Raw genomic sequence first — 51,275 nt, 5'->3', positions numbered from 1 at the left:
AGTACCTCGCGATCGGCGAATCGGACCGCATGACCTTGAAGTTCGTGAAGCCGAAAGTCTCGCGCTGAGCGATCAGGGGGCTGATGTTGGAGCTGCGGCCAACGTGCGGTCGAGGAAGGCGATCAGTCGGGTCAGGAACAGGGTGCGGTTCTCCGGCTTGTAGAAGCCATGGCCTTCGGCTTCGACCGCCAGCCATTCGTGCGGATGATCGGCTTTCTTCAGTGCCTTGCGCAGCTCCTTCGCCTGGTTGAACGGCACCCGTTCGTCTTCCTCGCCGTGGACGATGAACACCGGTGCCTTCAATCGATCGATGTATGACGACGGCGAGGCGGCGCGCAGGCTGTCGACGGAGTCGCCGATGGATTCGTCGATGTAGTTGCGCCCACTGCGGCGCTCGGAAATATCGCTGTCGGCCTTGAGCTTCGGCAGATCGAATACCCCAGCAAAGCTGACCACGCTGCGGAACAGATCGGGCTCGCGAATGCCGCTCATCAGCGCCGCGTAGCCGCCATAACTGGCGCCGGAGATGCCGATCCGGCCAGGATCGGCATAGCCCTGCTCGATGGCCCAGCGGGTGCCATCAATGATGTCGTCGATCATGGTGGTCGCCCAGCGGCGTTTCCCGGCGTCGGCAAACGCGCGGCCATAGCCACCGGAGCCGCGAAAGTTGACCTGCAGAACGGCATAGCCCCGCGAAGCGAGGGCCGCCGCTTCGTTATCGAAATTCCAGTCATCCCGGATCTGGAAAGGGCCGCCATGCGGATTGACGACCATCGGCAGCCGCTTCGCCTCCAAGCCGCGAGGCAGGGTCAGATAACCGCGGATTCGCTGGCCGTCACGGGCCTTGAAGTCGATCGGCCTGCGCTCCGGCATCACCGCCGGGTCCAGCCAGGAACTGCGGCCGACCAGCTGCACCGCCTTGATGGCCTGCGTATCAAACAAATAGAAGTTGCCCGGATTGCGGTCGCTGTCGACCAGTACGATCGCCTTGCTGCCATCGCGGGTCGTCGAACTGATACGAAGGTGCTGGCCGGGAAACGCTTTCAGCAGTACCGCCAGCTTTTCGCGTGATGGATGGTCGGTGTCGAGCAGACGAACATCCTGGCGTCCGTCCTGGAAGCGAACGGCAATCGGCTCGTTGCCGTCGAAAGACCTGACGACGTCCAGCAAGTCCGAGCTGTCGTCGCAGGCCAGCACCTTGCGTGCGCCGTCGGCGAGCTGCTGTTCGACGAGGCAATCGTACCGGCCCCCTTCGTCGGACCTCAGGAACACGCGCCGATTGTCGTTCGACAGGAACATCGGCCGGGTGGTGCTGCCTGCCGCCACCGGCAACTCCGACCAGGCTGGCTGCTCGGGTGTGCGCGAGTAGGAGTGGGGCCGGTTCTGCTCGTCCGAACCGTTGGCATAGCGCACGAAGCCGTCATCGTCAGCGACAAAGCGCACCGTCCCGCTGATCGGTGCCACCAACGCCTGATCGAGCATGCCGTTGCGCACACTCATGCGAAACACCGTCATCTTTTCCTTTTCGGCGATGTCACCAAAATCTTCAACGCTGATCAGGATGTGCTCGGGATCCTTAGGCAGGCTGCGAATCGGATAGCCGAAAGCCCTGACTGCCCGCGCAATTCCGGGGCGTGCGCCGGTGGACGTGGAGTTGAAGGGGAGGATGCCGCGAAAGCCGAACAGATATTGCTGCTGGGAGCCATCGACATTGAAGGCAATCATCTCGCCGGTGGCAAAGGGCGCTTCCAGCTCGCCGAAGTTCTCGGCCAGGCTCACCACCAGACGCTCATCGCTGGCCCACAGGTAGCCATTCGCCAAGCGATCTTCTCCCAGCGTCTGTTTGAGAATCAGCTTGCCCTGCCGCAGATCGAAGATCGCGACGCCGCGGCCGTTGCCCAGCGGAATGGTCAGGGCGACGTAATGCCCGTCTGGCGAGATCGAGGCATCGTCGAAGGAATCGTGGCGGGCGAAGTCGGCCAGCGGCACTTCGGCAAACGCCATGGTCAACGGCGCAAACAGCAGCAACACGACAATCAGCAGACGAGACACCGTGGTTCTCCCAGGTACGGCGGGGACAGCCCGATGCTGTCCTTGTGCGACCACCGCCTGCCGGCAGGCAGAAGCTGTGCCAAATCGCTGCGCCTTGCTACCCGTCAGTCCGTTGTTAACGAGTGCGGGGCCTGCGGGCCCTCAGTCCTCGGGCTCGTAAGCCAGATTCGGTGCCAGCCACTTCTCCGCTTCCTGCAAGGTCCAGCCCTTGCGCGTGGCGTAGTCGTGGACCTGATCTTTCTGGATGCGGCCGACGATGAAGTACTGCGATTCCGGATTGGCGAAGTACCAGCCGCTGACCGCTGCCGCCGGCCACATCGCGTAGCTTTCGGTCAAGGAAATGCCGGTGTTCGCTTCGGCGTCGAGCAGCTGCCACAGCGTGCCTTTCTCGGTGTGCTCGGGACAGGCCGGGTAACCGGGCGCTGGACGGATACCGCGATATTTCTCGTCGATCAGTGACGCGTTGTCGAGCTGCTCATCGGCGGCATAGCCCCAGAATTCTCGACGCACGCGCTGGTGCAGACGCTCGGCGAAGGCTTCGGCGAGGCGATCAGCCAGGGACTCGAGCAGGATCGCGTTGTAGTCGTCGTTGTCCTTCTTGAACGCTGCCACCCGTTCATGACAACCGATGCCGGTGGTCACCGCGAAGCCGCCGACCCAGTCGTGCACGCCAGTGGATTTCGGTGCGATGTAGTCGCCGAGACAGCGGTTCGGCACGCCGGCGCGGTGCTCGCTCTGCTGGCGCAGATTGCGCAATGTGTGGATCACCGTGCTGCGTGATTCGTCGGCGTAGACCTCGATGTCGTCGCCGATGCTCGCCGCCGGAAACAGACCGATGACGCCGTTCGCGGTCAGCCATTTTTCGGCAATGATGGTGTCGAGCATTAGGTTGGCGTCGGCGAACAGCTTGCGCGCTGTTTCACCGCTTGCCGGGTTGTTGAGGATGTCCGGATAGCGGCCCTTCAGTTCCCAGGAGATGAAGAACGGCTGCCAGTCGATGTACTCGCGCAGCTCGGCGATCGGGTAATCGCGCAGCAGCTTGATGTGTTGCGCGGTCGTCGCCGTACCGGCTTCGCGGGCGCTGATGTGATGTTCCTGCTGGGCGAGCAGGCGCGGCTTGATCGGCCGGAAGGTCGTCCAATCGAGCGGGCTGGCGTTGGCTCGCGCATTGGCGAGCGACAGATACTTCTGATCACGATCCTTGTTCGCGTGGCGCTCGCGGATCGCCGCATATTCCTTGTTGGTTTCCAGCATCAGCGCCGCGCGCTGCGTCTCATCGAGCAAGGCGGACGCCACCGGCACCGAGCGCGAAGCATCCTTCACCCAGACGATCGGCCCCTTGTAGGCCGGCTGGATCTTCACCGCCGTGTGCGCGCGCGAGGTGGTCGCACCGCCGATCAGCAGCGGCAAGGTGAAGCCCTGGCGCTGCATCTCCTTGCCGAGGTGGACCATCTCGTCGAGGCTCGGCGTGATCAGGCCGCTGAGGCCGATGATGTCGACCTTGTGCTCGCGCGCGGCATCGAGAATCTTCTGCGCCGGCACCATCACGCCGAGGTCGATGACCTCGTAGTTGTTGCACTGGAGCACGACGCCGACGATGTTCTTGCCGATGTCGTGGACATCGCCCTTGACCGTCGCCATCAGGATCTTGCCCTTGGCCTGTGCCACGTCGCCGGGCTTCTTCTCGGCCTCGATGTAGGGGATCAGCCAGGCCACGGCCTTCTTCATCACGCGCGCCGATTTCACCACCTGCGGCAGGAACATCTTGCCGGCGCCGAACAGGTCGCCGACCACGTTCATGCCGGACATCAGCGGGCCTTCGATGACCTCGATCGGCCGGCCGCCACGCGCGAAAATCTCCTTGCGCAGTTCTTCGGTATCGGCTTCGACGAAAGCATCGATGCCTTTCACCAGCGCATGGGTGATGCGCTCGCCGGCCGGTAGCGAACGCCAGACTTCATCGGCGACCTCGACCTTGCTGCCATCGCCCTTGAAGCGCGGCGCGATCTCGACCAAGGCTTCGGTGCCATCGGTGCCTGACTTGCGATTGAGGATCACGTCCTCGATACGTTCACGCAGTTCGGGATCGATCTCCGAATAGATCACCAGCGAGCCGGCATTGACGATGCCCATGTCCATGCCCGCCTGGATGGCGTGGTACAGGAACACTGCGTGGATCGCTTCGCGGACCGGGTTGTTGCCGCGGAACGAGAACGACACGTTGGAGACGCCGCCAGAGATATGCGCACCCGGCAGATTGGCGCGAATCCAGCGCGCGGCTTCGATGAAGTCCACACCGTAGTTGTTGTGTGCTTCGATACCGGTCGCCACAGCAAACACGTTGGGGTCGAAGATGATGTCTTCCGGCGGGAAACCGACTTCATCGACGAGGATGCGATAGGCCTTCTCGCAGATCGTCTTGCGCCGCTCCAGCGTGTCGGCCTGGCCTTGTTCGTCGAAAGCCATGACCACGACCGCAGCACCGTAGCGGCGGCACAACTTGGCCTGCTCGATGAATTTTTCCGTGCCTTCCTTCATCGAAATGGAGTTGACGATCGGCTTGCCCTGCACGCATTGCAGGCCGGCTTCGATCACTTCCCACTTCGAGGAATCGATCATCACCGGCACCCGCGAGATGTCTGGCTCGGAGGCGATCAAGTTGAGAAAACGCACCATCGCGGCCTTGCCGTCGATCATGCCTTCGTCCATGTTGACGTCGATGACCTGCGCGCCAGCTTCCACCTGCTGGCGCGCCACGGCCACGGCCGCCGTGTAGTCGCCGGCCTTGATCAGATCGCGGAACTTGGCCGAGCCAGTGATGTTGGTGCGCTCGCCGATGTTGACGAAGCCCAGGCTGTCGTCGATGGTCAGCGGTTCCAGACCCGCCAGGCGGCAGGCGATCGCCGGCTGGCTCGGCACTCTTGGCGGCTTGCCGGCAACGAACTTGGCGATACTGCCGATATGGCCCGGCGAAGTGCCGCAGCAGCCACCGACGATGTTGACCAGCCCGCTGTCAGCGAACTCGGCAATGATCGCGGCGGTTTCGTCCGGCGTTTCGTCGTACTCGCCGAAGGCATTCGGCAAGCCGGCGTTCGGATAGCAGCTGACATAGCAGTCGGCGATCCGTGACAGCTCGGCGATGTACGGCCGCATGTCCTTGCCGCCGAGCGCGCAGTTGAGGCCGATCGCGAACGGCCGCGCGTGGCTCAGGGAATTCCAGAATGCTTCGGTGACCTGTCCGGAAAGCGTGCGGCCGGAAGCATCGGTGATGGTGCCGCTGATGATCACCGGCAGCTTGTAGCCGCGCTCCTCGAACACCTGCTCGACCGCGAACACCGCAGCCTTGGCGTTCAAGGTGTCGAAGATCGTTTCGATCATGATGATGTGCGCGCCGCCGTCGATCAGGCCGCGCGTGCACTCGGCGTAAGCGGTGACCAGCTTCGCGTAGCTGACGTTGCGGGCGCCGGGATCGTTGACGTCCGGCGAGATCGACGCTGTGCGATTGGTCGGCCCGAGGGTGCCGGCGACGTAGCGCGGCTTGTCCGGCGTCGAGGCGAGATCGGTCTCGATGCGGGCGATGCGCGCCGCCTCGAAATTCAACTCGTAAGCCAGTTCCTCCATGTGGTAATCCGCGAGCGAGATCGTCTGCGAATTGAAGGTGTTGGTTTCGAGGATGTCCGCACCGGCCTGCAGGTACTTGCGGTGAATCTCGCGGACGATCTCCGGCTGGGTCAGCACCAGCAGATCGTTGTTGCCCTTCAGATCGTGCGGCCACTCCTTGAAGCGCTCGCCGCGATAGTCGGCCTCGCTCAGGCGATAGCCCTGGATCATCGTGCCCATCGCACCGTCGATGATCAGGATCCGTTCGCGGGCAATCGCATCCAGCTGGGCTGCGAGGGCGGCGGGGTCGAAGGACAGCGGGGCGTCGAGCATTGCAGGCATCCGTGTGAACGGCGCGATTGTATCCTTCCATGCGGATAGGCAGATACGTCGGGCCTCGGCAACGAGCCGGCACGCTCATTCCGATCCCGATGCCGGCCGTTGACAAGCGCAGTCAAATTGGCCAACATTTATTAACCGAACGGTTTATTAATAACCGCAACAAACGAGGAGGAGCAAGACAATGTCGACGATGACCGCATCCCCAGCAGACTGGAAGGACAAGAAACGCTATCTATGGCTGCTCGGCGTGTTAGTCATGGGCCTGCCGATCTACGGCTACGGACTCGTGCAATGGACCGGGCTGTCGCTGTTCTGGTGGCTGACGCCGATCGTCGTCTACGCGGTGATCCCGTTCCTCGATCGTCTGATCGGCGAGGACAACGAGAATCCACCCGATGCCGCCATGACCCCGCTGAATGCCGATCGCTATTACCGCTGGGCGGTCGCCGCGGCGATCCCGGTGCAGTACGCGACCTTCATCTGGGGCACCTGGATGGCGATCACCGGCGACCTGCGCTGGTTCGAGATGCTCGGCCTGTTCATCTCGCTCGGCATGGCCTCGGGCCTGTCGATCAACGTCGCCCATGAACTGGGCCACCAGACATCGAAGATCGAACGCTGGCTGGCCAAGATCGCGCTGGCGCCGGTCGCTTACGGGCACTTCTATGTCGAGCACAACCGCGGCCACCACGTGCGGGTGGCGACGCCGGAAGATCCGGCCACGTCGCGCTTCGGCGAAACCTTCTACGAATTCCTGCCGCGCAGCGTGCTCGGCTCGGTCGCCTCGGCCTGGGAACTCGAAAAGACCCGGCTGGCGAAACAGGGCAGCAGCGTCTGGTCGCTCGGCAACGACAACCTGCAGGCCTGGGGTCTGACCGTGCTGCTGTACGGCACGATGGTCGCCTGGCTCGGCTGGCTGGCGCTGCCGTTCATGCTGTTCCAGGGGCTGTTCGGCGGCGCGCTGCTCGAGGTCGTCAACTACCTGGAGCACTACGGCCTGAAGCGCGAAAAGAAGGCCGACGGCAGCTACGAGCGCTGCCAGCCGCATCATTCGTGGAACTCGAATCACCTGGCGACCAATGTGCTGCTCTACCATCTGCAGCGGCATTCCGATCACCACGCCTACCCGACGCGCTCGTTTCAGACACTGCGCAATTTCGACACCCTGCCGCGCCTGCCGAACGGCTACGCCGGCATGATTCTCCTCGCCTACGTGCCGCCACTTTGGTTCCGGGTGATGAACCCGAAAGTGGTCGCCCACTTCAACGGCGACATGACGCGGGCGAACATCAAACCCTCGATCCGCGACCGGGTATTGGCGCAGTACCGCAGCGCGACCGCATAATTGGGGCCAGTGCGCGCTTGGCGCGTGCTGATTACAGAGCGGTGCAGCAGCAGAGCCGGCCCCATTCCGGCCTGCGCTGCACCGCTTTCATTTATCCAATCTGATGGGGTTCGCGATGAAGAAGTGGCGTTGTCTGGTCTGTGATTTCGTCTACGACGAGGCCAAGGGCGTGCCGGACGAAGGCATCAAGCCGGGGACGCGCTGGGAAGACGTACCGGAAGACTGGACCTGCCCGGACTGCGGCGCCGGCAAGGCCGACTTCCAGATGGTCGAGGTGGACTGAAGCTGTCCTGCCGCGTCGTTCGGACTCGATCAACGATGATCGTCCGACCGGCGCGGCAACCGCTGTCATCGCGGATGCGCCCGTCGCGCCGCGAACTTTCATCTCCAGTCGGCAGTCCACCGTTCGGCGCAATGCCGCTCAGGGTTCCGGATGCCGATGATTCGCTCGCTGCGCTTTTCCCTGTCTTTCGCGCTGCTGCTGGCGCTGGCGGGCTGCAGCACCGGGCTCAGACTCGCCTACCAGAACCTCGATCGCCTGGCGCTGTGGACGCTCGACGATTACGTGTCGCTGGACAAGGCACAGAAAGCAGCCTTTCGCCGCGAATTCAGCGCGCTCCAGGCCTGGCATCGCAGCACCGAGCTGCCTTTGTACGCGGCTGATCTGCGCAGCCTCGCCAGCGCGTTCGAGCAGGACCCGGCGCCACGCGAGGCACTCGAACGCGCGATGAGCCAGGTCGAAGCGCATGGCGAGCGCCTCTGGCAACAGGCACAGCCGGCGACGGTGAGCTTGCTCGCCTCGCTGCGCAACGAGCAGATCGACGAGTTCAGCCAGCGCACGCGTAAACAGATCGATAAGGAGGAAGCCAAGCGCGCAGAGGAAACGCCGGCCGAACGTCGCAAGCACTGGCTGAAAGAGCAGCGCGAAAATCTTGAACGCTGGACCGGCCGCCTGAACGATCACCAGAAACAGCTGCTCGAAGCCGGCTGGGAACGCCGCGTACCCAGTTTGCTGAGCCCGGAGCAGCGCAAGGCGCAGCGGCTGGCCACCTTCGAAGAATTCGTCACTGTGCTCGCCACGCGCCACGAACCGGGTTTGATCGACCGCCTGACCGCCAACGGCGACGAGCGCGAACAGGAACGCAGCGCCCGCGATTCGGCCCGCGATCGCAGCCTGCTGATCGAACTGCTGCAGGCCTGCGATGCAAGCCAGCGTCAGCATGTGCGCGAGCGCCTGCTCGAACTCGCCGACGATTTCGACGCGCTGGCCCGACCGGCCCAATCGGCCCAATCAGCCAGGACCGCAAAGCCCGCCGCCGCGTCCATCCCGTAGTCCGCCGCGTAAGGCGGACATGCCCCTTCATTCCTTGCTGACCGGCCTGCTGGTCGCGGCCTTCATGCCGGCCGCCTTCGCCGCGTCCGATCCCTATGTGCCGACCGACGATGCCGAGGTGCTCGAGCACGTCGCCACCGCGCGGGCCGAGGCCGACAACGTGCGGGCGCTGAATGCCCAGCGGCGAGCGCTCGCGGCGCGGCCGGACGATCTTCCGGCGGCCGTTGCCTACGCCCGTCGCGCAATCGAACTCGGCCGCGCGACGGCCGATCCGCGCTATCACGGCCAGGCCGAATCGGCGCTGAAACCCTGGCTGAGCTTGGCCGAGCCGCCGCCGGTGGTGCGCCTGCTGCGCGCCACCTTGCGCCAGCAGCGCCATGACTTCAGCGGCGCGCTCAGCGATCTCGATCAGCTGATCATCCGCGACAACGGCAATGCCCAGGCGCGTCTGACGCGAGCAACGATCCTGATGGTGCAAGGCCGCCCCGCTGATGCATTGGCGGACTGCAATGCATTGATCGCTGCGCATGGCGATCTGATCGCTGCGGCCACCTGCATCGCCAGCGTGCGCAGCCTCGATGGCCATGCGAGTGCGGCGATCGAAGTGCTCAGCGCAGCCATCTCTGAATCAGCGACTGCCTCAGCCGGCGAGCGGCTGTGGGCGCTGACTGCGCTCGCCGAAATCGAGGCGCGGCAAGGCCGTGATGCCGAGGCCGGCAAGCACTTCGTAGCGGCCATCGCCTTGCTGCGCGCCGCCGGCGACCACGATCCCTACCTGCTGACCGCCTATGCCGACTACCTGCTCGCGGCAGGCCGCGCCGCCGAAGCGCGCGAGCTGACCAAGGACAGCCGGCAGATCGACAACCTGCTGCTGCGGCTGGCGCTTGCCCAGGCCGCGCTCGGCGATCCCGGCCTCGCCGACAGCCTGGCGCAGCTCGATGCCCGCTTCACCGAAGCCGGGCTGCGCGGCGGATCGGTGCATCTGCGCGAGGAAGCGCTGTACGCGCTCCGGCTGCAGCACGATGCCGCCCGCGCCGTCACGCTCGCCACCCAGAACTGGCAAGGCCAGCGTGAACCGGCCGACGCCCGGCTGCTGCTCGAAGCGAGTCTCGCGGCTGCACAGCCGGCCGCCGCGCAACCGGCGCTGGCCTGGCTGCAGCAGACCGGCATCGAAGACCCGGCGCTGCACAAGCTTGCGGACCTGCTGCGTGCGGGAGCCAGCCGATGAGCCGCGCAATCCGCAGCCTGGTCGGACTGATGCTGCTGCTCGGCAGCATCGGCAGCGCCGAAGCGCACAAGGCCAGCGACAGCTTCCTGCGGCTGAGTGTCGACGGCAGCACGGTCAGCGGCCGCTGGGACATCGCGCTGCGCGATCTCGATTTCGCGATCGGGCTCGATCGCGATGCCGATGGCGCCATCACCTGGGGCGAAGTACGCAAGGCTGAAGCGGCAATCGATGCCTATGCGCTGAGCCGGTTGAAGCTGAGCAGCGACAACCGACCCTGCACCCTTGAAGCAACACCCGGCCTGCAGATCGCCGAACACAGCGACGGCCGTTATGCCGTGCTGAGCCTGAAGGCCTCGTGCCCGCAGACGCCGGCGAAACTCGGCATCGCCTATTCGCTGCTGTTCGACATCGATGCCCAGCATCGCGGCCTGCTCAATCTGTCACTGGCTGGTCAGACTCAAACCGCCGTGTTCGGGCCGGATCGCGGCACGCAAAGTTTCGAGTCCGGCCGACCGGCCGATGTCTTCCGCAGCTATCTGATCGAAGGCCTGTGGCATGTCTGGACTGGCGCCGATCACATGCTGTTTCTGGCCGGCCTGTTCCTGCCGGCGGTGTTGCGCCGACGTGCCGGCGGCTGGCAGCCGGCCGAGCGTCTGAGCACGGCGCTGCGCGATACCGCCGCGCTGGTCACCGCGTTCACCCTGGCTCATGCGACGACGCTGGCGCTGGCCGCCAGCGGCGCGTTCAGCCCGCCGTCGCGCGTGGTCGAATCGCTGGTCGCCGCCTCGGTGCTGTTTGCCGGGCTGAACAATCTGCTGCCGATGGTTCATCGCCAGCTGTGGCTGCTGGCGGGCTTTTTCGGCCTGATCCATGGCGCGGCGATCGCCGGCGCGCTGCTCGAACTCGGCCTGCCGACCTCTGGCCGGGTCTGGGCGCTGCTGGCTTTCAATCTCGGCGTCGAGTTCGCACAGCTGGGCCTGATCGCCATCGTCGTGCCGCTCTGCTTCGCCGGCCGGAACTCGGCGCTGTTCCGCAACGCGGTGCTGGTGCCGGGCTCGATCCTGGTCGCCCTCGCGGGCCTGGCCTGGCTGCTGCAGCGGGCGCTGGGCCTGCCGATTCCGATGCCGTTCTGAAGCCATCCGGCGACACAAAAAAAGAACCCCGCCAGGGGCGGGGTTCAAGGCTTACAGCGGGGGTTCGAGCGGGGATGGCTTGATCAGATCAGCAGGCCGTCGTACAGGGTCGGCGTTTCGTCCGACGGGTCGATATCCAGCACGTTGATGTCGAACGGCAGCGCGGTTTCGCTGGTCTGGGCGAAAGCGTCATTGACGACCGCCGCGAGCGCCGGGCCGGTCGGGCCATCGGGTGCAGGCGCTGGCGCCGGCGCTGTACCGCCGCCATCACAGGCGGCCAGCACGGCACTGGCCAACAACAGAACTAGCAGGGACTTCTTCATCGTTCGTCTCCTCTGCCGGCTCAGCCTGCGGACGGTGGGTTGATGACGCCGTTGCTGCCGTTCGGCGAGCCGCCGAGTGGCGCCTTCAGGTACGGGAAGGTGACGTCGAACTGCGAAGCGTCCTGCAGCGTGCCGTCGGTGTAGACCTGATAGGCGCCTTCGGGCGTGCGGTTCGGATTGGCGGCGCCGAGCAGGAAGCCTTCGACCACCGACAGTTCGATGTCGACGATGTCGTCACCCGGACGGCGGCCGTTCGGGAAGCCGGCCGGATCGCAGCCCGGATTGGTCAGCAGCAGTTCGCCAGCCGGCGTGAAGCACAGCGCGGCGCCGACGTTCTGCTGAGCCGCCACCGGAGTCGCGGCGATCGCCGTATTCAGGCGAAGCATTTCAGAGGCGACCACACCGGTCGGCTGGTTGACGTTGGCAACACCGGTCAGGAACGCGGCGACGATGTCGTTGCGCGGCACCGGCGGCACGTTGGCAGCCGCGCCGAACAGCACGTTGAGCAGCACCGGCAAGGTCGGGTTGGTGACATAGGTGGCGAACTGGCCATCGTTCTTCGGCTCTGAGGCGTTGAACTTGTCCTTGTCGTCGATGCCGATCACCACTTCATTGACCAGCGGCGAACCAAGGCGCGAAACCTGGGTCCAGGCGCCGCCAGACACTTCCGGTCCGAAGCTGCGCGGGCTGGCACCGGTCGCGGTGACCGGACCCTGCGGTGCCGGGTTCAGCACCCGGGCCTGACGCAGGCTGGACGTGGTCCAGGCACCGATGATCGGCTGCGTGGTGGACGCCGTCAGGCAGTTGGTCGGCACTTCCAGCGCCAGCGTGGTGACGTTCTTGTCGACCGTGGCGCTGCCCTTGATGTTGCGGGCACCGAGCGGATTCAGGTTGACCAGGTCGAACACTTCGCCAAGGTTGACCGCAAAGCCTTCCTTGCGCTGGCCGACGAACATCCGGCCCGGCGTCGCACAGCTCGGAATATTGACCGTGTAGATGTACTGGTTGGCGTAGGCCGCGTAGTCCGGAATCGACTTGCTGCCGATGTTGTCGACCGGCTTGGTGAACGTGGTGCCGCCGCCGACGGCATTGGTCACCGGCATCACGTTGGCACCGCGGCGCGGGCCGCGAACCAGGCTGACCGTGTAGGTCTCGCTGCGGTTCAGGGTCGGCACATTGCCGGTCGGCGGCAGGTTGATCAGCGGGATCGACAGATTGCTGGCGGCGCCGGTCGGCACGGCGAGCCTGTTGAAGGTGTTGGTGAAGCGGAACTGGAAAGTCAGGTCCTCGACCGCATCGGCGTTGTTGTCGATGTGGATCTCGTACAGGGCCTGCGGGTTCAGCGCGAAGTAGTTCGGGCCACCGTAGGCGTCCTGCAACGGGTTGTAGTTGGCGATCAAGGTGACGAAGCCGCTGCGGCCGGCTTCGTAGCTGTTGAACATGTAGAAATCGGTGCCGTCGACGCTGGGGTTCTGCGCAATGAACGGTGCCTCACGGTGGCTGGACGCCTGGGCCGTCAGGCTGGCGGCAGCCGCTAGCGCGAGCGGAATTACATTCCTCATGAACATGTTGATCTCCGATGTCGTTATGGGTGTGGCGGGCGACGATCCGCTCGTGTGCCGACCGTTCTCTTGGCCTTACTCGCCGTCATCGGCATCAGATGCAGCGGCCTGTGTGATTGCTCACCCCATCGGCTAGACTTCGCACGGCCGAAGCCCGAAACCCTGGGAACTTCGGCTTTTTCGTGCATATCACGTCTGCAATCGAGGATTGTCCATGCCGGTGAAAATTGCCGTGCTGAAGGAAACCCGCGCCAACGAGCGCCGAGTGGCGCTGGTTCCTGCCGTCGCCGACAAGCTGACCAAGCTCGGTGCCGAACTGCATATGCAGTCTTCCGCCGGCGACGCCGTGAAGCTGCCGGATGCCGCGTTCAAGAACGTCGCATTCGCCGTCAACCCGCAGGGCCTGGTGTCGGATGCCGACATCGTCCTCGCCGTTCAGCCGCCCAGCGTCGAAACCGTTGGCGCGATGAAGGAAGGCGCGATCCTGCTGTCGTTCGTCTACGCCCACAAGGAAGTCGAACTGGTCAAGGCGCTGCGCGACAAGAAGATCACCTGCTTCGCGATGGAGCTGGTGCCGCGCATCACCCGTGCGCAGTCAATGGACGCGCTGTCGTCCCAGGCTGCGCTCGCCGGCTATTACGGCGCGCTGATGGGCGCCACCAGCATCGCCCGCATGATGCCGATGACCACCTTCGCCACCGGCTCGATCAAGCCGGGCACGGTGCTGGTGATGGGCGTCGGCGTTGCCGGCCTGTCGGCGATCGCCACCTCGCGCCGCATCGGCGCCAAGGTCGAAGGCTATGACGTGCGTCCGGAAGTGAAGGAGCAGGTCGAATCGCTCGGTGCCAAGTTCATCGACACCGGCGTCGACGCCCGTGGTGCCGGCGGCTACGCCCGCGAGCTGACTGACGAGGAGAAGGCGAAGATCGCCGCCGTCGTCACCAAGCACATCCAGGCGGCCGACATCATCATCACCACGGCCGCGATCCCGGGCCGTCCGAGCCCGAAGCTGATCTCCAAGGCGCAGGTCGATGGCATGAAGGCCGGCAGCGTGATCATCGATCTCGCGGCGGAAGGCGGCGGCAACACCGAGTACACGGTGCCCGGCGAAACCACCACGGTCGGCCAGGTGACCATCGTCGCGCCGCTGAACGTGCCGAGCCTGCTCGGCGAACACGCCAGCGAGCTGTACGCGAAGAACCAGTACAACCTGATCGAGCTGTTCCTCAAGGAACAGGCGATCAACCTGGACTGGAACGACGAGATCATCGCCAAAAGCTGCCTGACGCACGGTGGCGAGATCAAGAACGAAGCGGCAAAAAAAGCCGTGGAGGCCTAGGCTGCCATCGGGCTCGCATTGAGCGAATCCGCATGCCGGTAAACAGAAATCCATGCACTCGGCCAAGCCCCTGCATACCTATGAGAGCCAATTCTCGGTAACTGCGCCGGAATTGGTGCTGCCGTACGTTTTCTCGCTCGTTCATCCAGAAACCGTCATCGATGTCGGCTGTGGCATCGCGACCTGGTCAGCGGTCGCGAAGTCCCTCGGCTGCACGGTCAAGGGCGTTGATGGACCTCATGTTCCTGTTGAAAAACGGCTGATTTCCAGTGACGAGTTCGTCGAGATAGACTTGTTGGACTTCAAGGCGTCGGGGCGCTTTGATCTGGTGATCTGCCTGGAGGTTGTTGAACACATCCCGGAAGCGGGTGCAGACCGGTTCATAACGGCATTGTGTTCATCGGCAGACGTCATTCTTTTTTCCGCGGCAATTCCATTTCAGGGTGGCCAGAATCATGTCAATGAGCAATGGCCCATCTACTGGCAAAGCAAGTTTGCGGATCACGGGTTCAGGATGCTTGATGTCCTGAGACAACATTTCTGGCAGGAGTCCAGGATCAACTGGTGGTATCGCCAGAACATGTTTCTTGTTTGCAAGAACGATCACCCGCTGGCGAGCGGCAGCAGGGAATTTGACGGCAGCTCCTTCATTCATCCGGAACTGTTCCTGCTCAAGGCGGCATCTGCATCCGGACGAAGACGCGGATTGAAAAGACTGTTGTCATTTTTCAAGCCTGCTTCACGTTCGATTCACTGAGCACATCAACAGCGTCGCGAACTGGACTCTCAAGTTCGTCGCGAATGCCCGACGCAAAGATAAAGAATTGACGCCGACACAATCTCAAGTTTACGGGGCCTGACCATGCTGACCGGATTCATCGCGCTGTACATCTTCATGCTTGCCGCCTTCACCGGCTACGAGATCATCGGCCGCGTGCCGTCGATCCTGCACACGCCGCTGATGTCGGGCTCGAACTTCGTGCACGGCATCGTCGTCGTCGGCGCGCTGTTCGCGCTGCTCAACGCCACCTCGGTGACCGAGCAGGTGATCGGCTTCGTCGGCGTGCTGCTCGGTGCCGGCAACGCCGCCGGTGGCTACGTGGTGACCGAACGCATGCTGCAGATGTTCAAGTCCTCGGACAAGAAGAAGGCTTAAGACCGACATGACCGCTCAACTCATCATCGACGCCAGCTTCCTCGCTGCCGCCTTTTTGTTCATTTATGGTCTGAAGCGCATGTCCTCGCCGGTCACGGCGGCCTCGGGCATTCGCGTCGCCGGCCTCGGCATGCTGGTCGCCGTGCTCGCCAGCTTCCTATACGTGTTCAACGTCAACGAAGCGGCCAAGCCGCACCTGATGGTCAACGCCGCGCTCGGTGCCGTGGCGCTCGCCATCGGCCTCGGCTGGGCCTGGACCAGCGGCAAGAAGGTGGAAATGACCGCGATGCCGCAGATGGTCGCGCTCTACAACGGCATGGGCGGTGGCGCCGCGGCCGCGATCGGCGCGGTGGAACTGTTCCGCACGTCGGCCGAGCACACGCTGATTCCGCTGGTGGTCACCATCATCGGTTCGCTGATCGGCGCGATCTCGCTATCCGGTTCGGTGATCGCCTGGGCGAAGCTCGACGGCCGCATCAACGGCGTCTGGCGCTTCACCGGCCTGCAGATGATGAACGGCACGTTCTTCATCGCCACCCTCGCCCTCGGCCTGTACATCGCCTTCGGCGCCCACGGCCATGCGCCGGTGTGGATGACCGCCTCGTTCTTCGTCCTGGCGCTGATCTTCGGCGTGCTGATGACGATGCCGATCGGTGGTGCGGACATGCCCGTGGTGATCTCGCTGTACAACGCCTTCACCGGCCTCGCGGTCGGCTTCGAAGGCTTCGTGCTGCAGAACCCGGCGCTGATGATCGCCGGCATGGTGGTCGGCTCGGCCGGCACCCTGCTGACCCTGTTGATGGCCAAGGCGATGAACCGCTCGGTCAGCAACGTGATCTTCTCCAACTTCGGCGCCACCGGCACCGAGGAGCAGGGCGAGATCAAGGGTTCGATGAAGCCGGTCGATGCCGGCGACGCCGGCATCAACATGCGCTACTCGTCGAAGATCATCATCGCCCCGGGCTACGGCCTGGCGGTGGCGCAGGCCCAGCACAAGCTCTACGAGTTCGTGAAGCTCTGCCAGGACGCCGGCGTCGACGTGAAGTTCGCGATCCATCCGGTGGCCGGCCGCATGCCCGGCCACATGAACGTGCTGCTCGCCGAAGCCGGCGTGCCCTACGACATCATCTACGACATGGAAGACATCAACGGCGAGTTCAAGGAAGCCGATGTCGCGATCGTCATCGGCGCCAACGACACCGTGAACCCGGCCGCCCGCACCAACAAGAGCAGCCCGATCTACGGCATGCCGATCCTCAACGTCGACCACGCCAAGCAGGTCTACGTGGTCAAGCGCGGCCAGGGCAAGGGCTACTCGGGTGTCGAGAACGAACTGTTCTTCGCCGACAACACCAACATGGTCTACGGCGACGCCCAGAAGGTGCTGGTGCAGATGATCCAGGCGGTGAAATCCCTGGATGGCGGCCACTAGACCGCCGGGGCTGGATGGCGGCGGTCACTGCGTTGCAAACCGCCCCTCGCTTGCGCGCTGCCGCCGTACAAGCTGAGGACCGCCGCCGTGGGGCCTGCTCACTGGCTCCGTAGAATCGCGCAGCGTCGCCATTGAGTTGCCCGGCATCGCCACGATGCTGCACAACGCCGTCGGCTTTCTGCATACGGCAGCCGCCAAGTTGCCGATCGGCGCCGTTCGGTTGGGATCACAAGTCGGTGCGGCTGTCATGTGCATCCAGACGCGGTCAGTGCGAGGCCTTCCGGTTACTGCCACGCCTGCGCCAGGCGCGTGGCGACAGGCCCGTCCATGACTTGAAAGTGCGGCTGAAAACGGCGAGATCCCCGAATCCCAGATTCATCGCCAGCGAAGTCAGGCCGATGTCGCTGCCGTCCAGATGCTCGCACGCCAGTCGCTCACGGGCCTGACGCAGCAGCAGGCCGAAGCCGAGCTGCTGACGCTGCAGCTGCGCCTGCAGGGTGCGAGGCTTCAGCTCCACCAGATGCGCCACGCGCTCCAGGCTGCAGTCGCCGGTCGGCAGCAGCGCGACGATCGCGCGCTCGACCTGCCGCTCCAGACTCAGCGGGGCCTGCCGCCAGCCGCCACGCCATTGCGCGCTGAGTCGCTCGCGCACGGCCGTGTCGATATGCACCGGCAACTCGAACAGAGAGGCCGGGTAGAACAGCTGGTTCGACGAGGCGCCGAATGTCGGCGTGACCGCGAAGGCACGACTCCAGGAACGGGGGTCGTGCGGCGCCGGCAGGTCGAGCTCGACGCGGTCCGGCTTGAGCCCGGTGCCATGCAGCTGCGAGATGCTGCGTGCCAGCAGCGCCATGCTCAGGGCCAGCAACTGTGCACAATCCGTCTGCTGTGCAAAGGCCAGGCGCATCGCCAGCGAAATCCGCTGGCGACCGGCATCGACGTCCACCTCGATGCCGCGTGCGTGGAAGCCGAGGTTTTTCTGGAGCAGCGTCAGCGCGTCTCCGACGCGGGCCTGAAGGCATAGCCAATTGCCCAGCGCGCCGACGACTTCCAGCCCCTGCCGGCTGCCAAGACGGACCCCGAAGTCGGGCGCGCGGCAGCGCCGCGCCGCCAGCGTCAACAGGTCCGCCAGCGCCGGGTAAGGAATGTAAAGGTCCGGATCGCGCAGTACGCCGGGAGCCAGGCCGACTTCCTCCAGCAGATCGAGCGGGCGCTGGCCGAGCTCCTCGACGAGCTCGGGGAAGCCCTGCAAGCCACCGCTGCGAACCAGGTACTTCATGGATGCAGACGCTCGTGCATGCGCGAAATATCAAATTGATCTGCGTGATTTGTCAAATTATCAAGGGGCCTGCGACCTAATCTGGCGCCCATCGGCAAACCCGACGCAGAAGCGGCCGCCGAACCCGCAAGAATCTGAAGGAGAGATGTCATGGCGTTACCGCCGCTGGTTACGAATCACAAGGAATTGCTGACCCTCAACACCCGGGAGCTGCCGCTGTACGAGAACGCGCTGCCCGGCATTCATCTGCAGCCCCTGATGCTCGACACCCATCGCGGCATCTGGGTGCTGCGCGTGCTGTTCGAGGCCGGCGTGCTGCTGCCGCTGCACTACCATACCGGCGCGGTCCACATGTGGACGCTGTCCGGCAAGTGGAACTACGTGGAGTTTCCGGAGCAGCCGCAGACCGCTGGCAGCTACCTCTACGAGCCGGGCTCCTCGATGCACACCTTCATGACGCCGAAGGACAACAGCGAAGTCACCGAGACCTTGATGCACGTCGAGGGCAGCAACGTCAACTTCGACGCCGACGGCAATTTCGTCGGCTTCCTCGACGCCAACTCGCTGACCTTGCTGCTCGACCACCTGGTCCGGGAGCGCGGCCTGAAGCCGGCGCGCTACATCCGCCCGCAGCAGCCGGACTACACCGCCGCTCGCTGACCGGACACCGCCGCGACGTTCCGCAAGAGGACGCCCGGTACTCATTGGAGGAGTCGTCATGAAGACTGCAAAAATGCCCCTGGGCGCCGGCGGACAGCGCCCGCGCGCACCGAAGTCGGTGTTCGTGACCGGTGCCAACGGTTTCATCGGCCGCGCGCTGATGAGCCGCTACCGCGCGCTGGGCTGCGAGGTGCGCGGCATGGACCTGAAGGCCGATGCGGCCTGGAACGTCGTTGCCGGCAATCTCACGAGCCCCCGCAGCTGGGCGGCGCATGCCACTGGCTGCGAGCTGTTCATCAACACCGCCGCCGTGGTGTCGCTGGCGGCGCAGTGGCAGCCCTACCGCGACGTGTCGGTACAGGGCGTGCGCCATGCGCTGGACGTGGCGATCGCCGGAGGCGCGCAACGTTTCCTGCAGTATTCCTCCATCGCCGCGCTCGGCTGGGACTACCCGGACGGTGCCGACGAGAAGACGCCGGTGGTGATCGGCGATCAGTACCGCTACGGCGTCGCCAAGGGAGCCAGCGAGCATGTGGTGCTGGCCGCGCATGCCGCAGGCGAAATCGAATGCACCATCGTGCGGCCGGGCGATGTCTACGGCCCCGGGTCGCGCGCCTGGCTGATCGAGCCGCTGAAGATGGCCAGAGCCGGCATGCTGATCCTGCCCAATGGTGGCAGCGGGGTGTTCACACCGGTCTATATCGACGACCTGCTGGATGGCACGATGCTGGCCGCCGGCCTGCCCGAGGGCAGTGGCCATATCTTCATCCTCACCGCCGGCACCGCCACCACTTGCCGCGAGCTCTTCTCCACGCACTGGCGCTGGGCCGGCCGCAAGGGTGCGCCGCGCAGCCTGCCGCTGTCCGCCGCGGTCGCGCTGACCACCGGTCTCTGGAAACTCAACCAGGCCATCGGCCGCCACGACGAGGTGACGCCGGACACGATGTACATGTTTGCGCGCAAGGGAAACATCTCGATCGCCAAGGCACAGGCGCGCCTCGGCTACCAGCCGAAGGTGGATCTCGCTGAAGGTCTGCGCCGTTCCGAGGCCTGGCTGCGCCAGATTGGCGAACTGCACGCCTCCCCTTCCGAATAGGCCATCAATGAAAAACTGGAAACATGCACTGATCAGCGGCGGCGGCAGCGGACTCGGCCATGGCCTGGCCGTGCGCCTGCTGCGGCGCGGCACCTCGGTGAGCGTGCTGGACCTGGCCGTCAGCGATGAACGACGCTCCGCCCTGGAGGCCGCGGCGGAGCAGGGCCACGCGCGCTGGCAGTTCGTCGAGGCCAACATCGCGGATGAGACGCGGGTGGGCGCGGCGGTGGCCGATGCGGTACTGGCCTTCGGCGCGCCGGACCTGGCGATCAACAGCGCCGGCATCGGCCTGTCCCGAGCCTTTTCCGCCATGCGCACGGAGGACTTCCGGCGGGTGATCGAGGTCAACCTGATGGGCAGCTACCACTTCGCGGCGGCGGTGATCCCGCAGCTCAGGCCCGGCGCGCGCCTGGCGCTGGTAGCCTCGCTCGCCGGCATCGTCAGCAACTACTCCTACAGCGCCTACGGCACGTCGAAGTTCGGGGTGGTGGGTCTGGCGACGACGCTACGCTACGAGTACGAGCCGCGCGGCATCCACATCAGCTGCATCTGTCCGCCGGAAGTGAAGACGCCGCTGGTGACGCAGGAACGTGCCGACGGCGACCCGGTGGCGATGGACGTCAAGCTGATCGCCGGCTCGATGGAACTCGACCCCGCCTGCGACCAGATGCTCGCCGGCCTCGACGCCGGGCGCTGGATGATCATCCCCAGCTTCGCCGGCAAGGCCACCGCCTTCGCCGCCCAGCGCATGCCGGGGCTGTTCTACCGCTTCATGGACACGACGATCCGCAAGTACATGCGCAAGCACGGGGTTCCAGTCATCAGCTGATCCGCTCGCAGCGAACGATGGTTTCGGGCTGACCGTCGTCCCATGGCGGTGGCGCGCAATCATCTCGGTCGCTGTTGCTGCACAAGAAGCCGCCTTCAGGCGGCTTCTTGTGGCCGGAATCCGGCGCCAGGGCGATGGTCGGAGAACCGTCGGAATTCGGTCAGGACTTTGCGGAGGCCAGCCACCACCATCGGTGCCTTGATCCGCAGCCTGGAGCTGGCCGATGTCCCGCACCCTGACGTTGTTCTCCCCGAAATCCGGCGTGAAGCTGGCCCTGTTGAGTCTGACGCTCGCGCTGCTCGCAGGTTGCGACGGCGGCGGCTCGAACCAGGCGCCGCCGGAAGAGCCGCCTGTGACGCCACCCGTGCCAACCGCAGCGGCGGCGCGCGTCGAGATCGTCCAGACCGGCCTGCTGTTCGACGCAGCCGGCCAGACCCGGCAACTCGAAGCACGGGTGCTGGACGCCGCCGGCAATGCCATCACGCTGCCGGTGAGCTGGAGTTCGTCCGATACCGGTGCCATCGCGGTCAGCGCCGGTGGCCTGGCCACGGCGAGCGGTCGCGGCGGCTCGACCCAGATCGTCGCTGCCGTCGGCGATGTCCGCTCGGTGCCGCTGCTCGCCGTGGTCACCGAACTGCTGCCGGGCACGCTGGTGATTGCCGATGAGCAGGTCATCGCGCCACCGGTCGAGATCAATCCCGGCGCCACACCGAGCTTCGACAATACCTACAGCGTCGTCGTCGCCGGCATCGCAGCGCCCACGGTCGGCACGCTGGTCATCGGCAGCGGCTCGCAGCCGATCGCCGGCCGGGTGGTCGGCACCGAGGCCGTGGCCGGCGGCGTGCGCCTGACCCTGCAACTGGCACCGGCTACCGAGCTGCTGCCGAATCTGGACATCGATCAGGTGTTCGATCTGAGCCAGGTGGAACCCGTAATCGCGCCGGAAATCGCCAGCGCCTATGACATCCGGCGTGATGGCGACACCCTGCACTTCACCGCGAAGGCCGCGGACGCCAGCCGACCGGCCAGCAGCTCGCGGCGGGCGGCATCGAAAGCGGCGCAGCCGCGCGCACGGCCGTCCGTGGTCGGCACGCCGATCGGCACACGGGCCTTCGAGCAGGGCTGCGAAACCGATTTCGAAGCCGAGAATCCACCGATCTCGATGACCAACCAGCCCGCGTTCAGCGTGTCGCTGAAGCCGGCACTGGACCTGCTATACACGCCCAACCGCGGGCTGGAACACCTGCTGCTGACCGCGACCCCGACCTTCACCTTCAACGTGCAGGCCAAGCTCACCGCAGCTTTCGAAGGCAAGATCAGCTGCAAGGCCGAGCTGTTCAACATCCCGCTGCCGATCGGGGGGCCGCTGTCCTTGATCGTCGGCGGCATGGTGCCGGTCGGCGTCGGCGTCGAAGCCGGCGGCAAGCTGACCGTCGCCGATGTCACGGTCGGCACCAGCAGCGCCGTCGGCACCGAACTGGAGTTCGGTCTCGCCTGCAACTTCGGCGTCTGCGATTTCCAGCGTTCGTTCGGCGAATTCACCGTCACCAACACGCCGACCCTGGTGCTGCGCACCTTGGAAAGCCTGCGCGTGGAGCCGAAGCTCGAAGCCTTTGGTTACGCCGAGGTCGCGATCGGCAACCGCTTCTTCAAGTCGCTGCGCTTCAAGACGCTGGAAGCCAAGGTCGGCGCTGCGCTGGAAGGCAGCTTCGCACCGCAGATCACCCAGATGCTCGCCAGTCCTTACCAGTCGGACTACAAGCTCAAGCTCGGTGCCGAAGCCAAGGCCGGCAGCGAGATGGCGCTGACCTTGACCTTGCTGGGCCTGGAATCGCTGGCCAAGCTGGAGCTGAAAGTCGACACCGAACTGGCGAATTCGCCGACCGGCAAGGTCAGCGCCGATCGCAGCGATTTCCTGGCCGGCGAAACCACCAATTTCACGGTCGAACTCGATGCGGCGAAGGCCAGTTTCCTGGGTATCTACAACATCGCCGAAGTGCTGATCGTGGAAAAGCTGGCGGACGGGACCGCGGTGATCCGCGCTCGCCAGACGGCCACCGATGGCGCCATCCGCTTCACGGTGCCGTACGTGGCCGCGGCCGGCGGTACCACCGGAAATTTCTTCGCCTTCGTGCTCACCCGTCTGCTGCCGGCCGATCTGCTGTCCCTGGAACTCGGTCAGGTGCGCGGCGCAGGATTCGCCGAACTGCTGCGAGCCCGTGTCGAAGCCGTTTCGGGCTCCTCGAACTGCAGCAGCGAAAGCTGCAACAACCCTTCCGACAGCGAGGTCCGGATCGAGGATTCTCTGGGTAGTGCGGTCCGGGCCCGCTATACGCTGGTAACCGTTTCAGCGAATCTGGGCACCCGGGGCACTATCGGCAGCGACGCCGAAATCGGCCTCGACGAGCGCAGCCTGTTCTCGACGATTTCGCTGAGCTGCAATGGCGACGCCGAGGCCTCCGGCTTCGCGCCGCAAACCGGTACCGGCAGGCCCGCCAGCTCCGGCCACACGCTGAGCCAGTTCGCATTCGCGGTCAGCCAGCCGGTCAGCTACCGGATCGACATCCCGAAATCCAATATCGTCAACTTCAGCAACCAAGCCGGCGCCACGGTCAGCGTCGGCCTGATCGAGGGCAATCAGTTGCCGCCCGAGGAGGAGGGAGAGTCCCGGATCTACGGTGGCGCGACGACAGCCGTCGACACGAGCAATCCGCTGTCACTGGTGGTGATTTCCGGAGCGGACTTTGGCTTGGATCGGGAAGTCGGCAGCCGCACCGGCATACTGCAGCCGGGCGTCTACACGGTGGCCACCGCCTGTACCCAGTCCGCCAATACATCCGGCGATACCTCGGAAAGCAGCACGCTGCACGAACTGCAGACCGTCCTAACCCTGTCCGCCGCGCCCTAGCAGAACTCAGGCCGCTGGCGTGCGTGGTGGCCTGGGCGAACTGCGACGACGACGAGGCGTCCGCGCGGTCCGTGGCTTGTTCGGGCCTGGATCGGGGTCCGAGGCGTCGTCGTCGTTAGCAGCGGGCTCGTCTTTCGACTCGGTTTCGGAATCGGGCTCCGGACGCTTGCGCGCCCTGGCCTGATCGATCGCGGCCTTGGCCGGGGCGACGACGTTGCGGGTCTGGATCAGGCGATTCAGCAGATCGAACCAGAACGGCGCGCCGAGGGTGGTGGCCAGTGCGGTCAGCGCCAGGCCGAGGATCTTGGTGATCACGAACAAGGCGCCGGATGCGAAGGCGCGGCCTCGGCTGCAGGTCTGCTCGCCAGCCTTGGGCACGCAAGCTGGCAGGCCGATTCCGGTACCACCGAGATTCCAGCCCAGCGGCAGGCCGAGGTTGCTGGCGAGTTCCAGCTGGCTGCTGACCTGTTGGGCCAGCTGACGCTCGCAATCCGCTGTCGCTTCCTTGCAGACCGGCGCAGGTGCCTGGCCTTCGCCCTGAACGCCGACCGCTGTCGCGACGATCTTCGCGCGCAACACATCGTCCTGCGACAGGGTACGAACGATGTTCAGGGTGTCGGCATTCAATGCGATCGCCAGCACGGCGCCGATCGCCAGCAGCACCCACTGCACGTGGCGGCGATACCAGCCGGTGACTCGCTCCATCGATTCATCGAAGTAGGCGGCGAGCGCGGCGCGCACTTTCGCGTCGTCATCGCCGAGCTTCAGGCCGGCGACCTTGAGCATGGTGTTGGCGGCCTTGCGGAAGTCTTCGTGCTCGGCGGCCAGCGCGATCACGGCGCCGGCGAAGCGGGCCGCCGGGATGGCCGACGGCAGCTTCGAGCCGCCGACTTCATAGTCGCCTTCGTACAGCGAATAGACGAACGGGCTGTCATACAACTGCCGGACCATTGCCTTCGCCGCGGCGTTGCCATCCTGGCCGGCACCGCCAATGATCTGCGACAGGATTTCGCCGATGCCGCGCTCCAGCAGCTTGCCGCGCCGGCGCAGCCAGCTTTCGAGCAACTCGACGCCGATCGACGCGGCCGTCGAAAAGATCAGGTAGACCAGGGTCAGGCCGATCAGCACGTCGAGTAGCTGCAGGATCATCGTGACGCCCCTGAACCGCTGGTGATGGCAGTGTCGAAGGCACTGCTTTCAGCGAGTGTAGGCAGCGCGATGTGACTGCCGCCAGTCCGTTGCCGCAAGGCTTCAGAAGTATCGAATCAGACGCAGATCGACCTGCCGCGTTTCCTCGGAGCCAAGCCACAGCGCACGGGCGCCGAGCCGCAGGCCGTAGTCCTTGCCGAGCTGCCATTGCTGTTCGAGGCTGATGGTTCGGCGATCGGCATCGTCGCCGGCGAGGCCCGGCAGCCAGCTCGCTTCGAGCTGCACGCCCCAGAGCTTCAGCGGCTGCGCCAGCAAGCCCAGGCGTGGCCCGAGCTGCAGCGCGTAACCGTTGTCGCGGACATTGCCGACCTCGGCGCGAAACTCGGCATGACCGTAGGCGACCAGGCTGCCGAAGCGTCCCCAGGCCAGACCCGGGCCACCCTCCAGCACGGTGGTGCGCGGATCGCGGCCGAGGCCGAGATCGGGGCGCTCGTGGGCGAGGCGCACGCGCCAGGAAATCGGCTGGAACAAGCTGCTGCGCGGCGCGATCGACAGGATGTCGAGCAGCGCCAGATGGTCGAGCGTGGTTGCGCCATTGGCCAGCCGCGTGCGCAGGCCGAAATCGACGAAATTGATCTGCTGGCCTTCGCCGTAGCCGGCCGAAGGGTCGAGCAGATCGTGATACGCCGGCCGCCAGTCGACGGTGGCGATGTCACCGCCCTCGCTGCGCGCCTGGGCGCCGATCATCAGCCGCTGGGTGGCGTGGCCGCCGGTGGGATCGGTGTCCGGCGTCGGCACCGTCACCCGGCCGCCTTTCTCGCCGGTCGCGGCGCGGGCGCGCAGCAGCGCCAGCGATCGCGGCACGGCGACCTCGCGCGGCAGCTGGCCTTCGAGAAAGTGGTACTGGACGAGATCGTTGGCGAGGCTCAACTGCGCCGCAGCGATGCCGTCCGTTGGAGGCGCACCTTCTGCCAGCGCCAAGGCCTGATCGCGGTGATCGGCATCGAGCGCCCGGCCTTCGGCGGCAACGGTGGTCGCCAGTGCCGGCCGGTAATGCGGTGCGCCGAGTCCGGGCTGCAGCGCGCGCAAGGTGTCGGTCGGCGCCGCCCACCAGCTGAAGCGATTGCCCCAGTCAATGCCCGAATCGGCGACCCGCAGCAGGGTCAGCAGCTGGTACGAACAGTTCTTGGTGAAGAAGTAATAGGTGAACGCCGCGCCGCGCAGTTCCCAGAGATGCAGCAGCAGGCGCTCGCGCTGCTCGGCGTCGAACGCCAGCGGATATTCCCAGAGATCACGGCTTTCCAGGCGCGCGTATTCGCGCACCTTCTCGTAATACGGCAGCACGCTGTAGCGGCCGACATAACCGCCGGCCAGCCCCTTGATCGCGAACACCAGGCCATTGGTTTCCGGCGTCTCGGCGGCGTAGTTGGCGGCATAGGCGAGCAGCGGCGTGCCGGCCTTCACCTCGGGGCCATCGAGGCGCAGCAAGGTATGGCCGAACATCGACGCCGGGCTGTTCAGATAGGCCGACGGGAACACCACCCAGACTTGCGACGGTGCCAGCGCAGTCAGCCATTCCTCACGCTCGGCGCAGGGCTGGCGCGGCAGGCGTTCGGCATCGAAATGCAGACGGGCATCGAGCCAGGCGTAGCGAGCGCCGAAGATGCATTGGGCCGATTCGTTCCTCGGCGCCCGGATGGTCGGATCGAGGAACGCGGCAAGCGTCGCGCGCAGTTCGGCAGCGGGGTCATCAGCGCCGTTCGGCGCCAGGAAGAACCAGTCGCTCTTGACGCTGCTGCGCGCGGCGCCGAACACCGGCGACTCGACATGGAGCAGGTTTGCCCACTCGGGCGACGCGGCAAGGCCCTGCTGCTCGGCGGCGGCGATCAGCTCGTCGGCATAGCTGTCTGCTGCCGGCACCCGCAGAGGCGCCAGCAACAGGCTAAAAAAAAGAACAGCCCCGAGCGGGGCTGTTCCGTACCGCGAACGCAGCATCGATCAGGCGATGTAACGAGCCAGGCGGGCATCCTGAGCCATGGCCACTTCGAGCGCGGCCAGCACGTCACCGGTGGTGACCTGGGCGTTCGGGAACAGCGCGGCGTGGTGCGACTGAGCCATCGCGTTGAACGCCGCGACGTCAGCGGCATCGACGTTGTACAGCGCAGCCAGCGTGGCCAGGGTTTCGCCTTCACCGGCGGCGATTTCGGCCGACAGCTGATCGACGTTGGCGGCCGCGAACATCGAGCGGCGCACATCGCTGGCAACCACGCCGTTCTTGGCGCAGCCCAGCGTGCCGCTGGTGATGCCGAAGGTCTGGTTGAAGAACGTGCCGTTGGTGGTGGCACCGAGTACCCGGAAGATCAGGCCCTTCTGGTCCTTCATCAATTCGGTACCGAGACCGCAGCCGATGTCCTGGGCGGCGAGCGCCGTACCGAAAGGCAGCAGGCTGACGGCAGCGATTGCAATGAGCTTCTTCATGCGTCGTATCTCCTAACAGGTTTCATTGTGGTTATAGACGACCCCTGTGAAGGTTCGCTGGCGAACCAACTCAGGGCCGGGCAAAGCTACCGCAACAGCAACGTCGATGGCTACGGCTTCTGGATCTGGCCGGACGAAGCCCGCGCCAGCAGCAGCGGCGCCAGCAAGGGGTGATCGTCCTTGATCTGCTTGCGCAGGCCGGCGATCGCTGCATCGAGCAGGCGCTCGCCGGCTGCCGGATCGCCGCTGGCGATCAGCCAGCGGCCCCGTTGACCATACAGCGCCAGGCGACGCATATCGGTGTCCGGCAGCACGCTGGCTGCAGTCTCGCCAGCATCGAGCGCGAGCTTCGCCTCGTCGTTGCGCTTCAGCGCCATCAGGCTTTCCGCCTGCAGCCGGCGCAGGATCACGGCGCGCGCCGGCTGCGGCTCCGGCAGTGCTTTCAGGATCGCCAGGCCGCGCTCGATCAAGGGCAGCGCCTCGGCCGGCCGGCCGAGTTGCAGGCGGGCATTGGCGAGGTTCGACAGCGGCGCGGTGATGTCGAAGGATTGGCCGTTGCCGCGTTGTTCGTGACGGGCGACCAGATCGGCGAACACCGCTTCGCCTTCCGCGTAGCGACCCTGCATATTGAGGATGAAGCCGAGTTCGTTCTGGACATGCAGGGTGTCGGTTCCGGTCGGCCCGAAACGCAGCTTGATGCGCTCGAACGCTTCGCGCAGCGCGCTCACCGCTTCGTCCTTCTGGCCGAGCGCGTTGAGGCTGTGCGCAAGGCTGACCTGCACCTTCAAGGTCGTCGGGTGATCGGCGCCGAGCACGGTGCGCAGCGCGGCGTAGGCGCGGCGGGCATCGTCGACACCGCGTTCCGGCAGGCCGGCAACCCGATGGATCGACGCGATCAGGCCACCGGCCTCGCCGGCAATCCAGTTCGGCTCGCCGAGCGTGCGATTGGCATCGTCGCGGAGGGTGGCGAGGTCCTTGAGGAAGTCCGGATCGCTGCCCTGACCGGAGCGCGCTTCGAGCAGGCGCAGCCGGGTTTCCAGGACATCGCTCTTAGCCGTGCCGGGATCGCTTAGCTGATCGGCCAGCAGGCTGTCGAGCGCGGCAATCGCTTCGTCGTCGCGGTCCGCGGAGATCAGCAGCGACGCGCGTTCCAGCCGCGCCTTGTTGCGCTCGGCCGGCGCCGATTCGGCCTTGGCGATCGCCCGATCGAGCAGCACCAGCGCCTGGTCGTAATCGCCGAATTCGTGGCGCAGCACGCCGAGCGTGGTCAGCACCGATGCGGCCACCGCCGGCTGATCGGCGAAGCGCGCGTCGACCGTCTGCTCGGCCGTCGCCAGCGCCGCGCGCACCGTCACTTCCGGCGCGCCGGGCGGGCGCTGCAGCGGATTGGCGGCGTTCAGCAGGTCTTCGTTGACAAAGCGGTTGATCGCCTCGCTCTTGGCGGTTTCCAGCTCGGCGGCGATCCGCGCCTGGCTGGCGCGCAAGGCCATCAGCGAGGTGGCGATGACGCCGATCAGCAGCACGCCGGCCAGCGGAATCAGCCGACGACGTGCCGCGTGCAGGCGCGCCAGCTTGGCTTTCAGGCGCTCGCTTTCGGCGACCTGTTCACGCTCGGCGTGGCGGGCGGCGGCGCGTTCGGCACGGCCGCGCAGGCGGCGCGCCAGTTCGGCAGCGTCGCTGAGCCGGCCATCGACCTGCCCGGCCGCAGCGGCAGCCACGTCCTCGCGCAGCAGCGGATCGGCGACATCGCGCTCCCAGCCAGCGGTCAGCGGCCGTTTCAGATCGCCGACGATCATCTGGTAGAGGATCACGCCGAGCGCGTAGAGATCGGTCTGCACGGTCGGCTGCTGGCCGGCGATCAGTTCCGGGGCGAAGTAGAACGGCGTGCCGCTGCTGTCGTCGTCCTGCTCGCCGGCCGCGCGGGTGAAGCCGAGCCGGGTGATCTCCAGCCGTTCGAGGCGGGCCAGATCCATCATCCGGCCGCTGCCGAAATCGCCAAGCCGCACGCGCGTCTGGCCGGCGTCATCGAAGCTGATCAGCAGATTGGCCGGCTTCAGATCCTTGTGCAGCACGCCGGCGGCGTGGGCGGCGGCCAGTGCATCGGCCGCCTGCGCAACCAGCTCCAGGCGTTCGTCGAGCGGCACGGCGATCAGGCCGCCTTTCGACTCGGCCCACTGCGGCAGCGAGCCGCCGGCGGCGTATTCGGATTCGATGAAATACGGCTGCTCGTCGACATTCCAGTCGAGCAGGCGAATCAGGTCCGGGCGATCGCCATGGGTGTCCTTGAGCACCCGGAACAAGGTGATCTCGCGCTTCAGCGCGGTCAGGCCGTTGGCATCGAGCGCGAACTTGAACACCCGCCGCTCGCCAGTCTTGGCGTGCGTCGCCAGCCAGACTTCGCCGAGCCCGCCGCTGCCCAGGCGTTCGCTCAGCTGCCAGTGCGGCCGTAGCGGCGGATGGTCACCCGCGGCCAGCTGCAATTGCGGAGCGGAAGGTGCGGGGCCGGCGACTTCCAGGGTCACCGGCGCCAGCAGCCGGTAGCCGTAGCCATGGACGGTCTTGAGGATGGTCTGGTCCTCGTCGCCCAGACCTTGCCGCAGTTTGGCGACCGCCTTGGTCAGCACCGATTCCGACAGGATGCGGCCTGGCCAGACGCCGTCCTGCAGCTCGTCCTTGGTCACCACTTCGCCCGGATGGCGCAGCAGGAACAGCAGCAGTTCCAGCGGCTTCGGCTCCAGCTTGACGATGGCGCCGCGCACGCTCAGCTCGAGGCTGCGGCTATCGAGCACGCACTCGGCGAAGCGATAGATCAGCACGCGCTCGACGGAAGGCGAGGGGCGGCGTCCATTGCCGGTATCTGGGTGTCCTGGTCCTGCCACCGATGAGTCTCGCGCTGCCCCCGCAAATTCGTGGGCGGGATAGTGCGGCATCCGTGGCGAGGCGGCAAAACCGCGGCCGATCACCGCCAGCGCTCGCACGCAAAGATCATCTTCATCAAGGGCTTGGCGACGGCCATGCAATCGTCGGGAAATGGTCGCAAATCGGTCGCACTTTTCGGCCGCTCGCAAGGCAAGGTCGCCGGCATCATCCTGCACCGCCGAGAAACCGACATGAAGTCCGCCATCCCCGCCTTGCTGCTGTCGCTGCTCAGCATCGCCGCCCCAGATGCCTTGGCCGCGCCGGCCGATTACGACACCACGCTCGGCCCGGCCAGCGAAGTGCCGGGGCATCTGCTGACTGCGCTGAACCGCTCGGAGAACGGCACCTATGGCGACGTGCTGGCCCTGGCCGATGGCCGCACCCTGATCGCGGCGGATTCCGGCCCGCTCGGCAGCACCAACACCATCCCGGCGCTGCTGATGCTGCTGGCCAACGGCGCCCCGGATGCGAGCTTCGCCAGCAATGGCCGCTTCAGCCAGGACGTCATCGGCGGGCTGAACGTCCCCGGCTTCGGCCGGGTCGCCGCCACACCGGACGGCGGCTATGTGGCGCTGGCCACCGAGAACGGCGCACCGCGCTTCGATTTGATCAAGTTCACCGCCGGCGGCGCGCTCGATGCCGGCTTCGGTACTGAGGGCCGGGTGTCGCTGTCGACTTCCGCATTCCCCGCCAGCGCGGGCGGCTGGCAGAACGGCGTGGTGATGCAGCCGATGGCGGTGGACGGCCAGGGCCGCATTCTGGTCGCCGCCAATTACGTGCGCAGCGGCACCGGCGGCCTCACCAATGCCTGGGTGGTCTGCCGCTATCTGGGCACCGGCGCGCTCGACGCCAGCTATGGCGCAGGCGATGCCGATGGCGTCGACGGCTGCTTCGCGCAGACCTCCGGTTCGCCGCAGGACGCGATCAGCGATATCAGCGGCCTGGTGCTCGATGGCGACGCGGCGATCTTCACCGGCAACGCCACGCTCAACAGCCAGGGCGGCGTCTTCGGTGCGGTGCGCCTCACCGCCAGCGGCCAGCTCGACCCGGCGTTCGGCACCGGCGGCGTAGTCAAGATCGGCTTCAGCGGCTTTGGCGCCGGCCTGGGCGTGGCGATCCGGCCGGATCGCCGCCTGGTGTTCGCCTTCCGCCCCGGTATCGGCGTCGGCTCGCTGCTGCAACTGCTGCCCAACGGCAGCCTCGATCCCAGCTTCGGCAACGGCGATGGCATCGTCGACAGCAGCAACAATCAGGATCTCGCCTCCGGCACCGGCGGCAACAGCCAAGCCGTGGCCGCGGACATCCGCGATCTGGCACTGCAGCCCGACGGCAAGATCCTGGTGCTGGCGCGCACCAGCCTCGGCGGTACGCCGGGCTTCACCGGCGCGCAGGTGGGCCGCTTCCTGGCCAACGGCCTGCAGGACACCGGCTTCGGCGATGTCGGCCCACTGCTGCGTGGCCCGCGGCAAAGCCAGCAGAACGGCAACACGTCCTTGGCGCTGACACTGGCGGCGGACGGCCGCATCGTCGTCATCGGCAGCCAGAGCGTGTTCGGCGAACCGGCACTGACCTATGTCGCGCGCCTGCAGGGCGGCGCCTCGGTGCCGACCAAGGTCAATCCTTTCGTGCTGGTCGATCAGTTCGACGTGCCGGTCAGCACCGGGCGAGAATCCAATGCCGTGACGGTGGCCGGGCTGGACAGCAATGTGCTGATCAGCGGCCTCACCGTGCCGGCGCTGGTGCGCATCGAGAACGGCAGCTTCGGCGTCAACACCGACGCCAGCGCCGGCAATGCCATCCGCCTGGTGCGCAATGGCGATGTCGTGCGCGTGCGCCACGACTCCGCCGCCACGCCCGGCACCCGCACCGTCACCCGGCTGACCATCGGCGTCGGTGACGATGCGGTCAGCGAGAACTTCATCAGCGTCACCGCCGGCGGCAGCTGCGCCGTGGGGACGATTCCCGGCACGCTCGACATCGGCTTCGGTACCGATGGCCGCCGCAGCCGCGCGATCGGTGCCGACAACAGCTTCCGGCCGACCATGCTGCTGCGCGATGACGACAGCGTGCAGATCGCTGCCGGCGCCAATTTCACCCGCGTCCGGCCGGGCAGCCCGTTCCCGAGCAACGAGTCCGATCCGGCGCTGTTCCAGTTCACCGTCCGCGGTCTCGACGACAGCAATTTTTCAGGTGACGGCCTCGCCGATGCCGACAGCCTCGACGGCCGAGACTTCAGCGGCGGCTATTCCGACGCCGTACGGCAGCCAGACGGCAAACTGGTGCTGACCGCGCGCCTCGGCATCCAGGGCGGCTTCGCCAATGTCGACAGCGCCGTGCTGCGCCTCAATCCGGACGGCAGCCGTGACGGCAGCTTCGGCAGCGATGGCGGCGTGACCCTGCCGAAGCCGCTGCCAAACAGCGAGGTCGGCACCCTGGTCGGCGTCGCCGTGCAGGCCGATGGCCGCATCGTCGGCATCGGCAGCATTTCCCAGACCACCGGCCAGTCGATCGGCTACTTCCTGGCCCGCTTCAATGTCGACGGCACGCTCGACGACGGCTCGGCCAGCGACAGCACCCCCGGCGACAGCTTCGGCAACAACGACGCCGACGGCGTCAACGGCGTGTTCCTGAATCGCAGCCCGGCGGCGTTCGCCATGAGCAGCACCGGCTACCGGGTGCGGGTGCAGGGCACCCGGATCGTGGTCATCGACACCACCGATGCGGTCAACGAAGTGCGCCTGTTCGGCCATGCGGCGGACGGCAGCCTGGATGCCAGCTTCGGCAGCGGCGGCGTGGTTCGCGACATCCGCGGTGATGGCTTCTGCATCCGCCCGGAACTGCTGGTGCAGCCGGACCAGAAGCTGCTGTTCACCGCCGAGTGCGTGATCGGCCGCCTGAACGCCAACGGCAGCCCGGACACTACGTTCGGCGGCGATGGCTTCGTGTTCCGCGATGCCAGCAACACCCGCGAACTGACCAGCGGCCTGGCCCGGACCGCGACCAAGTGGCTGGTGCTGCAGCCGGACGGCAAGTTCCTGACTGGCGGCAGCACCAGCGACGAACGCACCGAGGTCGCCCGCTTCTATGCCGACGGCCTGCCGGACACCGGCTTCGGCGACGACCGCGTCAGCGTGCCGCTGGCCGGCTCGGTGATCTTCGGCGGCCTGGCCGTCGACAGCCTCGGCGCCGTGCTGGTCGGCAATCTCGACAACCGCGTGACCAGCAACACCAGCCTCGAACTGGCGCGGCTCTGCGGTGGCGCCAGCGTCGATACCCGGCCCGATGCTTTCTCGTTCGACGATCGCGTCGACGTGCCGCTGAGCACCGAGCAGCGCTCGAACGTTTACACCGTCTCGGGCCTGGAACCGTCGGTGCCGGCGCTGATCCGGGTCGAGAACGGCGAGTACTCCGACGGCTGCGCCGGCGAAGGCGCCCCCGCCTTCCAAACGTCGATGGAAAAGGTCTACAACGGCATGCGCATCTGCGTCCGCCATACCAGCGCCGCGACTCCGGGCACGGCGGTGACCACCACCCTGATTCTCAGCGCCGGGCCGGACGAGTTCCGCGAGGACTTCACCACGGTCACGGCCGGTGGGCCTGTGCAGAACACGGCTCCGGTCGCCGTCGACGACAGCGCCGAGACCACCGTCAACACCGCTGCGCTGATCAACGTGCTGTTCAACGACAGCGACGCCGACGGCGACTCCTTAAGCGTGGTCGCGGTGAGCACGCCGGCCAATGGCACGGCCGAGATCGTCGACAACCAGCTGCTCTACACGCCGGCCGCCGGCTTCATCGGCACCGACAGCTTCAGCTACACGATCAACGACGGCCAGAGCCCGGCGCCGCCGGCTCGGGCAGACCGCGTCGCGGCTGCCGAAGCCGACGATCGCCAGACCGCCACGGTGACCATCACGGTCAGCGCCGCAGCGCCGGTCAACACGCCGCCGATGGCCGTCAACGACACGGCGACGACGCCGGCCGGCAGCGCCGTGCTGGTCGACGTGCTGGCCAATGATCGGGACGCCGATGGCGATGCCTTCGAGATCGCATCGGTCACCAGCCCGGCCAATGGCACGGCGGAGATCGTCGATGGCGCGATCCGCTATACCCCGGCCAGCGGCTTCGCCGGCACCGATACGTTCCAGTACACGATAGGCACACCGCGCCGCGAAACCGCAGCGCCACCGCTGGTCAGCGCCGGCAACGCGAGCCGCCGCCCGAATGCCGAAGGCGACGACACGCAGACCGCCACCGTCACCGTCACCGTGGTGGCCGCCGTAATCCCGCCGGTCGTGGTGCCGGATGACAGCGTCAACGGCTCGGCCCGACGCGGCGGCGGTGCAGCTGGCGGCCTGCTCGGCTGGCTGGCACTGGCGGCCCTGCTGCGCCGGATCGCCATGCGCTGGCGGATGCTGCGCGGACACGGGCTGATCGGTGCCGCTGCACTGCTGCTGTCGGCCGGTGCCTCGGCTGCGGGGCCGGCACCTGCCGAATCAAGCAACGCCTGGTACACCGGCGTGGCGATCGGCAACGCCGCCAGCGGCCAGCGTGGCGACGGCGATCGCGCCATCGCCGGCAATGGCAACGATGCCGATGCGACGATCAACACGCTGGACTTCAGCTGGGGCGTCTATGGCGGCCGCGAGCTGAACGACTGGCTGGCGCTGGAAGCGTCCTACGACAACCTCGGCCGCTATGGCGCCATCGTCAGCGGCACCTCGCCGAACCCGCAGCAGCTCGGCCGCGACTTGCTGAACGCACTGCCGATCGGCGGCGATGCCTATGGCCTTCGCCTGCGCTACAGCCTGCCGCTATCGCCGACGCTCGATGCCATCGCCCGCCTCGGCGGCTACTACGGACATTCCGAACGCCGGGTGACGATCAACGGCATCACCGAGCGCGGCAACGATGATTTCGGCGGCGTCATGGCCGGGCTCGGCGTGCGCCACACGCTCGATGCGCGCTGGGCGGTGCTCATCGATACCCAGATGTACTGGCCCGAGCAGGGCAAGCGCCTGCTACGCGCGGCGCTGGCCCTGGAGTTCCGCTACTAGGGTTTCGAGAGCCGATCGTCATCCCGAGCCTGCAGTGTCCGAGGTTGCAGCAGCAGGCGGGCCGGGGTGTCGTTGCTCAGGGTCGAAACGGTACTGCCGTCCGAATTGCCGCCCGAGGTCACCGCGAGGTCCGGCTTGCCGTCGCGGTTGAAATCGCCGATCGCCAGTGCGTACAGATTGCCGCTGACCACCGGGCTGGCGACGACGCTGAAGCGGACTGCCGCCGCGCCCTGCACGGTGTCGTTGCCGAGGATCGACAGGCTGTCGCTGCCGTCGTTGGCGGTGACCAGATCGGGTTTGCCGTCGCCGTTGAAATCGACCACGGCAACGGCAGTCAAGCCGCTGTTGAGGCCGACGATGGTGTTCGCGGCAATGCCGAAGCTGGCACCGGCAGCACCCGGTGCCGTCTCGTTGAGCAGGATCGACAGGCTGTCGTCGTAGTGGTTCGCGGTGACCAGATCGGGCTGGTGGTCGCCATTGAAATCACCGACGGCAATCGCGATCGGGCCCTGACCGACGGCCGGGCTGGCAGCCCGGATGAAGCGCGGCTCACGGCTGCCCCGAAGCGTGTCGTTGATCAGGATCGCCACGCTGTTGTCGTAGCTGTTGGCGGTCGCCAGATCGGGCTTGCCGTCGCCGTTGAAGTCGCCGATGGCGAGTGCATAGGGGCCGCTGTCCATCCCGGCCATCAGACTGGTCACAACGCTGAAGCGGGCCGCCATCGAGCCGCGCACGGTGTCATTGAGCAGGATCGAAACAGTGCCGCCGTAGTAGTTCGCAGTGGCCAGGTCGAGCTTGCCGTCGCCATTGAAATCCGTGGCGGCGATGGCGATCGGCCCGAGGCCTTCGATCGGCAGGTTGAGCACGTTGAAATGGACCTCGCCGCTGGTGGCGCTGTCGGCGAGCAGGATCGAGACGCTGCTGTCGCCGATGTTCGCGGTAGCCAGGTCGGGCCTGCCATCGCCATTGAAATCACCCCCTACGACGGCGTGCGGCAAGCTGCCGACGGCGAAGCTGGCTACCAGCCGGTAGCGGCCTTCGGCAGCCTGCGCTTCGCTATCGTTGAGCAGGATCGATACGGTGCTGCCAGCGTGGTTGGTCACCGCCAGATCGGGCTTGCCATCACCATCGAAATCGCCGACCGCGATGGCATAGGGATCACGCCCTCCGGCGGCACCGAGCGCAGCGCCCACCCGAGCTTTCGGCGCCAGCGCGAGCTCGGTCGACAGGCTCAGCGTCAGCGGCTTCTGCGCAACCGGCGTCGCCTCGGCCATCGCTGGCGGTGCGGCCAACAAGCCCATTGCCGACAGGACGAGCGCCCACGACGCCGGCCTGATGGCGACAGTTCCAATCCCATTCATGATTTTCAACTCGCTGCGAAAATGCTCACCGACACCGACGTCGCGCTGACGCCACCCGGATGGTTCTGCGTATCGATCCAGGCGGCGCTTCAGGTCCAGACGGGATTGCCTGCGATGACCGGACACGGCCGGCAATAGCGTCGGTTCCGGCCCCTCCTCCGCGCGCTGCGCAGGCTGTCTCCTCGGCCGATTGAAGTCGCAGGAGTAGCACTCCAGCCGATAATTTTCCCGCAAATTATTGATTTAATATTCATTATTGCCCCTCCTCGACCGCAGCCACGGCAGCCCCGCCAACCGGGCGCCCCGCTTGCAACACGAGTCCTCAAAACGCCGCCGCCGGCTGCGTTGGCCGGCCCCTAGACTTGATGACCCCATCTCCACGAGCCGCACTGTGATGCTGCAAGTCGTCTGGTTCAAGCGCGATCTGCGCATTGCCGACCATGCGCCGCTGACGTTGGCTGCGGCAACTGGACCTGTGCTGCCGATCTACCTGATCGAACCGATGCTCTGGCAGCAGCCGGACGCCTCGGGCCGTCACTGGGCGTTCATCCGCGAATCGCTGATCGAGTTGCGCGCCGCGCTCGCCAAGCTCGGCCAGCCGCTGGTGATCCGTCGCGGCGAGGCGGTGGCCGTGTTTGAAGCGCTGCGGGCGAAACGGGGCTCGTTCGTGCTCTGGAGCCATCAGGAAACCGGCAACGACTGGAGCTATGGCCGCGATCTCGCGGTCGGCGCCTGGGCGCGCGAGCAGGGCATCGCCTGGACCGAGATCGCCCAGCAGGGCGTGATCCGCCGGCTCGGCTCGCGCGAAGGCTGGGCACGGCGCTGGGATCGGATGATGTCCGCCGATTGCGCCGAACCACCGGCCAACCTGATGTCGCTCGATGTCGATCCCGGCCCGATGCCGCCACAGCAACTGCCGTGGCTGGCGGCCGATGCCTGCCCAGGCCGCCAGCGCGGTGGCCGCTCGGAAGCACAGCGCACGCTGCACAGCTTTCTCACCGAGCGCGGCGGCCACTATCACCGCGAGTTGTCGAGCCCGCTGACCGCCGCCGAATCCTGCTCGCGGCTGTCGCCACATCTGGCCTGGGGCACGCTGTCGATCCGCGAAACCGCGCAGGCGGCGGCGATGCAGTTGCGGATGCTCGATGCGCAGCCGCGTGATCAGCAAGGCAGCTGGAAGCGCGCGCTGCGGGCGTTCATCGCGCGGCTGCACTGGCACTGCCATTTCATCCAGAAGCTGGAATCCGAACCGCGCCTGGAATTCACCAACACCCATCCGGCGTACGACGGCCTGCGCGAAAACGAGTTCGACGAGGCACGCTTTGCCGCCTGGTGCGAGGGGCGCACCGGCCTGCCCTTCGTCGATGCCTGCATGAAGAGCCTGATCGCCACCGGCTGGATCAACTTCCGGATGCGGGCGATGTTGTGCGCCGTGGCCAGCTACCACCTGTGGCTGCACTGGCAGCGCCCGGCGCTGCATCTGGCGCGGCTGTTCACCGATTACGAACCCGGCATCCACTACCCGCAGATGCAGATGCAGAGCGGCGTCACCGGCATCAACACCATCCGCATCTACAACCCGGTCAAGCAGGGGCTCGATCACGATCCGGACGGCATCTTCATCCGCCGCTGGCTGCCGGAACTTTCGAGGCTGCCAGCGCCGCTGATCCACATGCCGTGGCAGATGGACGAACGCCAGCAGGCCGAGGCCGGCGTTTGGCTCGGCCGCGACTATCCACTGCCGATCGTCGACCCGATAGCCACCGCCCGCGAGGCGCGGGACCGGGTCTGGGCAGTACGCGACGGGGCCGCGTTCCATCGTCAGGCCGAGGTCATCCAGCAGCGTCACGGCAGCCGCAAAGCCGGGCTGCCGCCAACCACCCGGCCGCGCAAGAAAGTGGCGCAGGCACAGCTCGGGCTGGATTTCGAGGACGAGCCCGACGATCGGGCTTGAACCGCTGGCCGCAGACGCTTGCCGCACCGGGACAAGCTGACTACGCTCGCGGCCTGACCGCCGTCATGCGTACAAGCGATCGCTACGACGACAGGACAAGGCGGAAGCTGGTTGAGGTCGAGCAGGCTGATGTTGGGGTTGGGGGGAGCGGGCGTGACCGGCAGCAACTACAAGTATCCGGGCTTCATCAGCTACAGCCATCGCGATCGCAAGGTCGCCGAATGGCTGCATCGCGCGCTCGAAAGCTATCGCGTGCCGAAGCGTCTGGTCGGCAGCGCCGGCCAGTTCGGCCCGGTACCCGCCCGTCTGTATCCGATCTTCCGCGATCGCGAGGAGCTGTCCGCCGGCGCGCTCGCCGAGCAGCTGCGGCAGGCGATCGCGCAAAGCCGCTGCTACATCCTGATCTGCTCGCCGCACGCGGCGACGTCGCGTTGGGTCAACGAAGAAGTCGAACATTTTCTGAACGTCCGCGACCCGGCCAGTCTCCTGTGCCTGATCGTCGACGGCGAACCGAACGCCACCGCCAAGGGTCATCCGGAACGCGAATGCTTTCCGCCGGCACTGCGCAACGCCAAGCTCAACGGCCTGCCGCTGGAGCCGATGGCCGCCCAGCTCGATGACGATGCCGATGGCCGCGACAACGCCCGGCTGAAGATCATCGCCGGCTTGCTCGGCGTCGGCTTCGATGAACTCAAGCGCCGCGATCTGATTGCCCGCAATCGCAGGCTGGCGGTGCTCGCCGGATTGAGCCTTGGCGTTGCGGCGATCACCGTGGCGCTGGCGATCTTCGCCGTGCTCGCCCAGCGCGAAGCCGAGCACAGCCGCCAGCAGGGCGAAGAACTGATCGGCTTCATGCTCGGCGATCTGCGCGGCAAGCTCGAACCGCTCGGCAAGCTCGACATTCTCGATGCCGTCGGCGACCGGGCCACCGCCTACTTCGCCGGCCTCGATCGCGGCAGCGATCCCGGCCCGCGCGCGCTCGGCGCACGCGCCAAGGCACTGCGCCAGATCGGCGAAGTGCGCTTCGCCCAAGGCCGGCCGGCCGATGCGGTGGAAACCCTGTCCGCCGCGCTGAAGCTGCAGCGCGATCTGGTGGCCGCTGCACCGGACGACAACGCGCTGCTGTTCGAGCTGGGCCAGACCGAGTTTTGGGTTGGCTACGCAGGCTGGCGTGCCGGCCAGTTCGATCAGGCGGAAACCAATTTCCTCGCCTACCAGGCCATTTCCCAGAAGCTGGTCGGCCGCGATCCGGCCAATCGCAACTGGCAGATCGAGGTCGCCTATGCGCTGAACAATCTGGCGATCCTCGCTTTCGAACGTCACCGCTACAGCGAAGCGCTGCCGCTGTTCGAGCAGGTGGCCGCGAAAGCGCGCGGGCTGCTCGATAGCAACGAACTGGCGCCTGAAGCGGTCAAGCTGCTCGGCGCCCTGTCCTGGCAGGGTTCGACCCTGCTCCGTCTCGGCCGCAACACAGAAGCGCTCGCCAAACTGCAGGAGCACACCGACCTGCTGCGTGCCCTGGTGCGCAGCCAACCGGACGATCTTCGCCAGCGCTACGAGCTGGTCTTCTCTCTGTCGACCTTGGGTTACACCGCACTCGATACCGGCGATACCGCCGTTGCCCTGAGCGCAGCCGCCGAGGGTGCCGCGCTCGCCAGGCAAATGGTCGATGCCGATCCGACCAATTACGACTATCGCCAGACCGTGCTGATGCATTCGCAGATCGCCGCCAACGCCGAGTTTCAGGCCAACAGGCTGGAGGCTGCGGCGAGCGAAAATGCGGCATCGTTCCGAGCACTGAAAGACCTGCTCTCTAACGACGGGACCAATCATGAAACCCGTCGTCGCTACATGACAGCAGCAGCGCTTGCGTACGAGATCGCCTGGCTGCAGCGCGATGCTGCCAAGGCCCGGTCGGTAGCCGACGAGGCCTTGAGCTTCGTCGGCAACGTCCTTCCGGATGCGAAGCCGGATCGCATCGACTACGCGCAGGCGCATCTGTATGCGCTGGAACTGGCGGTCTATGAAGATCACAACGACGCGGCGGCTCAAGTTCATCGTGCAGCGGCGCGGGCCGCGCTGACCGACACGGACGACAACAAGGCGGATGACCTGCATGCAAGCGCACGTCTTCGTGCCCTGCTGGGCTTGATGAGTGGCGCAGATCACATTCCAGACGCAGCGCTGCCAAACACCAAGGCACCGTGGACCTACAGTGTGCAGCGCTTTATCGACCGCCATTGCGGCAAGCGAAATGCACCACTCAGTGCGCAGCTGTGCAGCCAGTACTCACCGGATGCACGCCATCCAAGCCTATCGAAAACCGGAGTTGATCCATGATCAAGCTTTTCCCGCCGAGACAGAATTTCCCGAAGCTCCTCACGCTGCCCGCAATCCGCAGCGGCAATGACAGCGGCATCGGCATCGTCAAGCTGATCTGGGCCAGAAAGCGCGCCGACGCCGATACGGTCACCTACAAGATGACGCCCGCCGCCGCCAAGCTCTACAAATTCAATCCGACCCGGCCGGTGCGCTTCGATGTGGCCGGCGTGGACCGCAGCAGCGCGATCAGCTGGGACCTGGAGCCGAACAAAATCACGATCACCGTCAACCCCGACGACAACGCCTGGGAAACCGGCAAGGCCACGTTCTATTTTCTCGGCATCAACGGCACCCCGAACCCGCCGGACTTCGACCCGACGATCAGCAATAGCGGAGGACCACGATACTGATGGCGCATGGGTCTATCGACGCCTCATCGGCATCAGAGAAGCTTTGCCGTAACAGGTGGACAATGACGCCACGTTCACGGTGATCCTCCGGAGTCCCACGTTGCGCAACTTCCGCTACTTCGACTTTCTGATGGCCGGCACGGTAGCCGTGCTGCTGTGCTCGAACCTGATCGGCCCGGCCAAGGCCTGCATCGTCACCCTGCCGGTGATCGGCATCGTCACCTTCGGTGCCGGCAATCTGTTCTTCCCGATCAGCTACATCTTCGGCGACGTGATGACCGAGGTGTACGGCTACGCGCGTGCCCGGCGTGCGATCTGGGCCGGCTTCGGCGCCATGATCTTCGCAACGTTCATGAGCGCGATCGTCGTTGGCATGCCGGCGAGCCCGACCAGCGACTACAACAAGGTTCTGCAGCCGGCGCTGGAAACGGTGTTCGGCAATACCTGGCGCATCGTTGTCGCCAGCATGGTCGCCTACTGGGTCGGCGACTTCGTCAATTCCTTCGTGATGGCGAAGATGAAGATCTGGAGCGAAGGCCGGCATCTGTGGATGCGCACCATCGGCTCGACGATCTGCGGCCAGGGCATCGACAGCCTGCTGTTCTATCCGATCGCGTTCTACAGCCTGCTCGACAACGCGACCCTGGCTTCGCTGATGGTCTTCAACGTGCTGTTCAAGATCGGCGTCGAAGTGGCGTTCACGCCGGCCACCTATTGGGTGGTCAATGCGCTGAAGCGCGCCGAAGGCGTCGACACCTACGATCGCGACATCTCGTTCTCGCCGTTCTCGCTGAAGGATGAAGGCGAGACCCAAACGGTCAAGTAGTCGCGACACGGCAGCCCTCATTCAGCGGGCGTTCGGGTTCGAACTGCGACGGTGGCCGATCGTTGCCCCAACCCCGTTTCTACCAACTGTCACTCGGGACCATCCGCATGAGTTTGTCTTTCAAAGCGTCTGCTCGTCTGTTTGCGCCCCTGCTGTTCGGCTTCTCCGCGCTGCAAGCCGCTCAGGCCGGCGGCACCGCCACCGTGCTGGCCGGCGAGGATTTCAGCCAGCCCAGCTTGCAGGTCGTGCGTTCGAGCATCGAGTTCGATGGCACCGCCCATGTCCGTGTGCAGGCCGAGAACCGTCGCGAGGGTTATCTGATCGTCCGTGACAACGTGCCCTACGCGATCACCGCGCTTGAAGGCCAGCCGATCGTGCTCAATTTCGCGCAGATGATGCAGACCATGGGCGGCATGGCGCGCAGCCTGGCGCCGCGCTCGCTGATCACCGACGGCCGCTACGTGAACCTGACCGGACCGGGCGCGATCGAGACCATCGCCGGTTTCTCGGGCAGAGTCTGGGAGCTGACCACGGTCAACAAGGCCGGCCGTCAGCGGGTCGACGAAATGGTGCTGACCAATGATCCGAAAGTGCGCGAGCTGACCGACGCGATGCTCAGCACCGGCCGCCTGCTGGCGCGCTCGCTGCCGGAACTTGACGCCAACGCCAACGAGCGTCTGGCTGCCGAACTGAAGCAGCGCGGCACTGGCATCCTCAGAGTCGGCCGCAGTTTCAGGCTCGAGAAACTCGATACCGCAACGCCGCCGCCATCGCGTTTCGCGCTACCCGCCGAACCGACCGTGCTGCCCGATCTGCGTTCGTTCGGTGGGCTGTTCGGGAAATAGTTTCAGGCGATCTTCGGCACGCCGAAGATCCAGCCTTCCGCCTCGCCGGCACCGGCCGCCCACAGCGCCGGCTTGCTGGCGGCTTCGCGCAGACCGGCCGCAGTGACCAGCGCGTCGGCCTGGTGATCATCGAACTCGACGCTTGCCGAACTGGCGGCCTTGGCCGGTGACAGTCCGATGCTGGCCAGCGCGTTCAGCACGTGGTTGATGTCCTCGCGGCTGCGCAGCTTGGCATTGCCGAAGCCGGCCTTGCGGATGTACAGGCGCGGATAGATTTCGACGCAGACCGAGCGGCGATCCTGTCCGGCGGACGTATCGAACGGCCAGATCGCGACCCGCTCACGCACCTGTGTTTCCAGGCGATGCAGCAGGCGCATGCCGGCCAGCGCGCCCTTGCCGACCTGCTTCGCGCCGATCAGCTGGAACGGCGTCTGCGGATTGCCAAGCCCGGCCTCGCGGCAGGCGGTTTCGGCGCTGCGCGGCTGTTCGTTCCAGCCCTTGGGCTGCGGGCCGGCGGTCCAGAAACGTCGATCGCCCTCCGCGTAGGCGCGGCCCAGCAAGTCCGGCTCGGCCGCGCAGCGAGCTTCGACTTCCGCCCACAGCACTGAAGCAGCGCGGCCATCGCCAGGCAGATGGAAGGCGAAGTCGAACCCGACCAGCAGCCGCTGCGGACGCGCCAGTTCGGCACGCAGCCAGTCGAGCACGCTGCTCCGCGTCCAGGTCTTGCCCGGCGGCTTGACCAGCTGCGGCGCGGCGCGTCCCGCCGCACAGCGGGCGACGGCGATGCCGGCATAGCCCGGCTGCGCGGCGCCGGACCAGTCGATGCCGACATAGCTGTCGAACTCGCAGTCAATCGCAGCAGGGATCGTTGCCAAGCTCAGTTCGCCGGCAGCGGAATGAACTCGTGTTCCTCCGGCACCTGGCCGAATGGGCCGTGCTGACCGCTTTCCTGACCATAGGCGAGCCAGTCGCGCTTGCCCTGCTCGATGCGCTCGGCACGCGTCGACACCAGGTTCCACCAGATCTGGCGCTCCTCGGGCAGACGGGCACCGCCGAGCAGCATCACCCGGCTTTCAACGTCGGCGACGACGATCGCTTCCGCACCGGGCACCAGCACCGCCAGCTCGCCGGGCTCGAAGCGCTCGCCGCCGATGGTCACGGCGCCGCTGACCACGTAGACGGCGCGCTCTTCGTGCTCGTCGGTCATGGTCAGCCGGATGCCGCTTGGCAGTTCGGCTGCAAGGTAGAAAGTTGGCGAGCGCACCTCGACCGGCGAGCAGCGGCCGTAGGCGTGGCCGGCGATCAAGCGCAGGCTGGCGCCCTCTTGCTCGAAGGCCGGCAGGCTGGCCGCCGGGTGATGGACGAAGGCCGGCGCGCATTCCTCGTCGACCACCGGCAGCGCCACCCAGCTCTGGATGCCGTGCACCGCGTAGCCGCTGGCGCGATCGTCCGGATGGGTGCGCTCGGAGTGGACGATGCCGCGCCCGGCGGTCATCCAGTTGACGTCGCCCGGCGTGATGTCCTGCAGGGTGCCTAGGCTGTCGCGATGGCGGATGCGGCCTTCGAACAGATAGGTGACCGTGGCCAGGCCGATATGCGGATGCGGCCGCACATCCATGCCGCTGCCGGCAGCGAAGCTCGCCGGGCCCATCTCGTCGAAGAAGATGAACGGGCCGACCATCTTGCGATGGGCGATCGGCAGCACCCGCTTGACCGAGAAACCGCCGAGATCGCGGCTGCGGCCGGCGATGCGGTCGAGGATGCAACTGGACGCGGCGCTTGAAGACGAATTCATCGATCGAACATTCCGAAGGGGATGCCGAATGATAGGCGCTAGGTGGCGTCTTCAGGCGTCGTCGGTGGCGGCTCCGGCTTCGTCGGCAACGGCGTCGGGTTCAGCGCCTGATCGAGCACCGCCTGCGGCGGGAAATTCCATTCCCCGATGTCCAGGCCATCGCGCTTCATGAGGTCGCGCAGTCGCGCCAGCCGCACCGGCCCGCCGGTGGTCGACACCACGGCCGTGCCGCGCCGGGTGACCAGCACTTCCAGCCGCTGCAGCAGATTCATGCGATCGCGCATGCGATTGCCGGACGGCGCGCGTGATGTCGCCCAGGACGCGGCCGGCAGCCAGATATCGTTGGGCACGCAGAGCGCGCCTTCGCCATCGAGCACCACCAGCGCGAAATCACGAAAGCGGCGTACCTGGCCGTTGCCGATCGCGGCTTCGAGGATGGTCTTGGGAACGTTCAGGGGCATGAGTCATTATCGGTGCAGAACGAGCTCGACGAGCTCCAGCAAAAAGCCCGGCAGGAGCCGGGCTTTCGAACAGCGTGCGACAAGCTGCCGATCACTCGTACTAGCGCTTCTTGCGCTGACCTTTGTGCTTGCCGTTGTCATGATGGTGATGCTCGTGGCGATCGTTCTCGACCCGACTGCGACGATCGTCGCGACCGTTGTCAGAGCCCGCATTGACGCCAATACCGGCGCCCAGCGCGCCGCCCAATGCGCCACCGACGATGGCGCCATCACGGCCGCCCACCGAATCACCGACCGCGGCACCGGCACCGCCGCCGATGGCGCCACCGATGACAGCGTTCGTCGTATCGCCAGCGTAGGCGGTGCCGGACAGCAAGGCGGCCAAGGCCAACGCAGCAGCAAATTTACGGTTCATCGAAATCTCCTCATTTCTTCTGGAATGGCCAGCCGCAATCAGTCGTTGCAGTAACGGTCGTGGCGATGATTGCGGCCATTGTCGCGGCCGCGATCGTAACCGCGATATTCGACATAGCGGGGCTGGTAACGCGGCTGGTAGCTGCGCTCGTAGCGACCGTCGTAACGGTTGTCATAGCGACGGTTGTCGTAGCGATTGTCATAGCGGGCATCGTAACGACGATCGTCGTTGCGACGGCCGCTCTGGTTGCCGATCGACGCACCGACCAGGCCGCCGACGGCACCGCCGACCACTGCGCCATCACGTCCACCCACCGAGTCGCCGATGGCGACCCCGGCCGCAGCACCGATCACCGCGCCGAGGATGGCGTTGCCACGGTTGCCGGCCGAAGCCGGAATGCTGGTGGCCGCGCCGAGCAGCAAGGCGGTTGCAATGAAGGTCTTGAACATGACGTGACTCCTGTTTCCGTGATCCGCTGACCGACGCGGATTCGCGTCGTGCTGGGCACAGATTGCAGAGGTCGCGCTGAATCAGAACTGAACTCCTTGCGCGACCGACCAACGGTCAGCCGCGCAAGGAAAAGCTTCAGACACTCGGCGGCTTCTTCGCCTTCGGGCGCGAGGTTGCGCCGGCTTCATATGGCGTCTTCGCCGGCGGTGCGCCCGGCCGGCTCAGCTTGAGCTGACGACCTACGACCCAGACCTTCTGCAGGTCACGGAAGATTTCCTTCGGCATGCCGGCCGGCAGATCGACGAGGCTGTACTCGTTCTCGATCTCGATGCGGCCGATGAAGCTCGACTCGACACCGGCTTCATTGGCGATCGCGCCGACGATGTTACCCGGCTTGACGCCATGGACATGGCCGACTTCGACGCGGAAGGTTTCCATCGGCACCGATTCTTCACGCGGCGCGCGCTTCGGGCGCGGCGTCTCTTCACTGCGCGCAGCGAACGAGGGCGCCCCGGCCAGCGAGGCTGACGGCGAACTGCGCTCGGGACGTTCCGTGCGTTCGGAACGGGCCGGCCGTTCGCTGCTGCGTTCGTAGGGCGCAGCGCCGGTGCTGCTGCCTGCTTCCGGACGCGGACGCGCCGGGCGGGCCGGACGCTCGCCGCGCTCGGCAGACGCGCTGCGATCGTATTCGCGACGCGGCGGCGGGCTGTAGCTCGACGGCGAGGACGATGACTCGACGCTGTAGCTGCGCGGCTTCGGCAGTTCCTGCACGTCGTCGAGCAGCAACGAGGCATCGCCCTGCACCAGCTTGGCCAGCGCGCAGGCGATCTCGATCGCCGGGATGTTCTTCTCGCGCTCGAAGGCTTCGATGATCGGCCGGAACGGTTCGAGACCGCCGCTGGCCAGCGCATCGGAAATCTTCTGCGTGAAGCGGGCGATGCGCTGGGTGTTGACCGCTTCGACCGACGGCAACTCCATCGGCGTGATCGGCTGGCGCGTGGCGCGTTCGATCAGTTTCAGCATGTGCCGCTCGCGCGGCGCGACGAACAGGATCGCTTCGCCCGAGCGCCCGGCGCGGCCGGTGCGGCCGATGCGGTGCACGTAGCTTTCGGTATCGGTCGGGATGTCGTAGTTGAAGACGTGGCTGATGCGCTCCACGTCGAGACCGCGGGCGGCGACATCGGTGGCGACGACGATGTCGAGACGGCCATCCTTCAAACGGTTCACGGTCAGCTCGCGGGCGCGCTGTTCCATGTCGCCGTTGAGCGCAGCGACGTTGTAGCCGCGCGCTTCGAGCTTGTCCGCCAGTTCCTGGGTCGCCGCCTTGGTGCGGGCGAAGATGATCATGCCGTCGAAGCATTCGGCTTCGAGGATGCGGGTCAGCGCATCGAGCTTCTGCATGCCCGACACCAGCCAGTAGCGCTGGCGGATGTTGGTCGCGGTGGAGGTCTTCGACTTGATCGTGACTTCGGCCGGGTCCTTCAGATAGGTCTGGGCGATGCGGCGGATGACCGCCGGCATGGTTGCCGAGAACAGCGCCACCTGGCGCTCCGGCGGGGTTTCCTTGAGGACGAATTCGACGTCCTCGATGAAGCCCATGCGCAGCATTTCGTCGGCTTCGTCGAGCACCAGGCACTTGATCTGCGACAGATCCAGCGTGCCGCGCTTCATGTGATCGAGCACGCGGCCCGGCGTGCCGACGACGACATGCACACCGCGCTTCAGCGCCGACAGCTGCGGGCCATAGCTCTGGCCACCGTAGATCGGCAGCACGTGGAAGCCGGGAATCTTCGCGGCGTACTTCTGGAAGGCTTCGGCAACCTGGATCGCCAGTTCGCGCGTCGGCGCCAGCACCAGCGCCTGCGGCAGACGCTGCTCGGAATCGAGCTTGGACAGGATCGGCAGCGCGAAGGCGGCGGTCTTGCCGGTACCGGTCTGCGCCTGGCCGAGGACATCGCGGCCGGCGAGCAGATGCGGAATGGTGGCGCCCTGAATCGGCGAAGGAGACTCGTAACCGACTGCGTCGAGCGCAGAAAGCACCGGTTCGGAAAGCGCGAGATCGCGGAACGTGACGGAAACTTCAGCAGCCGGTTCGGACATGTCGATACCTGAAAGAGACACTCGCGCACGAGCGTCCGGGTCTTGGGGGAGGCCAGTTGAAAGGCCGGCGAACGCCCGCAAGAACAGCGGCACTCGAATGACGGCGCGATTTTACTCGCTTGTGGGCCCAGCCATCGGCGAGCGGCGAAATGTGAAGGCAGATGGCTGGTCTGCAAGAGGCCACACACTCGCGCCGTGAAATATTCGCGACGGCCGTCACGATGGAATTTTGGCATCGTCCCACGGTCTTCAAATCAGCCTTCCGCCTTGGAAGTCGCACAACATTTCCACGCTTCCTTCGAGGCTCGATCATGCAAGCAGGCAGCTGTCTCTGCGGCAGCATCCGCTACCAATTCGATGGCGAGGTCACGCGCATCGGCCTCTGCCATTGCGCGATGTGCCGCAAGGCCAGCGGCACCGCGTTCGCGGCCAACGCGCCGGTGCCGCGTGACCAGTTCCGCCTGCTCTCGGGCAGCGAGCTGCTGAAGGCCTACGCCTCCAGCCCCGGCAAGAAGCGCTGGTTCTGCTCGAACTGCGGCTCGCCGGTGTACAGCGAATCGGCGAGCTATCCGGAACTCGTACGCATCCGCCTCGGCTCGCTCGACCAGCCGGCCGGCCGGACACCGGACTACCACTACCTGCTCGGCGCCAAGGCCGATTGGGACACCACGAACGACGAGTTGCCGCGCTTCGGTGACTGAGCGCCGCACGCGGTGAAGCGCTTCGCCGCCCTCTATGCGCGGCTGGACGAGACGCGCGCCACCTCGGCGAAAGTCGAAGCGATGCGCACCTACTTCGCCGCCACGCCGCCTGCCGATGCCGCCTGGGGCCTGTACTTCCTGACCGGGGAGCGGCTGAAACGCCTGATCGCGCCGACCCAGTTGCGCGCCTGGATCGGCGACGCCACCGGCCTGTCGCCGACAGTGATCGAGGAGTGCTACGCCCATGTCGGCGATCTCGCCGAAACCCTGGCGTTGCTGCTCGATCGCGCCGACCGACCTGCGCCGATCGAGCGCGGCCTGGCGGAATGGGTCGCCTGGCTGATGGCGCTGCGCGACCGTCCGCCGGACGAGCAGCGCGCCGCCCTGATCGAGGTCTGGGCAGGGCTGGAGCTTCCCGAGTGCTTTCTGTTCAACAAGCTGCTGACCGGCTCGCTGCGCGTCGGCGTGTCGTCCGGTCTCGCGGCTCGCGCGCTGGCGGCGCATGCCGGCTTGCCCGACAGCTTGATTGCACAACGACTCATGGCCCAGCAAGGCGGCCACTGGCAGCCTTCGGCAGACGCGTTCGCAGCACTGCTCGCACCGGGCACGACCGAAGCCCATCCCTCGCAGCCGTATCCGTTCTGCCTCGCGAGTCCGGTGGAAGACGCAGCGGATGGCGTCTGGCAGGACGGCCTGCCGTCGGGGCTCGGGCCGGTTGCCGACTGGCTCGCCGAATGGAAATGGGATGGCATTCGCGGCCAGCTGATCCGGCGCGCCGGGCAGAGCTTTCTGTGGTCGCGTGGCGAAGAACTGCTCAACGGCCGCTTCCCGGAAATCGAAACCGCCGCCGCGCTGTTACCGGACGGCACCGTGCTGGACGGCGAAATCCTCGCTCACGATGGCAGCCAGGTGCTGCCGTTCGCCAAGCTGCAGACCCGCATCGGCCGCAAGATCGTCGGCAAGAAATTGCTCGCCGACGCGCCGGTCGCGTTCGTCGCCTACGACCTGCTCGAATGGCAGGGCGCGGACTGGCGGGCGCGGCCGCTGGCCGAGCGACGCGCGCAGCTGGAGATGATCGTCGCGCAGCTCGCCGCACCGCGGCTACGGCTTTCCGAATGTCTTATAGCCAAGGACTGGAGCAGCCTCGCCGCGCAGCGCGCCGAAGCTCGCGAACGCGGCGTCGAAGGCCTGATGCTGAAGCGGCTCGATTCCGGCTATCAGGCCGGCCGCCGGCGTGGCGCCTGGTGGAAGTGGAAGCTCGACGCGATGAGCATCGACTGTGTGCTCGTCTACGCCCAGGCCGGTCATGGCCGGCGCGCCAATCTCTATACCGATTACACGCTCGCCGTCTGGGCCGGCCCGCTGCCCGGCGAAGGCGCGCTGCTGCCGGTGGCGAAGGCCTACTCCGGTCTGACCGATGCCGAGCTGACCAAGATGGATCACTGGATCAAGCAGCACACGCGAGAGAAGTTCGGCCCGGTGCGCAGCGTCGACGCCAGCCCCGAGATCGGGCAGGTTTTCGAGATCGCCTTCGAAGGCATTCAGGCTTCGTCGCGGCACAAGGCCGGCATCGCGCTGCGCTTTCCACGCATCGCGCGCTGGCGAACCGATAAAAAATCAACAGATGCCAACACCCTCGATGACCTGAAGATGTTCCTGAAACGCTGACGGTCCCCTTGCCCGGGGTCGCCAGCCGTGTCGGCGGCAAGGCTCATGTGAGCCGGGTCATGTTTGCAGCCACTGCGCTTCCACTTGCCCGAAAAAGGGCTGAAGACTTGTGAGCCACATCTCTGATTCGAGGTGGCGCCATCAGCACACCGGGCGTAAGTTCGGCGTTCGGCGCTAGGGGCGTCGCAGACAAAAAAAGCGGCATCAGAATCGGAGAACGCGACATGGCCAGACGCAGTCGGCTCGGCGGTCCTTCCTTGGTTGATGGCATCAACGAGCGGATCTTGACCCCGCGCCGCGCGGTCAAGATCCAACCGCTGGCGAAGCTCACCGATCTGCTGGTTCGACAACCCGAGCTGCGCACCGATCTGGAACTGGTGAAAGTGCCGCGCCTGCCGCTGCTGCCGCGCCCGAAGCGGCAATGGGTACTACGCTCCGAAGACTTCCTGTCGCTGCAGGTCGAGCTGATCAACCTGCAGCCCAAGACCGGTGGCGGACCGGGCCTCAACCCGGCCGTGCTGGTGCCGGCAGGCGCCGGGCCGAGCTACCTGGTGCTGCACTTCGGGCCGCAGTCGATCGCCGAACAGGTGTTCTTCGATCAGCCCTCGCTGCCCACCACGGACGCGCATCTGCAGCGCCCGCTAGCGGCTCCGCCAGCCGCCCCCGCACAACGGCCCGTCGAACAGGCGAGCGATGCGCCTGTCGGCAAGGAGGAGCCGACGGCTCCCCCGATCCGCTCACGGCTGT

At 66.1% G+C, this 51,275-nt stretch carries 38 protein-coding genes; 22 read left to right on the top strand and 16 right to left on the bottom strand.

Going from position 1 to position 51,275, the window contains the following annotated elements:
• Positions 1–72: 72 nt before the first annotated feature.
• Positions 73–2,052 (bottom strand): S9 family peptidase, encoded by a 1,980-nt coding sequence (locus tag Q0D45_RS00300; protein WP_293387114.1) that lies wholly within the window; start codon positions 2,050–2,052, stop codon positions 73–75.
• 141 nt (positions 2,053–2,193) lie between these two features.
• A complete protein-coding gene (gene metH / locus Q0D45_RS00295; RefSeq protein ID WP_293387112.1) occupies positions 2,194–5,985 on the bottom strand; it encodes a methionine synthase in 3,792 nt (1,263 codons plus the stop codon).
• 190 nt (positions 5,986–6,175) lie between these two features.
• On the opposite strand from metH, the gene Q0D45_RS00290 reads away from it, so the two are divergent.
• The 5 genes from Q0D45_RS00290 to Q0D45_RS00270 all read left to right on the top strand — a co-directional run bounded on the left by Q0D45_RS00290 (position 6,176) and on the right by Q0D45_RS00270 (position 11,033).
• Positions 6,176–7,339, top strand: coding sequence for an alkane 1-monooxygenase (locus Q0D45_RS00290; protein WP_293387110.1), 1,164 nt, complete (start codon positions 6,176–6,178; stop codon positions 7,337–7,339).
• Between the two features lie 115 nt (positions 7,340–7,454).
• Entirely contained in the window at positions 7,455–7,622 is a 168-nt protein-coding gene (locus Q0D45_RS00285; protein WP_022976369.1) for a rubredoxin, read from the top strand.
• Positions 7,623–7,778: 156 nt separating this feature from the next.
• Positions 7,779–8,672 (top strand): DUF6279 family lipoprotein, encoded by an 894-nt coding sequence (locus Q0D45_RS00280; protein WP_293387107.1) that lies wholly within the window; start codon positions 7,779–7,781, stop codon positions 8,670–8,672.
• 19 nt (positions 8,673–8,691) lie between these two features.
• Positions 8,692–9,900 carry a hypothetical protein gene (locus tag Q0D45_RS00275; protein ID WP_293387105.1) on the top strand — a complete coding sequence of 403 codons (1,209 nt, stop codon included), beginning with the start codon at positions 8,692–8,694 and terminating at the stop codon, positions 9,898–9,900.
• Positions 9,897–11,033 carry a HupE/UreJ family protein gene (locus tag Q0D45_RS00270; protein ID WP_293387103.1) on the top strand — a complete coding sequence of 379 codons (1,137 nt, stop codon included), beginning with the start codon at positions 9,897–9,899 and terminating at the stop codon, positions 11,031–11,033. The genes Q0D45_RS00275 and Q0D45_RS00270 overlap by 4 nt, the downstream gene beginning before the upstream one ends.
• An 83-nt stretch (positions 11,034–11,116) precedes the next feature.
• Here the strand turns inward: Q0D45_RS00270 and Q0D45_RS00265 are convergent, their stop codons facing one another.
• Together Q0D45_RS00265 and Q0D45_RS00260 are read right to left on the bottom strand one after the other, a co-directional pair.
• Complete coding sequence (locus tag Q0D45_RS00265; RefSeq protein ID WP_293387101.1) at positions 11,117–11,356, bottom strand: hypothetical protein; 240 nt, start codon at positions 11,354–11,356, stop codon at positions 11,117–11,119.
• 20 nt (positions 11,357–11,376) lie between these two features.
• On the bottom strand, positions 11,377–12,918 hold the full coding sequence (locus Q0D45_RS00260) for a DUF4331 domain-containing protein (RefSeq protein ID WP_366946290.1): 1,542 nt from the start codon (positions 12,916–12,918) through the stop codon (positions 11,377–11,379).
• Between the two features lie 214 nt (positions 12,919–13,132).
• Between Q0D45_RS00260 and Q0D45_RS00255 the strand changes: the two genes are divergently transcribed.
• The 4 genes from Q0D45_RS00255 to Q0D45_RS00240 all read left to right on the top strand — a co-directional run bounded on the left by Q0D45_RS00255 (position 13,133) and on the right by Q0D45_RS00240 (position 16,845).
• Positions 13,133–14,257: an NAD(P) transhydrogenase subunit alpha gene (locus Q0D45_RS00255; RefSeq protein WP_293387097.1), complete on the top strand. Its 1,125-nt coding sequence runs from the start codon at positions 13,133–13,135 to the stop codon at positions 14,255–14,257.
• A 52-nt stretch (positions 14,258–14,309) separates the two neighbouring features.
• Positions 14,310–15,014, top strand: a complete 705-nt coding sequence (locus Q0D45_RS00250; protein ID WP_293387095.1) for a methyltransferase domain-containing protein — start codon at positions 14,310–14,312, stop codon at positions 15,012–15,014.
• Between the two features lie 105 nt (positions 15,015–15,119).
• Positions 15,120–15,413 (top strand): NAD(P) transhydrogenase subunit alpha, encoded by a 294-nt coding sequence (locus Q0D45_RS00245; protein ID WP_022976376.1) that lies wholly within the window; start codon positions 15,120–15,122, stop codon positions 15,411–15,413.
• Positions 15,414–15,420: 7 nt separating this feature from the next.
• The gene (locus tag Q0D45_RS00240; RefSeq protein ID WP_293387092.1) at positions 15,421–16,845 is read left to right on the top strand and encodes an NAD(P)(+) transhydrogenase (Re/Si-specific) subunit beta; all 1,425 of its coding nucleotides are present in this window, start codon (positions 15,421–15,423) and stop codon (positions 16,843–16,845) included.
• A 265-nt stretch (positions 16,846–17,110) separates the two neighbouring features.
• Here the strand turns inward: Q0D45_RS00240 and Q0D45_RS00235 are convergent, their stop codons facing one another.
• Entirely contained in the window at positions 17,111–18,124 is a 1,014-nt protein-coding gene (locus Q0D45_RS00235) for an AraC family transcriptional regulator (protein ID WP_293387090.1), read from the bottom strand.
• A gap of 150 nt (positions 18,125–18,274) precedes the next feature.
• Between Q0D45_RS00235 and Q0D45_RS00230 the strand changes: the two genes are divergently transcribed.
• The 4 genes from Q0D45_RS00230 (at position 18,275) to Q0D45_RS00215 (ending at position 23,617) form a co-directional block, all read left to right on the top strand.
• Positions 18,275–18,784 (top strand): 2,4'-dihydroxyacetophenone dioxygenase family protein, encoded by a 510-nt coding sequence (locus Q0D45_RS00230; RefSeq protein ID WP_293387088.1) that lies wholly within the window; start codon positions 18,275–18,277, stop codon positions 18,782–18,784.
• Between the two features lie 58 nt (positions 18,785–18,842).
• On the top strand, positions 18,843–19,880 hold the full coding sequence (locus Q0D45_RS00225) for an NAD(P)-dependent oxidoreductase (RefSeq protein WP_293387086.1): 1,038 nt from the start codon (positions 18,843–18,845) through the stop codon (positions 19,878–19,880).
• A gap of 7 nt (positions 19,881–19,887) precedes the next feature.
• Entirely contained in the window at positions 19,888–20,709 is an 822-nt protein-coding gene (locus tag Q0D45_RS00220; RefSeq protein WP_293387084.1) for an SDR family NAD(P)-dependent oxidoreductase, read from the top strand.
• Positions 20,710–20,932: 223 nt separating this feature from the next.
• Positions 20,933–23,617: a hypothetical protein gene (locus Q0D45_RS00215; RefSeq protein WP_293387082.1), complete on the top strand. Its 2,685-nt coding sequence runs from the start codon at positions 20,933–20,935 to the stop codon at positions 23,615–23,617.
• A 6-nt stretch (positions 23,618–23,623) separates the two neighbouring features.
• Here Q0D45_RS00215 and Q0D45_RS00210 read toward each other — a convergent pair whose 3' ends face one another.
• The 4 genes from Q0D45_RS00210 to Q0D45_RS00195 form a co-directional block, all read right to left on the bottom strand.
• Positions 23,624–24,766: a hypothetical protein gene (locus Q0D45_RS00210; protein WP_293387080.1), complete on the bottom strand. Its 1,143-nt coding sequence runs from the start codon at positions 24,764–24,766 to the stop codon at positions 23,624–23,626.
• A gap of 102 nt (positions 24,767–24,868) precedes the next feature.
• Positions 24,869–26,686: a DUF4105 domain-containing protein gene (locus Q0D45_RS00205; RefSeq protein WP_293387078.1), complete on the bottom strand. Its 1,818-nt coding sequence runs from the start codon at positions 26,684–26,686 to the stop codon at positions 24,869–24,871.
• 78 nt (positions 26,687–26,764) lie between these two features.
• Positions 26,765–27,244, bottom strand: a complete 480-nt coding sequence (locus Q0D45_RS00200; RefSeq protein WP_022976382.1) for a DUF3015 domain-containing protein — start codon at positions 27,242–27,244, stop codon at positions 26,765–26,767.
• 110 nt (positions 27,245–27,354) lie between these two features.
• Positions 27,355–30,123 carry a tetratricopeptide repeat protein gene (locus Q0D45_RS00195; RefSeq protein ID WP_293387075.1) on the bottom strand — a complete coding sequence of 923 codons (2,769 nt, stop codon included), beginning with the start codon at positions 30,121–30,123 and terminating at the stop codon, positions 27,355–27,357.
• Between the two features lie 231 nt (positions 30,124–30,354).
• Here Q0D45_RS00195 and Q0D45_RS00190 point away from each other — a divergent pair, with 231 nt between their 5' ends.
• Complete coding sequence (locus Q0D45_RS00190; RefSeq protein WP_293387073.1) at positions 30,355–35,220, top strand: Ig-like domain-containing protein; 4,866 nt, start codon at positions 30,355–30,357, stop codon at positions 35,218–35,220.
• Here Q0D45_RS00190 and Q0D45_RS00185 read toward each other — a convergent pair.
• Complete coding sequence (locus tag Q0D45_RS00185) at positions 35,217–36,512, bottom strand: VCBS repeat-containing protein (protein WP_293387071.1); 1,296 nt, start codon at positions 36,510–36,512, stop codon at positions 35,217–35,219. The genes Q0D45_RS00190 and Q0D45_RS00185 overlap by 4 nt on opposite strands.
• A 463-nt stretch (positions 36,513–36,975) precedes the next feature.
• On the opposite strand from Q0D45_RS00185, the gene Q0D45_RS00180 reads away from it, so the two are divergent.
• The 5 genes from Q0D45_RS00180 to Q0D45_RS00160 all read left to right on the top strand — a co-directional run bounded on the left by Q0D45_RS00180 (position 36,976) and on the right by Q0D45_RS00160 (position 42,938).
• The gene (locus Q0D45_RS00180; RefSeq protein ID WP_293387069.1) at positions 36,976–38,535 is read left to right on the top strand and encodes a deoxyribodipyrimidine photo-lyase; all 1,560 of its coding nucleotides are present in this window, start codon (positions 36,976–36,978) and stop codon (positions 38,533–38,535) included.
• A 153-nt stretch (positions 38,536–38,688) separates the two neighbouring features.
• Entirely contained in the window at positions 38,689–40,875 is a 2,187-nt protein-coding gene (locus tag Q0D45_RS00175; protein WP_293387067.1) for a toll/interleukin-1 receptor domain-containing protein, read from the top strand.
• Positions 40,872–41,267 (top strand): hypothetical protein, encoded by a 396-nt coding sequence (locus Q0D45_RS00170; RefSeq protein ID WP_293387065.1) that lies wholly within the window; start codon positions 40,872–40,874, stop codon positions 41,265–41,267. The genes Q0D45_RS00175 and Q0D45_RS00170 overlap by 4 nt, the downstream gene beginning before the upstream one ends.
• A 130-nt stretch (positions 41,268–41,397) precedes the next feature.
• A complete protein-coding gene (locus Q0D45_RS00165) occupies positions 41,398–42,093 on the top strand; it encodes a queuosine precursor transporter (RefSeq protein WP_366946289.1) in 696 nt (231 codons plus the stop codon).
• 107 nt (positions 42,094–42,200) lie between these two features.
• A complete protein-coding gene (locus Q0D45_RS00160; RefSeq protein WP_293387061.1) occupies positions 42,201–42,938 on the top strand; it encodes a hypothetical protein in 738 nt (245 codons plus the stop codon).
• A gap of 2 nt (positions 42,939–42,940) precedes the next feature.
• Here the strand turns inward: Q0D45_RS00160 and Q0D45_RS00155 are convergent, their stop codons facing one another.
• The 6 genes from Q0D45_RS00155 to Q0D45_RS00130 all read right to left on the bottom strand — a co-directional run bounded on the left by Q0D45_RS00155 (position 42,941) and on the right by Q0D45_RS00130 (position 48,159).
• On the bottom strand, positions 42,941–43,813 hold the full coding sequence (locus Q0D45_RS00155) for a hypothetical protein (protein WP_293387059.1): 873 nt from the start codon (positions 43,811–43,813) through the stop codon (positions 42,941–42,943).
• A 2-nt stretch (positions 43,814–43,815) separates the two neighbouring features.
• Complete coding sequence (locus Q0D45_RS00150; protein WP_293387057.1) at positions 43,816–44,733, bottom strand: pirin family protein; 918 nt, start codon at positions 44,731–44,733, stop codon at positions 43,816–43,818.
• Positions 44,734–44,771: 38 nt separating this feature from the next.
• On the bottom strand, positions 44,772–45,194 hold the full coding sequence (locus Q0D45_RS00145; RefSeq protein WP_293387055.1) for a hypothetical protein: 423 nt from the start codon (positions 45,192–45,194) through the stop codon (positions 44,772–44,774).
• A 100-nt stretch (positions 45,195–45,294) separates the two neighbouring features.
• A complete protein-coding gene (locus Q0D45_RS00140; protein WP_293387054.1) occupies positions 45,295–45,609 on the bottom strand; it encodes a hypothetical protein in 315 nt (104 codons plus the stop codon).
• Between the two features lie 38 nt (positions 45,610–45,647).
• Positions 45,648–46,058: a glycine zipper domain-containing protein gene (locus Q0D45_RS00135; protein WP_293387053.1), complete on the bottom strand. Its 411-nt coding sequence runs from the start codon at positions 46,056–46,058 to the stop codon at positions 45,648–45,650.
• A 136-nt stretch (positions 46,059–46,194) separates the two neighbouring features.
• Complete coding sequence (locus Q0D45_RS00130; RefSeq protein WP_293387051.1) at positions 46,195–48,159, bottom strand: DEAD/DEAH box helicase; 1,965 nt, start codon at positions 48,157–48,159, stop codon at positions 46,195–46,197.
• 311 nt (positions 48,160–48,470) lie between these two features.
• Here Q0D45_RS00130 and Q0D45_RS00125 point away from each other — a divergent pair, with 311 nt between their 5' ends.
• The 3 genes from Q0D45_RS00125 to Q0D45_RS00115 all read left to right on the top strand — a co-directional run.
• Positions 48,471–48,860, top strand: a complete 390-nt coding sequence (locus Q0D45_RS00125; protein ID WP_293387049.1) for a GFA family protein — start codon at positions 48,471–48,473, stop codon at positions 48,858–48,860.
• A 12-nt stretch (positions 48,861–48,872) separates the two neighbouring features.
• The gene (locus Q0D45_RS00120; protein ID WP_293387047.1) at positions 48,873–50,528 is read left to right on the top strand and encodes an ATP-dependent DNA ligase; all 1,656 of its coding nucleotides are present in this window, start codon (positions 48,873–48,875) and stop codon (positions 50,526–50,528) included.
• 224 nt (positions 50,529–50,752) lie between these two features.
• Positions 50,753–51,275, top strand: a 523-nt coding sequence (locus Q0D45_RS00115; protein ID WP_293387045.1) for a hypothetical protein, incomplete at its 3' end; no start/stop codon positions are given.

The organism is Nevskia sp., from assembly GCF_023266035.1.
Taxonomy (GTDB): Bacteria; Pseudomonadota; Gammaproteobacteria; order Nevskiales; family Nevskiaceae; genus Nevskia.
This window is presented reverse-complemented; position numbering and strand designations above follow the sequence as displayed.

Coding starts and splice junctions, on each gene's coding strand:
- metH (WP_293387112.1), bottom strand. CDS start 5,985: ATGCTCGACGCCCCGCTGTCCTTCGACCCCGCCGCCCTCGCAGCCCAG.
- Q0D45_RS00290 (WP_293387110.1), top strand. CDS start 6,176: ATGTCGACGATGACCGCATCCCCAGCAGACTGGAAGGACAAGAAACGC.
- Q0D45_RS00285 (WP_022976369.1), top strand. CDS start 7,455: ATGAAGAAGTGGCGTTGTCTGGTCTGTGATTTCGTCTACGACGAGGCC.
- Q0D45_RS00280 (WP_293387107.1), top strand. CDS start 7,779: ATGATTCGCTCGCTGCGCTTTTCCCTGTCTTTCGCGCTGCTGCTGGCG.
- Q0D45_RS00275 (WP_293387105.1), top strand. CDS start 8,692: ATGCCCCTTCATTCCTTGCTGACCGGCCTGCTGGTCGCGGCCTTCATG.
- Q0D45_RS00270 (WP_293387103.1), top strand. CDS start 9,897: ATGAGCCGCGCAATCCGCAGCCTGGTCGGACTGATGCTGCTGCTCGGC.
- Q0D45_RS00265 (WP_293387101.1), bottom strand. CDS start 11,356: ATGAAGAAGTCCCTGCTAGTTCTGTTGTTGGCCAGTGCCGTGCTGGCC.
- Q0D45_RS00260 (WP_366946290.1), bottom strand. CDS start 12,918: ATGAGGAATGTAATTCCGCTCGCGCTAGCGGCTGCCGCCAGCCTGACG.
- Q0D45_RS00255 (WP_293387097.1), top strand. CDS start 13,133: ATGCCGGTGAAAATTGCCGTGCTGAAGGAAACCCGCGCCAACGAGCGC.
- Q0D45_RS00250 (WP_293387095.1), top strand. CDS start 14,310: ATGCACTCGGCCAAGCCCCTGCATACCTATGAGAGCCAATTCTCGGTA.
- Q0D45_RS00245 (WP_022976376.1), top strand. CDS start 15,120: ATGCTGACCGGATTCATCGCGCTGTACATCTTCATGCTTGCCGCCTTC.
- Q0D45_RS00240 (WP_293387092.1), top strand. CDS start 15,421: ATGACCGCTCAACTCATCATCGACGCCAGCTTCCTCGCTGCCGCCTTT.
- Q0D45_RS00235 (WP_293387090.1), bottom strand. CDS start 18,124: ATGAAGTACCTGGTTCGCAGCGGTGGCTTGCAGGGCTTCCCCGAGCTC.
- Q0D45_RS00230 (WP_293387088.1), top strand. CDS start 18,275: ATGGCGTTACCGCCGCTGGTTACGAATCACAAGGAATTGCTGACCCTC.
- Q0D45_RS00225 (WP_293387086.1), top strand. CDS start 18,843: ATGAAGACTGCAAAAATGCCCCTGGGCGCCGGCGGACAGCGCCCGCGC.
- Q0D45_RS00220 (WP_293387084.1), top strand. CDS start 19,888: ATGAAAAACTGGAAACATGCACTGATCAGCGGCGGCGGCAGCGGACTC.
- Q0D45_RS00215 (WP_293387082.1), top strand. CDS start 20,933: ATGTCCCGCACCCTGACGTTGTTCTCCCCGAAATCCGGCGTGAAGCTG.
- Q0D45_RS00210 (WP_293387080.1), bottom strand. CDS start 24,766: ATGATCCTGCAGCTACTCGACGTGCTGATCGGCCTGACCCTGGTCTAC.
- Q0D45_RS00200 (WP_022976382.1), bottom strand. CDS start 27,244: ATGAAGAAGCTCATTGCAATCGCTGCCGTCAGCCTGCTGCCTTTCGGT.
- Q0D45_RS00190 (WP_293387073.1), top strand. CDS start 30,355: ATGAAGTCCGCCATCCCCGCCTTGCTGCTGTCGCTGCTCAGCATCGCC.
- Q0D45_RS00180 (WP_293387069.1), top strand. CDS start 36,976: ATGCTGCAAGTCGTCTGGTTCAAGCGCGATCTGCGCATTGCCGACCAT.
- Q0D45_RS00170 (WP_293387065.1), top strand. CDS start 40,872: ATGATCAAGCTTTTCCCGCCGAGACAGAATTTCCCGAAGCTCCTCACG.
- Q0D45_RS00165 (WP_366946289.1), top strand. CDS start 41,398: ATGGCCGGCACGGTAGCCGTGCTGCTGTGCTCGAACCTGATCGGCCCG.
- Q0D45_RS00160 (WP_293387061.1), top strand. CDS start 42,201: ATGAGTTTGTCTTTCAAAGCGTCTGCTCGTCTGTTTGCGCCCCTGCTG.
- Q0D45_RS00150 (WP_293387057.1), bottom strand. CDS start 44,733: ATGAATTCGTCTTCAAGCGCCGCGTCCAGTTGCATCCTCGACCGCATC.
- Q0D45_RS00145 (WP_293387055.1), bottom strand. CDS start 45,194: ATGCCCCTGAACGTTCCCAAGACCATCCTCGAAGCCGCGATCGGCAAC.
- Q0D45_RS00140 (WP_293387054.1), bottom strand. CDS start 45,609: ATGAACCGTAAATTTGCTGCTGCGTTGGCCTTGGCCGCCTTGCTGTCC.
- Q0D45_RS00135 (WP_293387053.1), bottom strand. CDS start 46,058: ATGTTCAAGACCTTCATTGCAACCGCCTTGCTGCTCGGCGCGGCCACC.
- Q0D45_RS00130 (WP_293387051.1), bottom strand. CDS start 48,159: ATGTCCGAACCGGCTGCTGAAGTTTCCGTCACGTTCCGCGATCTCGCG.
- Q0D45_RS00125 (WP_293387049.1), top strand. CDS start 48,471: ATGCAAGCAGGCAGCTGTCTCTGCGGCAGCATCCGCTACCAATTCGAT.